Source organism: Halorubrum ejinorense, assembly GCF_039522565.1.
Lineage (GTDB): Archaea > Halobacteriota > Halobacteria > Halobacteriales > Haloferacaceae > Halorubrum > Halorubrum ejinorense.
The window spans coordinates 377,414-433,726 of record NZ_BAAADQ010000013.1; the positions used below are offsets into that span (position 1 = coordinate 377,414).

Consider the following 56,313-nt stretch of genomic DNA (forward strand, 5'->3'; position numbering starts at 1 on the left):
GCTACCTCAGAACGGCGCCTGCGGGCCTTCGTCGTCGCCGCCGTCGTCGGTGGTCTCCCCGGGGAAGGAGGGGGACATGCCGCCGCCGCTGCTCGTACCGCCGAGGTCGCCGTCGGCGCCCGAGTCCATGCCGGTGTCGGCGTGGACCGTCTCGATTTCGGGGATCTCCTTGACCATCCGGGACTTGATCGCCTGGATCGTCATCGGAGAGATGCCGCAGCCGGAACACGCGCCGCCGAGCTGGATCGTGACCTCGCCCGTCTCGCGGTCAAGGTGGTTGATCGCGGCGCTTCCGCCGTGCATCTGGATCTGCGGGAAGTTGCGCCGCAGGAAGTTCGTGATCCGCTCGCGGAGGTCGTTGTCCGCGTCAGTCGTGTCCGTGCTCATGCTCGCGAGTTGGCGGGCGGCGTGCTTATGCCTTTGGTTCGGGCGGATTCGGGTGGAGCGTTACTCCGGGCGGTCGACGCCGAGCGTCCGGTACAGTTCGGACTCGATCCGCTCGACGTACTCGTCGAGCGCCTCCTCGAACGTGTCGTCGTCGACCGGAACGGCGCCGCGGATCCGCTCGCGCGGGTTCTCCGGGAGTTCGACGCGGAAGGCACCGTCCTCGTAGAACGGTTCCGACTCGTTGAGCACGGTCTGGTCGATACCGTGGATCAGCTCCGAGTCGTACCGGTCGTTCATCTGGTTGAACGCGTTCTTGTACGCCCGCTGGAGCTCCTGAAAGTAGTTGGCGTACTTGTCCTCGAACTTCTCCGGGTCGAACTCGTTTGCCATGTCGCGAACCACGGCTCGGCGGGAAAAAAGCCGGTCGATCGGCGGCGAAACGCCGGCACGGACGGGAACGGAGCGGTGTGCCGTCACAGCGGGGAGCCCATAGTGAGTCCAGTAATAAATCGTATAACGCGATATAGAATTGCGCAGGCAGCGCCAGCGGAGTCCGAGGTGACTCCAGAAGGGCAGCGCTCCCGTCGTCCGCGGTCGTGAGTTAGTGGGGACTGGCGAATGCGAACGGCAGGCTCGACGAGCGGCGAGCGAGGGAGGAAGGGAGGACGGCGGAACCGGAGAGAACGGCGTCGAATCGGAGAGGAACCGCGAGCGACGCGTTACTCGAGGTCGAAGCGGTCGAGCGTCATGACCTCGCTCCACGCCTCGACGAAGTCCTCGACGAACTTCGCGTCGTCGCTCGCGTACACGTCCGCGATGGTGCGGAGTCGCGCGTTCGAGCCGAAGACGAGGTCGGCACGCGTCGCCTCCCACCGGACCTCACCGGTGTCGCGGTCGCGAATCTCGTAGACGTCCTGGTCGTCGGTGACCGCGTCCCACTCGTACCGCATGTCGAGCAGGTTCGCGAAGAAGTCGTTGGAGAGCGTGCCGGGCTCGTCGGTGAAGACCCCGCGGTCGGAGTCGCCGTAGGTCGCGCCCAGCGCGCGCAGGCCGCCGGCCAGCACCGTCATCTCGGCGGCGGTCAGCCCGAGTAGGTCAGCCTTGTCGACCATGAGGTCCTCGACGGCCTCGTCCGTGTCGCCGAGGTAGTTCCGGAAGCCGTCGGCGTCGGGTTCGAGCGCCTCGAACGACTCGGCGTCCGTCTGCTCGGGCGTGGCGTCGACGCGGCCGGGTTCGAACGGGACCTCGACGTCGTGGCCCGCGTCGGCCGCGGCCTGCTCGACGGCGGCGCTGCCGCCCAGCACGATGAGGTCGGCGAGCGAGACGCGCACGTCGTCGTCGCGCGACTCGTTGAACGACGCCTGAACGGCTTCGAGCGTCGAGAGGACGGTCTCCATCTGGTCGGGCTCGTTGGCCTCCCAGCTCCGCTGCGGTTCGAGGCGGATGCGGGCGCCGTTGGCGCCGCCGCGCTTGTCGCTGTCGCGGTAGGTGGACGCCGCCGCCCACGCGGTCTTGACGAGCTCGTCGACCGACAGCTCCGAATCGAGGAGCTCGGCTTTGAGCTCGGCGACCTCGTCGTCGCCGATGACTTCGTAGTCGGCCTCCGGCAGGGGGTCCTGCCAGATCATCGTCTCCTCCGGGACCTCGGGACCGAGGAAGCGCTCCGGCGGGCCCATGTCACGGTGGAGGAGCTTGTACCACGCCCTCGCGAAGGCGTCCTGGAACTCGTCGGGGTCCTCGCTGAACTCCTCTAACACCGCCCGGAAGTCCTCGTCGCGCTTCAACGCGACGTCCGTCGTGAGCATCATCACGTCTTCTTCGTCGTCCGGGTCGGCGACGCCGGGAGCGGCGTCGTCGAGTTCGTCGTTCTTCGTGGTCCACTGCCAGGCGCCGCCGGGGCCCTTCTCGGGGACCCACTCGTGGCCGAGCAGGTTGTCGACGTAGCTCGTGTCCCAGACGGTCGGCGTGGCGTTCCACGGTCCCTCGATGCCGCTGGTGATCGCGTCGGGACCCTTCCCCTCGCCGAACTCGTTGTCCCAGCCGAGGCCCTGGAGGTCGATTGGAGCGTCCTCGGGCTCGGGGCCGAGGTTGTCGCCGGAGTCGGCGCCGTGGACCTTCCCGAACGTGTGGCCGCCGGCGATGAGGGCGACGGTCTCCTTGTCGTCCATCGCCATGCGGCTGAACGACTGCCGGATGTTCTTCGCGGAGCCTTCGAGGTCCGGCTCGCCGTTCGGCCCCTCGGGGTTCACGTAAATGAGGCCCATCACGGTGTTGCCGAGCGGGTCCTTGAGATCGCCCTCCTCGTCGAAGCGGTCTGGGGAGGTCGTCTCGAACTCGCTCTCGGGACCCCAGTCGACGGCGTCGTCGCCCTTGAAGTCGTCCTCGCGACCGCCCGCGAAGCCGAAGGTCTCGAAGCCCATCGACTCGAGCGCGACGTTCCCGGTGAGCACGATGAGGTCGGCCCACGAGAGCTTGCGCCCGTACTTCGTCTTCACCGGCTCCAGCAGCCGGCGGGCCTTGTCGAGGTTCACGTTGTCGGGCCAACTGCTGATCGGGGGAAGCCGCTGGTGACCGCCGGCCGCGCCGCCGCGGCCGTCCGTGGAGCGGTACGTCCCGGCCGCGTGCCACGTCATTCGGATGAACAGCGGGCCGTAGGTGCCGTAGTCGGCCGGCCACCACTCCTTCGAGTCCGTCAGGACCGCTTCGATGTCCGCCTTCACTTCGTCGAGATCAAGCTCCGCAAACTCCGCCGCGTAGTCGAACTCATCGTCGTAGGGGCTGACGTTAGCGGCGTTCTGATCGAGAATCTCCAACTCCAACTGGTCCGGCCACCAGTCTCGGGTGTTGCTAGCCATCGAAAAGGCGTCCGCCCTCTCCGCTGATAATATTGTCTAATTCGGGAAGAGAATAATCATTATAACGGAGTATCTATCAAAATAATGAAGTTCTATTTACCGATCTACGAAACCGGTCCCGCGGCCCGCGATGGCACCGGCCGGAGTAGAGAGTTCGGCAGACGGTAGTCGAAAGCAGGGTTCGAACGAACGGTTCGAGAGCGGTCGTGTGTCGATACCTCGAGAAGCGGGCACCCCGGATGGAGGGCCTCCAACGATCGGAACGCCCGCAGTGACCGAGAGTCCCGAGCGGTTCGGGGAGCCCTCAGCGGTTCAGCGTGTGTATCGCCTGTCCGCGCGCGTTCTCCGCGGCCTCCATCACGGCCTCCGCGAGCGTCGGGTGAGTGTGGACGGTCGCGGCGACGTCCCCGAGGGTCGCGCCCATCTCGACCGCGAGCGCGACCTCGGCGATCAGCTCCGAGGCCTCCGGCCCGACGATCTGTCCGCCGAGGACGAAGCCGGTCTCCTCGTCGGCGACGATCCGGACGAAACCGTCCGTGTGACCGGTCGTCATCGCTCGGCCGGAGGCGTTGAACGGCATCTCGCCGACTGCGGGCTCGAAGCCGGCCTCTTCGGCCTCGCTTTCGGTCATGCCGACCGTGCCGATCACGGGATCGGTGAACACCGCCGCGGGGACCGCCTGCCGGTCGAGCGCAGCCGGTTCGCCCGCGATCACCTCCGCGGCGACGATCCCCTCGTTGGAGGCCGCGTGCGCGAGCATCGGGTCGCCGGCGACGTCGCCGACGGCGTGGATGCCGTCGACCGCGGTCCGCGTGCGGTCGTCCGTCTCGATGAACCCGCGGTCGTCCGTCTCGATCCCGGCATTCTCGAGGTCGAGCCCGTCGGTGACCGGCTGCCGGCCGACCGCGACGAGGATCTTGTCGGCCGGGTACGACGCCTCCTCACCTCCTTCGGTCTCGGTGTGGAGGAGGTAGCCGCCGTCGCCGCCCTCCGACCACCCGCTCGCGCCCTCGCCGAACCGGAACTCGACGCCGAGCTCCTCCGCCCGCGTGCGGACGATCCGCTTCACGTCGTCCTCGTACGGGTCGAGGATGTCGTCGAGCATCTCGACGACCGTCACGTCGGCGCCGAGCTTGGCGTAGGTGGTCGCCAGCTCCATGCCGATGTAGCCGCCGCCGACGACCGCGAGCCGGTCGGGGACGGTCTCGGCGTCGAGCGCGTCCGCCGAGCTCCAGACGTGATCGTCTGCGAAGTCGAACCCGGGAATCCGGATCGGTCGCGAGCCGGTCGAGACGATCGCGTGTTCGAACTCGATCGACTCCGACCCCTGCCCGTCGCCGCCGTGAGCGACGCGGACGGTGTGGTCGTTGGCGAACGACGCCGTTCCCTCGACGAGGTTCACGCCGTTGGCCTTACAGAGCTTCTCGACGCCGCTCGTGAGTTGATCGACGACGCCGTCCTTCCACTCGATCATCTTCCCCATGTCGACGGCGGGGTCCGCGTGGACCCCCATGAACTCCGCGTTGCCGGCCTCGTGGGCGAGCCCGCTCCCCGTGATCAGCGCCTTCGAGGGGATACAGCCGCGGTTGAGACAGGCGCCGCCGTAGGCGTCCTTCTCGACCAGCGTCGTGTCGAGCCCCTCCTGTGCGGCGCGGATGGCGGCGACGTAGCCGCCCGGTCCGGCGCCGATGACCAGTACCTCCGTTCCCGTGGTGACATCTCCGACGACCATTATTCGTTGAGTAGTAGCAGCGGGTGTTCTAAGTGTTCCATGACGGTGTTCGCGAACTCGGCCGCGACCGCACCGTCGACGACTCGGTGGTCGATCGACAGAGAGAGCGGGAGCGTCGGCGCGGGCACGACCTCGCTGCCGTCGTCGCCGTCGCGCACGACGGGGCGTTCCTCGATGGCGCCCAGCCCCAGGATCGCGGTCTCCGGGTAGTTGATGATCGGCGTGGCGTACTCGCCGCCGATGGCGCCGAAGTTGGTGATGCTGAAGGTGCCGCCCTTCATCTCCGCGGGTTTGAGCTTGCGCTCTCGGGCGCGGGAGGCGAGGTCCCTGACCTCCTCGGCCAGTTCGAAGAGGCCCTTCTCGTCGACGTCCTCGACGACGGGAACCATCAGTCCGGCGTCGGTCGCGACGGCGATCCCGAGGTTGTACTCGCCTTTGAGAACGATCTCCTCCTCGTCCTCGCGGAGTTCGCTGTTGAGGTAGGGGTACTCTTTCAGCCCCGCGACGATGGCCTTCATGACGAACGGCATGTACGTGAGCTTCACGCCCGCCGCCTCCGCCTTGGGCTTCAGCTCTTCGCGGGCCTCCACGAGCGCGTCGACCTCGGCGGTGTCGTGGTGCGTGACGTGGGGCGCCGTGAACTTCGACCGCTCCATCTGCTTCCCGATGGTGCGACGCACGCCCCGGTAGGGGACGGTCTCGTCGCCTCCGGCGGTCTCGGCGGCGGCAGGCTCGCCGGTCGCGTCGGGGGCGGAGCCCGCGTCGACGTCCGTCGGTTCCGGCTCGGGCGTCGACTCGGCCGGCGATTCCAGCGCGTCCGCGTACGCGGTGACGGCGTCGGCCGTGACGAACGCCTCGCCGTCGCGGGTCTCGTCGGTCGGCACGTCGTCGAGGTCGACACCGCGCTCGCGGGCGACCTTCCGCGTCGCGGGCGTCGCGAGCGTCGTCTCGCGGCCCGCGGGGTCCGGCGCGCTCGCGGCGGACGCGGCCTCGGATCCGCCCGCGTCCGTCGCGTCGGCGCTCCCTCGTTTGCTGACCGCGGACTTGCGCTCGCCCGCGTCGGTGTCGGTCGGCGTCGGGGCGGGCCGCGGGTCGGGGGCGTCGCTCGAACCGCCCTCCGCGTGCGCCCGGACGTCCGCCTCGCTGACGCGACCGCCGGGGCCGCTCCCGTCGACGGCCGCGACGTCGACCCCGAGTTCGCGGGCGAGGCGGCGGGCCGACGGCGGCGCGAACGTCCGACCGCTCGGCGTGTCGGGCTCGGCGTCCGTCGGCTCCGTGCCGTCCTCGGTGGCTGCTTCGGGCTCCGCGTCGGCTGTGTCGGGAGCGCCCTCGTCGGCGGCCGTCTCGCTCGCGGCGGCGGCGCTCTCGCCGTCGTCGGCCGCGGTGGCGTCTTCGCCGCCGTCCTCGTCCACGCGGAACGAGATGATCACGTCGCCGACGGGGACCATCTGTCCCTCCTCGACGAACAGCTCCTCGACGGTCCCGTCGTAGCTCGACGGCACCTCGACGAGCGCCTTGTCCGTCTCGACCTCGGCGACGGGCTGGTCCTCCTCGACGCGGTCGCCGGGAGCGACCAGCCAGGAGACCAGTTCGCCCTCGGCGACGCCCTCGCCCACGTCCGGCAGTTTGAACTCCTTGATCGTCATCTGTCGGTCACCTCTGGGGCCACGCGTCGGTCCTCGGCGGTCATGGGTGTATCTCCGACGGCCATGTTAAAATTCGACCGCCTCCAGGATGCCGTCCTCGATGCGCGCCGCGGACGGGAGGTAGTAGTCCTCCAGCGCGTACAGCGGGTACGGCACGTCGAACCCGGTGACCCGCCCGATCGGTGCCTCCTGGTACAACAGCGCCTCCTCCTGGAGGATCGCCGTGATTTCGCCCGCGAGCCCGCCCGTCTTGGGCGCCTCGTGGACGACCACCGCGCGGCCGGTCTTCTTGAACGACTCGACGACCGCCTCGCGGTCGAGCGGCGATATCGTTCGGAGGTCGACGACCTCGCAGTCGATCCCCTCCTCGGCGAGCGTCTCGGCCGCCTCCAGCGTGGGGCGTGTCATCGCGCCGTAGGTGAACACGGCGACGTCGTCGCCCTCGCGGCGGGTAACCGCCTCGCCGAGCGGGACGGTGTACGGCTCTTCGGGCACCGCCTCGCGGAACGCCCGGTAGATGAGCTTCGGTTCGAGGAAGATCACCGGGTCGGGGTCGCGGATCGACGCCGCGAGCAGCCCCTTCGCGTCGTGCGGCGTCGAGGGGATGACCACCTTCAGCCCCGCCTCGTGGGCGTAGAACGCCTCCTTCGACTCGGAGTGGTGTTCGGGCGCGCGAATTCCCCCGCCGTAGGGGGCACGCAGCGTCATCGGGAGGGTGAACCGCCCGCGACTGCGGGCGCGGAACCGCGCCATGTGGGAGACGATCTGGTCGAATCCGGGGTACATGAACCCGGAGAACTGAATCTCCGGGACCGGTCGCATCCCCATCGCGGCCATGCCGACCGCGGTGCCGACGATGCCCGACTCGGCCAGCGGCGTGTCGATCACGCGGTCGCCGCCGAACTCGTCGAACAGCCCCTCCGTCGCCCGGAAGACGCCGCCGTTCTTGCCGACGTCTTGGCCCATCACGACGACGTCGTCGTCCTCGTGTAGTTCGGTCTGTAGTCCGTCGCGCACCGCCTGTACCAGCGTGAGATTCTGTGTGTCAGTCATTCAATCCTCCAAGAACGCCGCGTCGCCCCGTTCGTCGCGCAGCGCGGCGAGTTCGTCGTACTGTCGCTCCAACTCGGCCGGAATCTCCGCGTAGGCGTGTTCGAACAGCGCCCGCGGGTCGGGGCGGGCCATCGACTCCGCCGCGTCGATGGCGTCCGCGACCTGCGTTTCGACCGACGACTCGATCTCCGCGATCCGCTCGTCGTCGAGGACGCCCTCGTCCCGCAGGTACGACTCCAGGCGGTCGATCGGGTCCTTTCGCTTCCACCGCTCGACCTCGTCGTCGTCGCGGTAGACCGTCGGGTCGTCGGCGGTCGTGTGCGCGCCGAAACGGTACTGGACCGCCTCGATGAGGGTCGGTCGCGGTCGGTCGGTCTCCGAGTCGCGAGCCTTCTCCAAGGCCGCTTTCGTGACGCTGTAGACGGCGAGCGGGTCCATCCCGTCGATCTGGACGCCGTCGATGCCGTACGCCTCGGCCTTCTGTGCCAGCGTCGCGCTCGCGGTCTGCCGCTCGCGCGGGACGGAGATGGCCCACTGGTTGTTGTTACAGAAGAAGACGGTCGGCGTGTCGAAGACGCCCGCGAAGTTGAGCCCCTCGTGGAAGTCGCCCTCGCTCGTCGCGCCGTCGCCGAAGTAGCAGATGAAGGCGTCGTCTCGGCCGCGGAGCTTCGAGGCCCACGCGGCGCCAGTGGCGTGGGGCACCTGCGACGCGATGGGGACGGCGACGGGGAAGACGTTCACGTCCGGCGGCGCGTTGTTGCCGTCCTCGTGGCCCATCCAGTAGAGGAGCGTCTGTTTCAGCGGGAGCCCGTGGACCAGCGCGGCCCCGTGTTCGCGGTACGACGGGACCATCCAGTCGTCCTCGTCGAGCGCGTACGCGGAGCCGATCTGAGCGCCCTCCTGCCCGGAGAGCGGGGGGTACGTCCCCATCCGGCCCTGTCGTTGGAGGCTCACCGCGCGGCCGTCGAAGTGACGCGCCAACCGCATGTGTCTGTACATCTCGACGAGCGACTCGTCGTCGAGGTCGGGGAGATCACCGACGACCTCGCCGTCCTCGTCGAGGACGCGAACCGTCTCGTCGTACGCCCTGTCGAACACGGTCACGGACGAACCCACCTTCGCATGTCCGATCCGTCCACCGCCCGGGTAATATTGTTTTCGTAAATAATTTAGTATAATCAGAAATAGTGGGTTAGCGCTGAGAAACCGTCCATCAGACGGGGAGAGAATCGGACATTTCTGAACAAACTCCGAGCAGTCCGGCAATATTTTCGCCGACATGTGCGTTTCGCGGGTTAGTAACGGACGAACAGGAAGGTTTTCGCGCGAGGGTTCGACCGCGGGGACCGCAGGCGACGGGCGGCGGCGCGGCTGAACGGGCGGGGGTACGGCGAGAGTGAGTGAGTCGGAACGTCGTTATCCGAGCCGGAACGACGGCTCGTCGGCGTCGCCGTCCAAGTCCTCCAGCTGGATCACCTCTTCGTCGTCGTCGTCGAGCTGCTCGCGGAGGTGGTTGACGTACCGCTTGTGCTCTTCGAGCTGCTCGCGGAGGTGTTCGGCCTCGAGCTCCAGCCGCTCGTGTTCGCGGACGAAGCTCTTCGGGACCTCGATCTTCGGGGGGAACGACTCGCCGCCGTCGTCCATGCGGTCCAACTCGGCCTCCGGAACGGCTCGGACCTGACCGTCGTGGGCAACGAGCGTGTCCACGTAATCCCGGAAGACCGCCGACAGCGAGATGTCTCGCTCCTCGGCGATGTCGCGGAGGGCTTCGAACGCGTCCTCGTTGACGCGGAACGAGATCGTCTTGTTCTTGTTGCCCATCAGCGGAACGTTGGTCCCGCAGATCACTTAAGCGTTTGTCAGACGGTAGCAAGAAATGCGATCGCGTGCGAGAGCCGGGACGCGCCGGCGCCGTCAGGGTTCCGGCGTGCCGGCCGGGTCGGGTCCGTCGGCGGCGTCGTCGCCCGCGAGTTCGTCGCCGCTCTCGTCGAGGTCCTCCAACGCCGAGAGCGCGGCGGCCTTGTACGTCTCGGGGTCGAGGTCGTACTCCTCGCGCGCCATGCGCGCGTACTCGTTGCCCTCGTCGTCGAACGCGGCGACGCGCTCGACGGTCCGATGGGCGGTCTCCGCGACCCAGCGATCGCGGGTGGCGGCGTCGACCTCGGTGATCGACTCGGGGCGGACGGAGACCCGGACCGTGCCGTCGTCGGCCTCGTAGGTCCGGGGTTTCCCCACGACTGCGACGTAGGCCGGGGGCTCCATGTCCCGGAGTTTGGAAGCGGCTTCCGGCTGGTACTGCCCGGCGTACACGAAGAACGTGCCCGTCGGGTCGACGATGCGGCCGCGCCAGTACTCGCTGTCCTCGCCGACGTCTTCCTTCTCGGTGAGCGTGCCCACGAAGAACACGCGGTTCGAGGACTCGCCGGTCGGTAACAGCGCGTAGACGGGGGCGCGCTCGTCGTCGGACTCGGTGAACGTGTAGCCGGCGTCGTTGAACTCGTTCGCGAACACGCGCCGGGCGACCTCTCGGGTGGGTGCTGACTGGCTCATTCAGATCGACCTCGCTTCGATCAGCGCGCTCTCAACGTCGACGGTTCCGGGGTCCTCCATCTCGTCGACCAGGACGTACCGCCCGAACGTCGGGCCGGTGACGCGGTAGTAGCGCCCGAGCACGTCGTCGCCCATCTCCTCGGCGACGACGGTGGTGTCGAGCGCGTCCATCGCCATGTCCTTGGCCTCCTCTAAGCCCATACCGGTGAGCTTCTCGGTGGCCTCGCGGTCGAAGATGACCTCGGTGACGGTCTCGCCGTCGTCGAGGACGCCTTTGATCCGCAGGTCGAACTCGCCCTCGACCTGGCCGTGCTCGGAGCAGCGGCCGTTCTGGAGGACGCGCGTACAGTCGTCCTCGGGGCAGCGCTTGATGAGTCCGGAGCCGGACTGGATGTCGACGAGGGCGCCTTCGACGGTGTCGGCGTTGTCGCCGACCTCGATCTCCTCGTCGACCTCGGTGATGCCGGTCGTCCGGTTCAGCTTCACCGAGTAGCTCCCCTCGTACTCGTCGGTGACGACGTTCGTCAGTTCGTACGCCTGCCCCTCCGTCAGGTCGGGGAGGTCGGAGGTCTCGAAGGCGACGAACTTGATCGTGCCCGACTCGTCGCCGACGAGTCCGACCTGTGAGATGGAGTCGCTGCGGGGCTCCCAGAGGTCGACCAGTTTCACGCGCAGGTCGACCCACTGTTCGTCCTCGTCGATCTCGTTGACGAGGACGGACTCGCTGCCGCCGCGGCCGAGTTCGTCCCGCTCCATCCCGGCGTCTTCGAGGTAGCTGTTGGTGACGCTCCGGCGGGCCTCGTCGAGCGGCACGCGGTACTCGTCGACGAGCGTCGCCAGCCGTTCCTCGACGTCGTCGGGATCGACGTCTACGTGGTCCGAGAACTGTTCCGCTATCGCTTCCGCTTCCTGTCGCAGTTCGCTCATGGGGTGTCTCCGCCTCCGGTCTTGTTTCGGTGGGAGGCGTACGGTGGTTGGTTCCTCACCGTATTAAAACGACGGTGACCGCGGTGAAAGTGGATCAAAACCGTCGTCTGAGGGCGTCAGAACAGGGTTCTCTCGATCCGCGGAGATCCGACGACGCAGCGGCGTCGACCGCGTCAGACGCTCGTCAGCCACACGCGGGCTTCGTTTCGAGTGGAACGATCACACGGGTCGCAGCCGCACGAGACGAGGGCTCGACGAGAGCAACGGACCGATCCGATGACGCGTGCCTGCGAGTGGCCGCCGGAGGCGGCCGCAAGGAGCACGCGCGAGGTCGTCGGGCTTCGCCCGACTGCCAGAGGCGCGTCGCGCCTCGCTGTCGCCGGCGCTACGCGCCGGCTGCCAGAGGGACCTTCGGTCCCTCGCTGGAGTCGGCGGCGACCGAAGGGAGCCGTCGACGAGGCCGGGGAGGCGTGAGGTGCGGTGCGGTTGCGGTCGGGTGGGGCTTCGGCAGTCGTGTCCGCAGCGGCAGCTACCTCGTATCGAGCGGTCGGGGCTCCGGCGGCGTTCGTGCCAGTCACAAAACCATCCGAGTAGAACCGACCGGTCGAACCGTCAACGCCTCAGTCCGCGTCGGGGAACGGCACGTCGATCAGGTCGCCGTCGTCGGGCAGCAGGCACTCCCCGTCGAACTCCTCGCGGGCGTCCCGCCGGATCGGGCGTGCGTCCGCCGCGTACCGCGAGGAGATGTGGACTAAGGCGAGCCGTTTCGCGTTCGCGCGCGCCGCGATCGACCCCGCCTCGCGGCCGGTCGAGTGGGCCGTCTCGCGGGCGCGGTCGGCCATGTCGTCGGCGAAGGTGGCGTCGTGGATCAGCAGGTCCGCGTTCTCGGCCGCCTCCACGGTCCGCTCTCTCGGGCGCGTGTCGGCGGTGTACACCAGTTTGCGACCGGGACGCGGCGGGCCGACCACCCGTTCGGGCTCGACGACCGTCCCGTCCTCCGCCTCGACCGCCTCGCCCTCGTGGAGGCGGCCGAATTTCGGCCCGACGGGAACGCCGAGCTCCTCGGCTTTCGGGCGGTCGAACCGCCCCGGTCGATCGTCCTCCGCCAGGACGTAGCCCTGTGATTTGGTCCGGTGTTCCGTCTCGAAGGCGCGCACGGCGTAGTCGTCGGCCTCGTGGGCGACCTCGCCGGGCGCGACGGGGTCGATCCGGACCGGGAAGGCGGGGTCGTGTCCGGCGGCGCGGACCAGATCCCGGAGACGGTCGCCGGTCCCCGGCGGACAGTGGATCGTGAGCGGGTCGGTGCGGTCGTTGAACCCGAGCGTCTGGACGAGTCCGGGGAGGCCGAGGACGTGGTCGCCGTGGAGGTGCGAGACGAACACGCGGTCGACGGCGAAGCCGGTCCCGCTGCGCATCATCTCGCGCTGGGTACCCTCGCCGCAGTCGAAGAGGAAGCGGTCGCCCTCGCGGTTGACGAAGACGGCGCTCGCCGCGCGTTCGACGGTCGGAACGGCGCCGCCCGTCCCGAGGAACGTGACGCGAAGAGACATGTCCACTCGTCGGAGCGGCGGTTGTAAACCGGTGTCGATGCGGCCGGACGGGAGACGAGCGTTCGACGCCGCGGCCGACACCCACATCCGTCCGGCCGCCCGAAGGCGGCCATGCGAGAACCGATCGCCGCCTTGGTCCGACAGGAGGGCTGGCGCGCCGAGGGCGCGGCGGCCCGCGTCCACTACGAGGGGGCACGCGAGCAGTTCGCGGTGGAGTTCTACGCCGAGACGGAGCGCACCCTCTACTGGACCGTCCCGACCGAGGACGACGAGGCCGGCACGGCCGCGCCGATCCCGCGCGAGCGCGTCCCCGATCCGCTCAGGCGTCGCGTCCGGGGGGACCTCGAAGCCGCCGGTATCGACCCCGCGATCGAGCGGCGCGACCTCTGACGCCGCGAATCGAAGGCGGGCGACGAGGGTTCCGACGCCGCGGGTCGGCGGCGAACAGTGCCGGTCTCGACGCCGCGGGGGCCCGCAGTCACCGCGCCTGCCGATCGAGACCGGTCGAACGGCCACGACCGGTCTCTCGCCCGCGGCCGTCGAGGGCGGGATCGCCCGAATGGGGGCGTGTTACCGGCGTTTTCTGCCGATGTATTTCGGTTCGAAGGAAACCTATTTGCCGCCCTGTCGGATACGTTCGTGTGATGAGTGGCGTCGAATGGGAAGAAGACGACCCCTTCGAGGAGCAGCGGGACAAGATCGACAATCCGATGAAGCGGCTGTTCGTTGAGTACGGCCGCGACTACGTCCCGCAGGTGACGGTGGGAGTCTTCGCGAGCGTCTTCGCGCGCCTGCTCGATCTCCTGCCGCCGTTGATGCTCGGGATCGCCATCGACGCCGTGTTCTACGAGGACGCGCTGTTCAGCGAGCAGATCCCGCTCGTGGTCCTCCCGGACGCGTGGCTTCCGACGGGACAGACGGAGCAGTTCTGGTTCACAATCGCGGTCATCGGCGGGGCGTTCGGCATCGGGGCGGGGTTCCACTGGATCCGCAACTGGGGGTTCAACGCGTTCGCCCAGAACATCCAACACGACGTCCGGACGGACACCTACGACAAGATGCAGCGGCTCAACATGGAGTTCTTCTCCGACAAGCAGACCGGGGAGATGATGTCCATCCTCTCGAACGACGTGAACCGGCTCGAACGGTTCTTAAACGACGGGATGAACTCCCTGTTCCGGCTGTCGGTGATGGTGGTCGGTATCGGCGTGCTCCTGTTCTGGATCAACTGGCAGCTCGCCTTAGTCGCGCTGCTGCCCGTCCCGATCATCGCGGGCTTCACCTACCTGTTCATCAGGATCATCCAGCCGAAGTACGCCGAGGTGCGCTCGTCGGTCGGGAAGATGAACTCCCGGTTGGAGAACAACCTCGGCGGCATCCAGGTGATCAAGTCGTCGAACACGGAGCCGTACGAGTCCGACCGCGTCGACGACGTCTCGATGGACTACTTCGACGCCAACTGGGACGCGATCACCACCCGGATCAAGTTCTTCCCGGCGCTCCGCGTGCTCGCCGGTATCGGCTTCGTGCTCACGTTCGTCGTGGGAGGGCTCTGGGTGTTCCAGGACGCGCCGCCGGGGCCGTTCACGGGTGACCTCTCGGTCGGGATGTTCGTCGTGTTCATCCTCTACACGCAGCGGTTCATCTGGCCGATGGCGCAGTTCGGACAAATAATTAACATGTACCAGCGCGCCCGCGCCTCCTCCGCGCGGATCTTCGGGCTGATGGACGAGCCGTCTCGGCTCGCAGAGGACCCCGGCGCCGAGGACCTGGCCGTCGGCGAGGGCGACGTGGTCTACGACGACGTCTCCTTCGGCTACGGCGAGGAGACGATCGTCGAGGACGTCGACTTCTCCGTCGAGGGCGGCGAGACGCTCGCCCTCGTGGGACCGACCGGCGCCGGGAAGTCCACCGTCCTCAAACTGCTGCTCCGGATGTACGACGTCGACGAAGGGTCGATCGAGATCGACGGCCAGAACGTCCGGGACGTGACGCTCAAGTCGCTTCGCCGGTCGATCGGCTACGTCGGCCAGTCGTCGTACCTGTTCTACGGCACCGTCCGCGAGAACATCACGTACGGCACCTTCGACGCGACCGACGAGGAGGTTCGCGAGGCGGCCGAGGCCGCCGAGGCCCACGACTTCATCGAGAACCTGCCCGACGGCTACGACACGATGGTGGGCGAACGCGGCGTGAAGCTCTCCGGCGGGCAGCGCCAGCGCGTCACCATCGCGCGGGCCGTGCTCAAAGACCCCGACATCCTCATCCTAGACGAGGCGACCTCGGACGTGGACACGGAGACGGAGATGCTGATCCAGCGCTCGCTCGACCGACTCACCGCCGACCGGACGACGTTCGCGATCGCCCACCGGCTCTCGACTATCAAGGACGCGGACACGATCCTCGTGTTGGAGGGCGGCGAGATCGCCGAGCGCGGCACCCACGACGAACTGCTCAGTAACGACGGGCTGTACGCGCACCTCTGGGGCGTTCAGGCGGGCGAGATCGACGAGCTACCACAGGAGTTCATCGACCGGGCGCAAGAGCGCACGGCGCGGATCGCCGAAGAGGCCGAGAGCGGCGACGACGACTGACGGAGCCGCGCGACGGCCGCCTCACCGCCGGAGGCGGGTCCAGTCGTCCGCGGCCTTCGTCGACGGGTCCGGTATCGACCCGTCGCGCGTACTGAGGACCGAGAGGACCGCGTCACGGACCTCCCGCGGCTCCCGGAACCGCGTCGCTTCACACCCTTCGAGCAGGCCGCCGAACCGCTCGCTCGCGGTCGGCGTCTCCACGGCGGCGGCGCCGTACTGTTCCCGGAGTTCCGCCGTCGTCACCGGATAGCGGTGTTCGCGGAGCGCCCGCTTCAGCGGGCCGAACGTCACGGCGGAAGCCGGGTCGTCCCCCTCCAGATCGTGGTCCGCGTTGTCACTGCTCATATGACCGCGATCCACGAGGAACGGCATAATACCCCGGGAGCGGAGCCGACGAAGGCCGGCGTCGGCCGCTCGCGGCCCGAGCGACGCGAGCGACGCGGACGCGCTCGACCGACCCGGACCGATGCGACCGACCCGGACGAACCGGATCGGTGCGAGGTCGGCGACGACCGCCGGCTATACGACGCCGGCCGCCGAGGTGTGGGTATGCGCCTCAGCGAGGCCGCCTGGACCGACGTGCGCGACGCCGACGTCGACGTCGCGTTCCTCCCGGTCGGCAGCACGGAACAGCACGGGCCGCACGCGCCGCTGGGTACCGACACGCTGAACGCCGTCGCGGTCGCCGAGGCCGGCGCCGAGGCGTACGAGAACGGAGACGCAGCGTCGGCCGACGCCGCCGACTCCCCGGGCGCCGTCGCGGTCGCGCCGCCGATACCGGTCGGGGTCGCCGAGGAACACCGCGCGTTCGACGGGACGATGTGGGTCTCGCCGGAGACCTTCCGGGCGTACGTCCGGGAGTCGGCCGAGTCGCTGGTCGCCCACGGGGTCGACCGCGTCGTGTTCGTCAACGGGCACGGCGGAAACGTCGAGGCGCTCGCCGAGGTCGCCCGGCGGTTCTCGCGCGACCCCGACCACGACGGGTACGGCGTCGCGTTCACGTGGTTCGAGGCGGTCGGCGACCACGGGAGCGACATGGGCCACGCGGGGCCGCTGGAGACGGCGCTGTTGCGCGCGACGAACCCCGAGTTGGTCCGCGAGGAACGCGTCGACGGGGCGAGCGCGGGCGCCGCCGACCGGTGGGGCGAGTGGGTCTCGGGCGTGAACCTCGCGCACGACTCCGACGAGTTCACCGACAACGGCGTCGTCGGCGACCCGCGCGACGGCGACGCCGCACGCGGCACGGAGCTGCTCGACCGCGCGAGCGGGGCGCTCGCGGAGCTGGCGGCGGCCGTCGTCGAGCGGAAATCGGCGTGAGAAGGGCTGTGAGGGCTACTCGTCGTCGTCCGCCGCGTCCTGAAGCGCGCCGCGGATCGCCGGGACCGTTCCGGTGAGCGAGGCCACGTCGTCGGCGGCGCTCTGGATGTCGCCGACGAGCGATTCGAGCTCCTCGATCTCCGCTTCGAGGTCCTCGGCGTCGTCGAAGGCGTCGGCGCGCTCGCCGAGGACGTACGCCTTCTTCGCCGAGCGCACGCTGTCGAGCGCGTCGCCGGCGTCGAGCGCGGACTTCAGTCCGTTGAGCGCGCCGAGGACGTTGTCCGCGTCCGTCTCCCACACGGCGTCCGGATCCGGGAGTTGCTCGCGCGCCGCCGCGAGGTGCTCTTCGACCTCCGCGCGAGTCTCCTCGGCGGCCTCGCCGAACAGGTCGTCGTCGTCGAACGTGGACTGGGCCATGTCCGAACCGTCGTGCCCGCACCTTTTAAAAACGCGCCCGAAAGCGGAAGTGAAACCGCCGGGGAGGGCGCGGCAGTCGTCCGATCGAGGGCGCATCGCGTTCAGTTTCGGTTCGGGCGGACGCAGCTCAGAGTCGGACGAGCAGCTCCGCGGTGACCAACAGCACGAAAAGCGTGAGCGCGCCGACGAGAACGGCGATGGTTCGGAGCCGAGCGAACACCGCGTTCGCGTCGGGTGTCGCCGCGAGGAGCGCCGGGCGGTCGCCGCGGCCTGGCTCGGGTGCGCCGGTGTCGGCGTCACCGTCGGAGGCGGGGTCGGGTTGGGCGTCGGCGTCGAGGTCGTGACCGGGTCTCGGCACGGGCGGGCGTTCGACTCCAGTGACGGTAAAACCGACTATGAGGGGTCGATACCGCTATGGACGGCTCCGTAACTCAGGCGCGGTTCCACGGGGCCTCCTCGAAGTCGACGACCCGCTCGCCGCGGTCGAGCGCGTCGATTCGGGCGATCTGGTCCGCCGTCAGGTCGATCTCGCGGGCGGCCCAGTTGTCCGCGACGTGCCCGAAGTCGGCCGCCTTCGGGATCGGCGCGACGCGCTCTTTCGAGAGCAGCCACGCGAGGCTCACCTGGGCGGGCGTCGCGTCGTGCGCGGCGGCGATCTCCCGGAGCGCGTCCACGTCGGCGACGCGGTTGCGCGCGATCGGCGAGTACGCGACGAGCCAGTGGCCGTCGTCGACGGCGTACTCGCGGAGCGTCTCCTGTTGTAAGAGCGGGTGACACTCCACCTGGTGGGCGAACACGTCGTGGTCGAGGCGGTCGATCGCCTCGTCGAGCTGGTCCGGCCGGAAGTTCGAGAGCCCGATCCGGTCGATCACGCCGTCGTCCACGAGGTCGTCGAGCGCGGGCAGCGTCTCCGCGGGGTCGTAGCTGTTGATCGGCCAGTGGACGTACAGCAGGTCGATCGAGTCGACGCCGAGACGGTCGCGACTCACCCGGGCGGTCGCGGTCGCGTCGTCGTACGAGAGGTTGTCCGTCGAGAGCTTCGTCGCGACGAAGAGCTCCTCGCGGTCGACGTCGGTGTCGTCGATCCCCGCCGACACCGACGCCTCGTTGTCGTACCCCTGCGCAGTGTCGATATGACGGTAGCCGGTCTCGATCGCGTGGGTGACGCCGGAGACACACTCCTCGCCGTCGGCCAGCTTGTACGTCCCGTACCCGAGCCTGTCGAATGCGTCGGCCATGCCGAAGGGTTCCGACGGCCGGGGCAAAAATCCGCCCGTTCGCGCGGGCGAGCTTGGTGGACCCCGGCGGTCACTCGGCGTCGCCGGCGACGAGGTCGTCGTACTGCGCGCCGGTCTGTTTCAGCGTCTCCGTCGAGTAGAGCCGCTCGTGTTCGAACGGGAGGTGATCGGCCGCCAGCTCGTCGATCTTCGCGTCGACAGCCTCCGCCTCGCGGCCGTGGATCATGGTGAACATGTTGTACGGCCAGTCCTGGTCGGGACGGCGCGGCCGGTGGTAACAGAGGGTGACGTACGGGAGGCTGCCGACCGCCTCGCCGCGCTCGTCGAGCTCGTCGTCGGGCACGTTCCAGACCACCATGCAGTTGTTCGTGAACCCGGTGACGACGTGGTTGACGATACAGCCGACGCGCTTGATACAGCCGTCCGCGAGCAGGCGGTCGACGGCCGCAAGGACGTCGTCGACAGTCGGGTCGACGCCGGAGTCGCTCGCGCCGATCTCGTCCGCCACGTCCTCGTAGGGGGTCGCAGACAACGGGAAGCCGTCCTGGATCGCCAAGAGGAGGTCGGCTTCGAGGGGGCTCAGATCGCCGCGAGCGTCCTCGGAGATGCGGGTGGCCGAGACGTCGGTCTCGTCGAGCGACTCCCTCGCGAACCGGTCGGCGTTGACGACGGGGAACTCCAAGTCGATGTAGTAGTCCGTAAGCATCGGGAGCGCGAGCACCTCGCAGCCGGTGCGTTCCTCGATCTCCGCGAGGATCTCGTCGCGCGTCTCCCGGGAGCCGGCGGTGACGACGAACCACTGGTTCCACTCGTGGTCGCGCCGGTAGTTGTGGTTCACCTGCCGGTAGCCGTTGATCACCTCGGCGACCTCGTCGAACCGGTCCTCGGGCGCCCGTACCGCCGCGAGCGTCGAAGAGCCGATGACCGGCGGGTTGAGCACCGCACCGAACCGCCGGAACACGCCGCGCTCGCGGAGGTCGCGAACGCGGTCGAGGACCGCGTCGGCGTCGAGGTCGACACCCGTCTCGGCCGCGATCTCTCGGGCCACCCGCTCGAACGGGCGTCGCTCGACGGGGAAGTCGCTCTGGTACTCGTCGATGAGGGCCGCGTCGACGGCGTCGATGTCGGCCCGCCAGTCGGCGTCCAGGCTCATTACGTTCGTTTGGGGTCGCGCGTACGTACCGGTTTCGGAGCGAGAGGGGCGGGGGCTCGGAGCGGGCGAGCGTCAGCGGGAGAGCGGTTCGCGCTCGTCAGGGGAAGAGCGGATCGCGCTCGTCAGCGGGGACCGTGCCGGCCGACGACGGCTCGAGGTCAGTCGTCGCTGGCGGCGGGCGTCGGGGCGAACGCGCGGGCGCTCTCCTCGAGCTGCGCCGTCGAACAGCCGCCGACGGTCGCGGCCTGTTCGAGGGTCAGTGTGCGGGAACGGTACAGCGTGAGAGCCGTGGACACGGATTTGGACGTCATCGGGTACGATTGCGTACAGTATGGACGTACATATAACTCTGGCGCTGTTTAGAACTGATTGCGGGATACAAACGAAATAGAACAAACTAGATGAGTGATTTTATTCGGTGGAAAAGTACGAACGTGTTTTTCTACTTTGCGAACGGTTCCCACGGACGCGGCGAAAACCGCCTCGCGGTTCGGGTCCGTCGCTCGCGCGCGTCGGCTCCAGGTCCGGGGGCACTCGGGTGAGCGGTCGGTCCGTCTCGTTCCCGGTGCGCGGGAGTCGAGCGGGGGACTTTTCGTCGGGTAGGCCGAACGGAACGTATGGCTCAGGCGACCCAGGAGTTCGGCGACTGGCCCCTCAAGCGGCTGATGACCGAGGTCTGCGGCTCCGGGCACAAGTCGGCAGACGACCTCACCCGCGCGCAGGCGACGGAGGCGTTCGAGCGCATCCTCGCGGGCGAGCCCGACCCCACGACGCTCGGGGCGTTCTGGCTCGCGAACCGCTGGAAGCGAAACACGCCCGAGGAGCTCGGCGCGTACGTCGACGTGATGTGCGACCGCGTCGAGTACGCCGAGCCGGACGTCGACCCCGTCGACTGCGGCGCCAACTACGACGGGAAGGGCCGGACCGCGATCTTAGGCGTCGCGGCGGGCGCCGTCGCGGCCGCGGCGGGCACGCCCGTCGTCGTCCACTCCGGCGACCGCGTCCCCACGCAGAAGCAGGACGCGTACAAACACGTCCTCGACGAGCTCGGCGTCTACACGGAACTCACGCCCCGCGACTCGGCCGACATGGTCGACGAGACCGGCTTCGGCTTCTACTACCAGCCCGCGTTCAACCCCGCCGTCGACGACCTGTTCGAGCGCCGCGACATGATGGGCGTCCGCTCGTTCGTCAACACCATCGAGACGCTGGCGAACCCCGCCGGCGCCTCGGTCCACCTCGGCTCCTTCTACCACCTCGCGTTCGCGAAGAAGGTGGTCGACACGTTCGTGGAAAGCGAGTTTCACGACCTCGACCGCGTCCTGATGTTCCAGGGAATGGAGGGGTACGACGACGTGCGCCCCGGCTACACGAAGGTCGCCGAGTGGGACGCGGCCGACGGGGACGACGAGGCCGGCAGCGAGGGGGCGTCCTTCGACGACTTCGAGATCGAGACCGCCGAGTACGGGATGGACCTCGAGGAGGACGACCTGGCGGTCGACGACGTCGCCGCCGAGTCGGCGGCGATCACCGAGGAGGTGCTGGCCGGGGAGCGCGACGGCGCCTTCGCGGACGCCGTCGCGGTCAACGCCGCGCTCCGGATCTACGCGGGCGAGGACGCGGACTCCATCGAGGATGGGCTGGCGATGGCCCGCGAAGCGATCGACGACGGCTCCGCGCAGGCGGTCCTCGACGACCTCCGCGAGTTCTGATCGCCGGGAGTCACGCACCAACCGCGGCTGCCGAATATCGTCTTTTCGACGCCTCTCACGCAGATTTGGGTGAGATTTTGGTCGGAGTTTGGAAAGTTCACTTACGGGTGGAGACCCAACTTCGGAGTGCGGCGTCAAACAAGTGGTACTCGTCCACGCTCCACACGAGGTGTTCGCTTCAGATGCCCACGTGTGAACACTGCGAGGCGCACGTCTCCGAGCGGTTCGTCCGGGTGTTTTCGGACGCCCGCGGTCGGGTACACGCCTGTCCGAACTGCTCCGCGAACGCCGGGATCGCGGAGGTCGCGAAGGAGCGAGCGCCGGACGTCTGAGTCCCCCGCCGCCGAGTCCCGCCATCCGTTCGCATCGGCCCTCTCTTTCCGTGCTCGCCTTCCGTCCGCGGACGCCTAGCGCTCGGGCGCGGGCGGCATCGCGCGCTTGTGGGCGCTGCGCTCGTAGAGGTCGACGACGCGGTCGACGGCCGCCTCCGGGACGTCCAACTCGCGGACCGTCGCCGAGCGCGAGAGCCCGCCGTCGACGTGGACCGCGAGGACGGCGTCGACGGTGTCGTAGTCGAGCCCCATCTCCTCGGCGTCGGTCTGTCCCTCCCACATGCCGGCGGTCGGCTCCTGCATCACCAGTTCGCGGGGGACGCCGACGTGGGCGGCCAGCTGGCGCACCTGCTGTTTGTAGAGGTTCCCGATCGGGTTGCAGTCGACCGCCTGGTCGCCGTACTTCGTGTAGTAGCCCGTCATCGCCTCGGCGCGGTTGCCCGTCCCGAGGACGACGCGGTCCTCCGCGTTGGCGACGAAGTAGTTCAACACGGCGCGGGTCCGGACGTAGACGTTGCCCGCGGCCATGCGGTCGTCGGCCGCCTCGGGCATCGCGTCGAAGAACGCCTCGGCGATCGGCTGTATCTCGACCACGTCGTACTCGATCCCGAGGTCGTGGGCGACGCGCTCCGCGTCGCTCATCACGTCCGCGTCGTTCACCGCCGAGGGCATCGTGAGGCCGTGGAGGCCGTCCTCGCCGAGCGCCTCGACCGCGAGGTGGGCGGTGAGCGTCGAGTCGATACCGCCGGAGAGGCCGAGGACCGCCCCCTCGGCGCCCGCGTCGTCGACGACGTCGCGGATGAAGGAAACGATCCGTTCGCGGGCCGCCTCCAGTTCGTCCTCCGAGAGGCGGAGGTCGAGCGGCGGGTCGTCCGACAGCAACACCGACTGCTCCGAGGTCTGGCTCATGGGAGGTGTTAGGGGCCGAGACGCCTAATAGCTCCCCGTCGGCGCGGGGAACTGGACGTTCGTCGGGTTCGCAGGCGGGGCTGACGGCGGGCGTAAGCCTACAGGAGGCCCTCTCGCTCGGCGAGCAGGAGCCCCTCCAGCGTCGCGTCGTTCGTCGGGGGGTCGCGGGCGATTTCCAGCGCCTCGTCGACCGGGACCGACCGCGGCGCGAGGAACTCGTTGCTGTCGTGGTCGACGTCGACCGGCTCTAACCCCTCGGCGAACACGTAGCCGCGCTTGTGGCGCAACACCCCCGTCGAACACCACACCTCCTGTAGCAGGGCGGTCGAGTCCGGTTCGAAGCCGGTCTCCTCGGCGAGTTCGCGCGCGCCCGCTTCGGTGTAGGACTCGCCGGACTCGACGATCCCCGCGGGGAGCTCCAGTTGGGTGTTCCGCACGGTGGGACGGTACTGCTCGACGAACAGCACGCGGTCGTCGGCGACCGCGACGATCACCGTCGCGGGCGACAGCTCCGCCCAGTAGTACTTCTTCTCCGTCCCGTCGGGCTGTTCGACGCGGTCGTAGCCGCCGACGAACCAGCCCTCGTCGTACTCGACGACGACCTCGCGGACCGGCCACTCCGGCTCGCCCGGCAGCGAGTGGTTCCGGCCGTCGGAGAAGGCCGGGAGGTCGCGGAGGTCGGCGGCGGGGGCGCCGCCGCCGTCCGCTGCGGCCTCGTTTCGGTCGGCGCGGTCGTCGCGTCCGTCGCCGCTCACGGGCGGACCACCTCGACGCGGTACGCCTGACCGCCGCGACGCACCCGGACGCCGGTCTCCGTCGCGGCGCCCGGCACCTGTTTCGTGAGGGCGCCGACCTCGTCGAACGGCGTGTGCGTGAACGACTCCTTCATGCCGAACGGACCGGTCTGATACCCCTCGGAGCGGCCGTCGGCGCTCTCTATCGCGCCGATCAGGTACGGGTACCGACGGTCCGAGACGTTGTTCACGTCGGCGAGGGTGTCGTTCGTCTCGATCGGTTCGACGGTGAGGTAGTACGGGTCACCGCTCCCGAGATAGCTCGGCAGCGCGCCGAGCGCGAGCAGCGCGACGACGACGACGACGATGGCGATGACGACGTTCCGGGTGACCCGGCGCATGGTCGCCGTAGGGGCCGGCGGGGAATACCGGTTTCGGCCGACGACGGCGCGGCGTCGGGAGGGAAGCGGGTGGCGCCGCCGCCGACGCGCTTTAGCCCGCGGCGGCCCAGCGTGACGCATGGAGTTCCGGTTCGAGCTGGCGCTGTGTGCCGCCCTCGAATCCCCGGAGCGCGTCGTCGCCCGACAGCTCGGCGCGGGCGTCGAGCGACCCGGCGCGCGCATCGTCGACGTCTGCCTGCTGTCGCCGGGGCCAGACTTCGACGAGCGGGCCGAGATCAGCGCGGAGCGGATCCCCGACCCCGCCATCGAGGCGGCCGTCGGTCCCGGCGAGGCGGTTCCCGTCGCCGACGCGTTCGACCTCCCGCCGGACCGCGCCGCCGCCGTCGTCGACCGCGCGGTCGAGGTCGGCTACCTCGAACGCGAGCGCCGGAACGGTCGACCGGCCGTGCGCGCGACCGCGCGCTACCCGGGCGACTGGATCGGCGACCTCGTCGCGGTCGAGAACAAACCCGACCTCGGAACGCCGGGCGACCTGGAGGCGCAACTGCGCTACGACGCCGCGCTCGGCCTGTTCGACGAGGTGGTCCTCGCGACCGCCTCGTACGTCACCCGCGCGCACCTCAACCGGATCCCCGACGCCGTCGGCGTCTGGCGGTTCGACACGGAGACCGGCGACCGGGAGGTGGTCCGCGAGCCGACGCCGCTCGACCCGGAGGCGCCCGGCGTCGAGGTCCGATCGGAGCGGCCCTCTCGAACCGACGTCGCGCTCGTCGGTCCCGACGCGAAGGCCCGCAAGCGGCGCCGGATCGCCGAGCGAGCGTACGGGAAGGGGTGGCGCCCCGAGCCGCCGGCGTGCGCGCACGCCCAGGCGACCGCCGACGGGCGACCGCGCTGTGCGCACTTCGACCGCGTGGTCGACCCCGGCCGCGAGTGCGGAAGCGGCTGTCCCGCCTTCGAGCCCGCCGACCCGCCGGACGCGGAGCGCGACCGCCTCCGAGACGAACGGACCGCGTGGGTCGCCGCCCCCGAGGGCGACGGCCCGCGCCGGCAGTCCGGGCTCTCGCGGTACCTGTGACCGCCGGGACCGGTGGGCCTCCGTGAGCGGCGTGCCCGGGCCGGCTGGCGTGAAGCGACGTGTGCCGACGAACGCCTCGGCGCGACGCCGACGGGCGGCCGTGAGAACGCTTATACGGCGAGAGCGGGTGTTCTCGGTATGGACGAGATCGAAGACGTCTTCGTCGCCCGACTGATGTCGACGGACCTCCACACGGTGACGCCGGACACGCTGGTCGAGGACGCGGCCGCGGTGCTGCTCGACAACGACATCAGCTCCGTGCTGGTCGTCGACGACGACGGGTCGCTCGTCGGAATCTTAACTTCGACGGACTTCGTCGACATCGTCGCCAAGAGCCAGCCGAAGGCCGAGACGACCGTCGAGCGATACATGACCCGCGACCCGATCACGGCCGGCGCGCAAGACGACGTAGCCGCGGTCGCCGCGACGATGCTCGAACACGGCTTCCACCACGTTCCGGTCGTCGACGGCGACACGCCCATCGGCATCATCACCACCTCCGACTTCGCGGCGTACGTCTCCTCGCCGGAGTCCGTCTCGGCGTAGCGCGCTCCGGACGACCGGATCGGTCGGCAGGGACGCGCTTCGACGTTTCGCCCGGACCGTCCGCGACGGCGACAAGTGCCGCCACTTTCTGTGGTCGTATTATTCCGGAGCGCGTACGGAGACGCGTGTCCGATCACCTGCATCTCAACCTCTTTACCATGACCTCGGTCGAGCACGTCTCGCCCGGGTCGTGGCGGTACCCCGGCGACCGCTCGGCGGACTACGCCGACCGCGAGTACTGGACGGAGGTCGCCCGCACCGCCGAGCGGGGCGGCTTCGACGCCGTGTTCTTCGCGGACGTCCGCGGTGTCTACGACGTGTACGGCGACGACCGCGCGGTCGCCGTCGAGAAGGCGGTTCAGACGCCCGCGAACGACCCGCAGCTCGTCGTGCCCGCGATGGCGGAGGTCACGGAGGACCTCGGCTTCGCGGTGACGCGCTCGACGACGTACAACCACCCGTACCAGCTCGCTCGCGAGTTCTCCACGCTCGATCACCTCACCGACGGGCGAGTGGCGATCAACGTGGTCACCTCGTACCTCGAGTCCGCCGCGGCGAACCTCGGGCTCGACGAGCGGATGGACAAGGAGACCCGCTACGAGCGCGCCGACGAGTTCCTCGACGTCTGTTACAAGCTGTGGGAGGACTCCTGGGAGGACGACGCCGTCGAGGTCGACCGCGAGGCCGGCCGGTACACCGACCCGGAGAAGGTCCACGCGGTCGAACACGAGGGGGACCACTTCTCGGTGCCCGGCCCGCACGGCTCCGAGCCGTCGCCCCAGCGCACACCGGTCGTCTATCAGGCCGGCTCCTCCGACTACGGCCGGTCGTTCGCGGCGCGCAACGCGGAGGCCGTCTTCGCCAGCCAGCCGACCGAGGAGGGCGTGGTCGAGTACGTGGACGACGTGAAATCGCGCGCGGCCGACGCCGGCCGCGACCCCGAGAGCCTCAGGTTCTTCATCGGCGTGGTGCCGGTCGTCGGCGAGACGGAGGCGCTCGCGGAGGCGAAATACGAAGAGTACAAGCGGCACGTCGACGTCGAGGCGACGCTCGCGCTCCTGTCCGGATTCCTCGACATGGATCTGTCGGAGCTCGATCCCGACCAGAGGGTCGAACACATCGAGACGGACGCGATCCAGGGGACGATGAACGCGTTCACGAAGGCCCAGCCCGACCGCGAGTGGACCGTCCGCGAGGTCGCGGAGTTCTGCGGGCTCGGCACCACGTCGCCGAAGATCGTCGGCACGCCCGAGCAGGTGGCCGACGAGGTCCAGCGCTGGCACGAGGAGGTCGGCGTTCACGGGTTCAACGTCAAGGAGGTCGTTCGGCCTGACTCGCTCGTCGACTTCGTCGACCTCGTGGTGCCGGAGCTACGCGAGCGGGGACTCGTTCCCGCGGTCGACGCCGAACCGCGCGGCGAGACGCTCCGCGAGCGACTCCTCGGGGAAGGACAGACGCGGCTCCGCGCGGACCACCCCGCCCGGAAGTAGCGCGGGCGTCGGGAGATGGAACCGAGCGAAAACGACCGGGATCGCAGCGGACGGAGGGAAGTCGGCAGCCCGAATCGGCTCGAAAGGCGCGTAGTCGTGCGGTTTTCGACCGCCTGTTAGCGAACTGTTGTGAACGAATTACCGCTATCTAATACGACGGTACTGCCGCCCCCGGCACGCTTAAGTGTCTACTACCGTTTGTATCGGGTGACGCTTCGTCTGGAGGGCCGAAGCGTCAGCGGGGACCTACAGAACGACACGCTCGTGCCATCTTTTCCCGGCACGGGCGTGCCGTTCGTTCCTTTACCTACCGAGCGACGCGCTCGCTCAGTCTTGTCACGACGGAGTCGACCGAAAGAGCGATCGCTCTCCGCCGGTAGACCGAAGTCGCCCCCGAGCGAGCCTCCGGTATACCCCTGTTACAGTTCTCGTCGACGCTGTCGCTGTCGCCCGCGCAGCGCGAGTCGCTCGTCGCGTTCGTCCCCAACCGGTACACCGAGGAGACGGAGACCGCCGCCGGTCACGTCGCCGTGACCGTCACGGAACGTGAACCGTCGGCGACGGCGATCGGTCGAGGGACGGTTCAGAGGCGTTCGCCCTGATAGTCGCCGTCGTAGGTCCCCTCGTGGTCCGCGCTCGCGAGGACGAGTTGCGCGATGCGGGCCCCCGGCTCGATCTCGATCGGGTGACCGACGTCGAGCCGTCCCTCGCCGATCCCCTCGTAGCCCGCGTCCCACACCGCGGTGTCGAGGGTACAGGCGTTGCGCAGCAGCGTCGAGCGAGGGAGGACGAAGCCGATCCGCTCCTCGGGGATTCCCACCGGCTCGCCGTAGCGGACGACGTAGGTGCCGCGGTCGAGCCGGTAGCGACCGTCCACAGGCTCCACCTCGCGACGTTCGCCCACGCGTTTCTCGTCGCGTCCGACGAAGCCCGGTTCGGTCTGCTCGAACACCGCGTCGACGGTGAGGTCGACGCCGTTCGGCTGTCGCTGCTCGTCGGCGAGGTCGGCGCCGGCCGCGGAGAGCGCCTCGGCGACCGCGGCTCCCGAGTCGAACATGCGCGTCCGGAGCCGCGGGCGAGACTAAACGGTGTCGGCCGCGACGCGCAACGGTGTCGGCCGCGACGCGCAACGGTGTCGGCCGCGACGCGCGCCGATCGCGGGCGAAGCGGCGGGTCTCGCCGGGACCGCTGAGAGTTCTGTTTTCGCGCGTTTCAGACGTTTAATGACCTAAAACACTCGGCAAGGATACGTGTTCCACGGCGTGTGATACCACGGGCGTGTCGCGGAGAACGTTGCCGGCGTGAGCGATCTAACACGGTCGATCTTCGGGAAACTCGCGGGTTTTATATCCACGGGAGAGCCAATTCGGGATGATATGGGACAAACGATTACAGAGAAGATCCTCGGTGATCATCTCGTCGAGGGCGAGCTGACGCCCGGCGAGGAGATCGGCATCGAGATCGACCAGGTGCTGACGCAGGACACGACGGGAACGATGGTGTGGCTCCAGTTCGAGGCGCTGGACCTCGACGAGGTCCAGACGGAGCTCGCCGCGCAGTACTGCGACCACCAGACGTACCAGTTCGACTTCAAGAACACCGACGACCACCGCTTCCTCCGCTCTGCGGCCGGCACATACGGCGCGTACTTCTCGCGGCCCGGCAACGGTATCTGCCACCAAGTTCACAAGGAGAACTTCGCGGCGCCCGGCAAGACGCTGCTCGGCTCCGACTCGCACACGCCGACTCCCGGCGGGCTCGGCCAGCTCGCGATCGGCGCGGGCGGGCTCGACATCGCCGTTGCGATGGGCGGCGGCCCCTACTACGTCGAGATGCCCGAGGTCGTCAACGTCCACCTCGAGGGCGAGCTCCCCGAGTGGGCGACCGCGAAGGACATCGCGCTCCACCTGCTCGGCGAGCTGACCGTCAAGGGCGGCGTCGGGAAGATCTTCGAGTACACCGGCCCCGGGGCCGAGAACCTCTCGATCCCCGAGCGGACCACGATCACGAATCTCGGCACCGAGCTCGGCGCCACCTCCTCGATCTTCGCGACCGACGAGAAGACGAAAGACTGGCTCGCGCGCCAGGACCGCGAGGAGGAGTACGTCGACCTCCAGCCCGACGACGACGCGGAGTACGCCGAGCAGATCGAGGTCGACCTCTCCGACCTCGAGCCGCTCGTGGCCGCCCCCTCGATGCCCGACAACGTCGCCCCCGTCAGCGAGTACGAGGGCACCGACGTCGAGCAGGTCATCATCGGCTCCTGTACCAACGGCGCCTACGAGGACATCCTCCCCAGCGCGAAGATGCTGGAGGGCCGCGAGGTCGCCAAGCAGACCGAGATGATCGTCGCGCCCGGTTCGAAGCAGGCCTCCGAGATGCTGGCCCGCGAGGGCTGGACCGCGGAGATGATGGCGGCCGGCGTCAACTTCTCCGAGGCGACGTGTGGCGCGTGTATCGGTATCGGTCACGTGCCCGCCTCCGACTCCGTCTCGCTGCGCACCTTCAACCGCAACTTCGAGGGTCGCTCCGGCATCGAGGACGACTCCGTCTTCCTCTGCTCGCCCGAGGTCGCCACCGCGGCGGCCATCACCGGCGAGATCGTCGACCCGCGTGACCTCGCCGACGACCTCGGCGACCTCGAAGAGCCCGGTTTCGAGATGGGAACGAAGTACGGCCCCGGCATGGGCGAGTCCGACTCCGACATCATCTCGCCCGACGAGGCGATCGACGACGGCCTCGTCAAGGGCCCGAACATCGGCGACGTGCCGCTCAAAGACGGGATCGACGTGGACGGCGGCGAGGCCCTCCTCAAGATGGAGGACAACATCACGACCGACCACATCATCCCGGCGACGGCGGACATCCTGAAGTTCCGCTCGAACATCGAGAAGCTCTCCGAGTTCACGCTCTCGCGCGTCGACGACACGTTCGCCGAGCGCGCGCTCGAGGCCGACGGCGGCGTCCTCGTGGCCGGCGAGAACTACGGACAGGGCTCCTCGCGTGAACACGCCGCCCTCTGCCCGATGTTCCTCGGCATCGAGGCGGTCTTCGCGCAGAGCTTCGCCCGTATCCACAAGGCGAACCTGTTCAACTTCGGTATCGTCCCGCTGGCGATCGACTCCGAGACGTACGAGCGGATCGACCAGGGCGACGACCTCGAGATCGTCGACGACGTGCCGGCCGGCGTCCGCTCCGGACAGGAGGAGTTCACCGTCAGCGTCAACGGCGAGTGGGAGTTCACCGCCGACCTGGACGCCTCCGAGCGCGAACGCGACATCCTCGCGGCCGGCGGCAAGCTCGCGTGGGTCAAACAGCAGCACTCGAGCGGCGGCTCCGGCGCGGCGCCCGCGGACGACTGACGACCGCGACCGCCCGGTCCGACATCGATTTCTCGTTTTTTCGCCCCGAGAGCGCCGCGGCCGTCTCCGGCGACGGCAGCCGCTCACCGGCGTCGAAACGGATCGAGGTCGACTGACCGACCGCGACGCGATCCGCCGACCGGGGCGACCCCGGCCGCGTCGCTAGCGAGCCGAAAGAAAGAACCGCAAAAGCGGGTGTCGACGCGTTAGCGGGCCGCGGCGGCGACGCGTTCGCGCTCTTCCTTCTGCGAGATGGAGTAGGAGCCCTCGACGTCGTAGTCGGCGGCGGCGACGAGCTCGTTGGCGAGCGCCTCGGCGGCGGGCGTGCTCGACTTGTACGTCGCGTTGGCGACGCCGTCGGAGATGAAAAGCAGCGCCTGATCGACGCGGCGCTGCGGCGCGACGTCGACCGCCTTCGGGACGGAGATGCCACCGTACTTCAGGCGGACGGTCTCCTCGCGGGGCGCGGCGTTCTCGACGGCCGTCACGAGGACCTGGACCGGGTTCTCCTCGGTCCGGTCGTGGACGATGTCGAAGGCGTCGCGGACGATCCGCGTCGCCTGCTGTTTCTTCCCGGTGTTCTCATCGGTCTGCATGAGACGGTTGATGAGACGCTCGGCCAGGGAGATCTCGCTTTTCTTGAACTGCTTGGACGCGTGCCGGCCCATCGTGTGCGCGATGGGGGTCACGGTCATGTATCGCTTCGTGGAGGGGTCCTCGTAGGCGATCTCGGTCACGTCCCAGACGCCGAACAGCTTGGCGTTCTCGTTTGCGGCCTCGCTCGACGCGGGCGCGTCTGGGTCCGGCTCGTCGGCGGCGACATCCTCCTCGGACGGCGCCTCGGTCTCCTCACCGCTCATCTGACCGGTTTCTCCGCGTTACCGCGAACCAGTTCGATCATCGAGACGCCGTTGACCTTCTCGACTTTGTAGTTGACGCCGGAGAGGTCGCCCATCGCACGACCCTTCGCACCGCCGATCCCGGCGATGGTGACCTCGTCGTGCTCGTCGATGAACGAGATCGCGCCGTCACCGGGGCAGAACGCGGTGACCTGCTTCCCGTTTTTGATGAGCTGAACGCGGACGCACTTTCGGATCGCCGAGTTCGGCTGCTTTGCCTCGATACCGACCTTTTCGAGGACGATGCCGCGCGCCTGCGGGGCACCCTCCAGGGGGTCGGACTTCGTCTTGAGCCCGCGCTCTCGCCGAGCGTACTCGGAGTCGGACCAGCGGCGCTTCTGCCGGTCCTTTTTGAGCTTACGGGCCGCGTATTTGCCGTTCGCCATCGTACGTCTACTTCCGAACGGAGCTACTTAAGCGTCGTCTTTCTCTGTCGAGAAACGGCCTCAGATCCCCCGAGCGGTACCTCTCGACGGATCTGAGGGTGTTTCGCCGACCGTCTCGGAGAGGAAATGACGGACGTTCGCTCCCGCTGAGACGGTAAGCCGGCGCGAGCGCCCGTCGTTTCGGCCGGAGCGCGGTCGTCAGTCGCCCGTCTCGTCGCGCGCCGTCTCGACCCAGTCGGGCACGGGCACCGTCGCGCCGACGTCCCGGTAGTCGATGTCGACGTCGACGGACGCCGCCTGCTCGTCGTGCGTACCCGCCCACGACTGTTCGAGCCGCGGGACCACGCCGGACTCGTACACGTGAACCGTCGCCGACGCCGTGTCGACGGTCTCGGGGACGCTCCGGTCGCCGTCGAAGGCGTCGGCGGTGAACCGGGCGGTCGGCTCGCCGCGAACCTCGCCGCCGCCGTCGCTCGTGGGGTTCCAGAGGTTCAGCCCCTCGTACTCCGCCTCGCCGCCCGCGGTCTCGCCCTCGACGCGGATCCCCGTCGCGACCTCCGAGCGCATCAGCGACTCGAGGTCGCCGTCCGAGCGGTCGACCGCCCGACGGGCGTATCGCGTCTCGCCGCCGGCCTCCCGACGTATCAGCGCCAGGCCGTCGGCGACGTACAGCTCAGACGCGTCGACCTGCTCGGTCTCAGTCAGCTCCTGTCGCACGTGCTGGCGCCCGTTTTCGAGGTCGTACGCGGCCTCGTACTCCTGCGAGGGGAGCCACGGCGTCGGCTCCGCGTCGCCGTCGTGGCTCGTCGCCGCCGTCGAGAACAGCGTGGCGCCCCCGGCGTCGACGAGCGCGTCGGCGTGCCGCGCCGCGAGGGTCGGCAGGTCGAGGCCGTCCTCGCTCCGCCAGTCGGCGTCGGGGAACGGTCGATCGGTCGAGTCGCCGCCTGTGTCGTCGCTTTCGTTGCCGCCGTCGCTGTCGTCGCCGGAACAGCCGGCGAGTCCGACCGCGGCGGCGGTTCCGAGACCGACGAGGAGGCGTCTCCGGTTCATGGGTCGACAAGCGGGCCGGCGGGCAAAAGGGGGCGGGTTCCGGCCTCAGGTCAGCTGGACATCGTCGACGTCGTGGTGTCGCTCCGCGAGCCGGCGGGCGGTCTCGATGTTGTCTCCGTCCGCACCGATGGCGACGCCGCGGTCCGCCTCGGGGACCTCGACGTACGCCACGCGGTCGTTCTGCTCCGAGACGGTGACGGCGTTGACCGCGGCTGGCGCGAGCGTGCTCGCGACGAACGCCTCGACGGTGTCGGCGTCCTCGACCAGTTCGATCGACATGCCGAGCCGCCGTTCGGCCTCCGCGACGGTCTCGCCGCCCTGTCCGATCGCGGCCGCCATCTCGCCGGCGGGCACCACGAACACGAGCCGGTCGCCCTCCACGAGGCAGTCGGTCGGCGTGACGCCGGTCAGCTCGTCGAACCGACCGATGTACCGCCGCGCCTCGTCGGAGAGCTCGACGTACATTAGTCGTCGCCCACGACGCGCGACCCCATCCGGAGGTCGACGTCGCCGGTCCCCATCGAGATGGGTTTCCCGGCGATGACGTTCTCGATGACGCCGTCGAGCTCGTCGTACTCGCCGTGGATCGCCGCGTCGAGCAGGTGGTTGACCGTCACCTCGAACGCCGCCCGCGCGAGCACCGAGTCCTTGTTGCCGGAGATGCCGTGCCGGCCGATCGACTCGATCTCGCCGTTGTTCGTCATGATGTCCGCGACGAGCATGAGGTGACGGACGTTCACGTCGTCGAGCCCCTGCTCTTCGAGCGTGTTCTTCGTCTCGTCGATGATCGTCTCGCGGGCCGCTTCGACGCCGAGGTTCCGGTAGATCTCGTGGATGTTGTTACACGTCGACCGGGAGGCGTCGACGCCCTCGATAGCGAGGGTGTCGCCGAACGCCGACCCCTCGGTGTAGAGGACGAACTCCTCGTCGCCGTCGAGCTCCTCTTTGCGGATGACGACGCGCTCGATCTCCTCGATCCCCTTGAAGACGATCTCGCGGAGCCGCTCGACGAGCTGGAGCAGCTCGCGGTAGCTCGGCTCGTTGGGGCCGAACTCGATCACGGTGCCCGCCTGCCGGGCGTCGACGCCGAGGGCGTCCTCGATCGTCTCCGTGATGATCTCCGCGATCTCGGTGGGGTCCGAGTGGGTCGGCCACCGCTCTAAGAGCGTGTCGTCGTTTAAGTCGATCCGGACCAGCATGTCGGCGACGTTCGTCGAGACGTCACCGAGCGCTAAGATCCGCGTGGCCTCGATCGACCAGACGACCTCGTGGGCCTTCTCGCGGTCGGTCGCGTACTCGCCGTCGAGGTAAACGGTCATCATCGGCGTGTCCGGCGTCTTCCGCGCGTCCACCAGCTCGATGAGCCGCGGCAGCCCCTGCGTGACGTCGATCTCTGCGACCCCCGCGTAGTGGAAGGTGTTCATCGTCATCTGCGTCCCGGGCTCGCCGATCGACTGCGCCGAGACGGTGCCGACGGGGTCGAGGGGGTCGACCCGCGTCTGCTCGTAGCGGTTCCGGACGCCCTCGACGATGTCGGTCGCCTGTTCGATGGTGACCTCACCGGCTTCCTCGCCCTTCCGGTCGAGGGCCTCGTACACCTTCGTCTTGAGTCGGCGGGGAAGCTCCGTCGCCTCCACGACCGCCTCCATGTCGTCGGTGACGTGGTCGTACTCAGTCATCCGACTCCACCTCCAGTTCGGAGGCCTTGTTCAGCCCCGGACCGGCGTGCTCCGAGAGGTTCGTCGGGGGTTCACGCTCCCCGAGGAACCGCTCTTTCTCCTCGTTCGACGCGAACTCGGCGTCGACGACGCGGTCGACGATGCCGTCGACGTCGATGCCGTTGTCGTCGCCGGAAGAGACTTTCACGGGCGAGGTGCCGTCCTCGCCGAACTCGAACTGAACGATCCGGCCCGAGGTGTCCCGGACCGTCCCGTCGTACTGCGCCTCCAGTTCGGAGAGCGCGTTGATGAGGCGCCGCTGGAGGTACCCGGACTTCGACGTCCGGACCGCCGTGTCGACGAGCCCCTCGCGGCCGCCCATCGCGTGGAAGAAGAACTCCTGTGGCGTGAGCCCGCCGCGATAGGAGTTCTCCACGAACCCGTGCGCCTCCGAGGAGAGGTCGTTCGGTCGGTAATGCGACAGCGTCCGGTCCTCGTAGCCGCGGTTGATCCGCTCGCCGCGAACCGCCTGCTGACCGACGGAACCGGCCATCTGCGTCAGGTTGAGCATCGAACCACGCGCGCCGGAACGGGCCATCACGACAGCCGGGTTGTCGTCGCCGAAGTGCTGGTCGGCGATCTCGCCGGCCGAGTCGCGGGCCTTCCCGAGCGTCTGCATGATCTTCATCTCCAGCGTCTCGTCGACGCCGCGGCCCGGCAGCGACTCCAGCTCGCCGGCCTCGTACGTCGATATCAGCTCTTGAACGCGGTCGTAGGCGCTCTCGATCGCGTCGTCGACCTGCTCTTCGGCCTCCGGCGGGATCGACTCGTCGTCGATCCCGATCGAGAACCCGAAGTTCATGATCGCGCGCATCGCCAGCGACGCGATCTCGTTGATGAACACGCGCGAACGCGTCTCGCCGTAGTCCTTCGTGAGGGTGTCGACGACCTCGCCGCCGAACGCGCCGACCGCGTCCTCGTCGATGGTCCCCTCGATCAGCTGTCCCCCTTCGATGACCACGTCGTCGCCGGCCGACGAAGTGAACGAGAGGTTCAGGTCGTCCGGAAGCAGCTCCGAGAACAGCGTCCGGCCGGTCCAGTACTCGCGGCCGTCGTCGTCGACGCCGTCCGCCTCGGGCAGCTCGTCGACGCGGGTCGCCCGGAGCAGGTCCAGCGCCTGCGTCTCCGAGAACTCGGGATTCGAGTGGGTGAGCAGGTAGGTCCCGGAGATGTGGTCCTGAATGGCACCGATGATGTTCCCGCCGAAGCGGGGGCTCAGGATCTGCTCTTGGACGCGCATGAGGACGCGCGCCTCGGCGCGCGCCTCCTCGTTCTGGAGCGCGTGCATGTTCATCTCGTCGCCGTCGAAGTCGGCGTTGTACGGCGGACAGACGACGGTGTTGAGCCGGAACGTCTTGTACGGCATCACCACGACCTCGTGGGCCATGATGGACATCCGGTGGAGCGACGGCTGCCGGTTGAAGATCACGATGTCGCCGTCCACGAGGTGTCGGTTCACCTCCCAGTCGGCCTCGACCTTCTCGGCGAGCTCCTCGCAGTTCTTCTCGGTCACCTTCAGCCGGCGACCGTCGGGACGGCGCACGTAGTTGGCACCGGGGTGCGCCTCCGGTCCGTTCCGGACGTACTGCCGCGCCTCGTCGACGTTCCGCTCCGTGACGTTGAGCGTCTGCGTCATCTCCTTGGCGACGCGGTCGGGGACGCCGACCTCGTTCAGCGAGAGCGTCGGGTCGGGCGAGATGACGGTCCGGGCAGAGAAGTTCACGCGCTTCCCGGAGAGAGAGCCGCGGAAGCGACCCTCCTTCCCCTTCAGGCGCTGGCTGAGCGTCTTCAGCGGGCGACCGGAGCGGTGTCGCGCCGGCGGCGTCCCGCTGATCTCGTTGTCGACGAACGTGGTGACGTGGTACTGGAGCAGTTCCCAGAGGTCCTCGATGATCAGCTGCGGAGCGCCCGCCTCGCGGTTCTCCATGAACCGCTGGTTGATCCGGATGATGTCGACCAGCTTGTGGGTGAGGTCGTCCTCGGAGCGCTGCCCGTTGTCCAGCGTGATCGAGGGACGGGTGGTGACCGGCGGCACCGGCAGCACCGTCAGGATCATCCACTCGGGTCGGGAGTGCTCGGAGTCGATGCCGAGGACCTCGAGGTCCTCGTCCGGGATGTCCTCGAACCAGTCGCGGATGTCCGAGGGCATCAGCTTGTTCATGTCCTCCTCGGTGAGGTCGACGCCGAGCGCCTTCTCGATGGCGCGGCGGTCCTCCTTGCGCGGGCGGAACTCGCCGGCCATGATGTCGTTGATCCGGTCGAGGGCGATGTCCGTCTTCTCGGCGAGCTCCTGGGGCGACGTGCCCGGATCGTCCTCCTCCTCGTCGGGCTGCATCGCGGCCGCGATGCGCTCGGAGTAGTCGCCCGAGAGCACGTCCTGGACCTCGTAGTACGTGGTCGGCTTCTCGTGTTTGATGTCCGCCTGCGGCTCGCCGCAGAACGGACAGGTCGACGCCTTCCGGGCCTGCCGCACGGCGGCCTTCAGCACGTCGTGTTCGTCGTCGCCGAGCTCCTTCGCGCGCTCGTAGCGCTCGCGGAACTCGTCGCGCTGTGCCTCGTCTAAGGCGAGCTTCCCGCACTCCCGGCACGTCGAGCGGAGCAGCCGTCGGATGAGCTTCGTGAAGCCCACGTGGATGACGGGGGCGGCGAGTTCGATGTGGCCGAAGTGGCCGTTACAGGAGCCGGAGTGGGAGCCGCAGGTCCGACACTCCAGACCGGGGTCGATGACGCCCAGCCGCGGGTCCATCAGCCCCATGTCGATCGGGTAACCGTCGTCGTCGTAGGTGTCGGCCGTGATCACCTTCGTGGCGGACATGTCCCGGTACGTTTCCGGGTCCATGAGGCCGAAGTCGATGCCGCCGAGCACTTTGGGTGTTTGTACTGACATTTAAATCGCGTCCTCCAGTTCGAGTTTCGGTCGGATGCCGAGCGCGATCATCTCGTCGAGCAGCAGCTTGAACGCGTAGCTGACCTCCAGCTCGTGGATGTCGTCCTCGTCGCCCGTCACCGGGTCGTACACGCGGCGCTGCTCGCGGTCCTCGACGGCGACGAGCCCGGTCTCCGCGGAGACGTGGACCGTCTCGGCGTCGGAGGACTCGAGCAGCCGCTCGTTGAGCACCATCGACGCGCCGTGGCCGATGATCGTGTCGCGCTCCATCTCGCCCACGCGCAGCCCGCCCTCGCGGGCGCGCCCCTCGGTCGGCTGGCGCGTGAGCACCTGGACCGGCCCGCGGGAACGGGCGTGGAGCTTGTTCGACACCATGTGGTACAGCTTGTGGTAGAAGATCGTTCCGACGAAGATCTCGGCGTCGATCTTCTCGCCGGTGACGCCGGAGTACATGACCTCCTTGCCGGAGGACTTGAATCCGTGCTCCTCCAGTCCGTCGCGGAGCTCGGACTCGTCTTCGCCCTGGAACGGCGTCCCGTCGACGCGGGAGCCGCGCAGCGAGCCGACCTTCCCGCCGAGCATCTCCAGCACGTGGCCGACCGTCATCCGCGACGGCAGCGCGTGGGGGTTGAGCACGAGGTCGGGGACCACGCCCTCCTCGGTGAAGGGCATGTCTTCCTGCGGCGCGAGGTGGCCGACGACGCCCTTCTGTCCGTGTCGGGACGCGAACTTGTCGCCCAGTTCGGGGACGCGCTGGTCGCGCACCTTCACCTTCGAGAGCTTCGACCCGTCCTCGCCTTCCATCAGCGTCACCGTGTCGACGACGCCCGACTCGCCCGAGCGCATCGTCACGCTGGTCTCGCGGCGCTTCTGCGGGGAGAGGCCGCCCATGTCGTCCGGCTCCTCGAGGAACCGCGGCGGGCTCGTCTTCCCGAGAAGCACCGAGGACTCGTCGACCCGCGTCTCGGGGTTGACGAGGCCGTCCTCGTCGAGGTGCGTGTAGGCGTCCTCACCGCGGGCGCCGCGGACGTCCTGTTCCGGGATCTCGAAGCGGTCCTCCTGACCGCCGGGGTAGCGGCGCTCCTCGCCCTCGTAGGTTCGGAAGAAGTGCGAGCGGGCGAGCGCGCGGTCGACGGAGCCCTGGTTCATCACCAGCGCGTCCTCGATGTTGAAGCCCTCGTAGGACATCACGGCGACGACGAAGTTCTGTGCGGCCGGCCGCTCGTCGAAGCTGATCTGTTCGGTCGTCTGCGTCTTCACCATCGCCAGCTGCGGGTAGTGAAGGAGGTGCTGCCGGGTGTCGGGCCGGATGCGGTAGTTGGCGGAGGGGAGCCCGAGCGACTGCTTCATCATCCCTGCGCCCATCGTGATCCGCGGGCTCGCGTTGTGCTCGGGGTACGGGATCATCCCCGCACCGATACCGAACACGAGCTGCGGGTCGATCTCGAGGTGCGTGTGGTCGTCGGACACGTCCTCCTCGTCGACCGCGACGAGGATGTCCTCCTCCTCCTCGGCGTCGATGAACTCGACGTAGCCGCGCTCGACGAGGTCCTCGAACTCGACTTCGCCGCGTTCGAGCGCCTCGATCTCCTCGTCGCCCAGCAGGGGCTCGCCGTTCTCGACGACGATGAGCGGACGGCGGGCTCGGCCCGCGTCCGCGTTGACGATGACCTCGCGGGTCCGGTCTTTCACCGAGACGTTCACCATTTCCGAGACGTCGCCGCGGCGGCGCGCCTCGCGGATCTGTTCGGCGAGCTCGTCCGGGTTCTCGTGGGTGCCCACGAGGCTCCCGTTGACGTACACCTTCGCTTCGCGTTCTGCTTGTGCCATGTTAGTCGTCCGCCGTCTGTCGTTCGACGCCCTCGATGCCGGGGATCCCCTCGACACCCATCGACGCCAGTTCTCGTTTCAGCCCCTGTTCGTCCTCGACCGTCTGTGACAGCTCCATCGCCTGCGCGAAGTTCTTCACCAGCCCGCAGTTCGGCCCCTCCGGCGTCTCGGAGGGACAGATGCGACCCCACTGGGTCGCGTGGAGGTCCCGCGCCTCGAAGTGCGGCTGCGACCGCGACAGCGGCGAGCGCAGGCGCCGGAGGTGCGAGAGCACGCCCATGTAGTCCGTCCGGTCGACGAGCTGTGAGACGCCCGAGCGGCCGCCGACCCAGTTCCCCGTCGCGATCGGGTGTTCGAGCCGCTCGGTCAGCACGTCCGAGCGGACGACCGTGTTGACCGTGAGCTGCCGGTTCCGCATGTTGGCGCGTTCGAGCTGGTACTTCACGTCGCGCGCCAGCTTGTTCAGCGCGGTGCGGAACAGGTCGCGCATGAGGTCGCCGGAGACCTTCAGGCGCTTGTTCGCGTAGTGGTCCTTGTCGTCGGCCTCCCGGCGGTCCAAGGCGAGCTCGAAGCACGCCTCGGCCATCCGACAGAGGTAGTACGCCTTGTTGATCCGCACGTCCTCCTCGTCGACGCCCTCCTCGTGGAGGTGCGGGAGGAGGTAGCGGTCGATGACGTAGTTCGCCCGCTTGAGCTGGTAGTTCTTGCCCTGGCCGGAGGCGACGCGCTCGCCGAGGGTCTCGATGGCGCCCTCGGTCGTCTGAACGTCGGCCTCCTCTAGGTTCTCCAGCATGAACTTCACGATCTCGGGGTCGTCCGAGACGCGGTGGACGATCTCTTCGTCGGATTCGAGTCCGAGCGCCCGAACGAGCGTCACGAAGTCGATAGAACCGGAGACCGAGGGGAACGAGACCTCGAGCAGTCCTTCGCGGTTGCGCTCGCAGAGCACGAGCGCGCGGTACCCGCGCCGCTGCGAGAACGTCTTCGCGACCTGGATCTCGTCGCCGTACTTCGAGTCGTACTCCGCGAGGATCTTGTTCGGTGCGAGGTCCTCCGAGGTCATCAGCACGCGCTCGGAGCCGTTGACGATGAAGTAGCCGCCGGGGTCGACGGGGTCCTCGCCGATGTCGATGAGCTCGTCGTCGGAGAAGCCGGCCATGTTACACTTGTCCGAGCCGACCATGATCGGCATCCGGCCGACCTTCGTCTCGGTCGTGTCGACGACCTGCTCGGGCTCGTCCTCGCCGCCGCGAACGATGGACATCTCCATGAACACGGGCGCCGAGTAAGTGATGTTACGAAGCCGCGCCTCCTGGGGGTAGAGCAGTTCCTCGGAGCCGTCGGCCTCGCGGACGCGCGGCGTGACCATCCGAACGTCGCCGAGTTCGACATAGACGGGCTCTTGGCCCTCCTTGTCGCCGATGTCGGTCTCGATCGTCTCCTTCTCGTCGACGACCTCCTGCATGCCGCGGTCCAGGAAGTTATTGAACGAGCGGAAGTGGTGCTCGGCGAGCCGTTCGTCTGAGAAATATTCGCGTGAAACCACGCGTCGGTCTTGCCTGTTCATGAGACGACTAGTCGGTACACGACCGCTTCGTCGGTCGTGCGGGAGTTTCGGACGATTTTCACCACGTCACCGACCTCGGCGTCGTCGGGGATCGCGGGATCTGTGCGCTTGATCTTCGGTAAGTCCGTCTTCTTCACGTCGTACTCCGCCAGGACCTCCTCGACGTCCTCGGGGTCGTCGAGGAGCACGTGGTCCGGGACGAGTTCGTGTTGGCTTACGTCTACCATGGGTGCTGGTGGTGGGGAGAAGCTATCACGAGATACTACAGAGACGTATATACGCCAGCGTCATAAGACTTGCCAAGCGCCGCCGTGCGCGGCTCACGGGCCGGGGCGTTCGACACTCCCACGCATGCGGGGTTCACACAAAAGGATACCGGACGGGAGGAGAGAGCCGGCGAAAATCGAGCGCACGCGACCGCTTCGAACGCCCGCGTCGTCAGCGCACCGAGTGACAGATTTCCCTGTCACCGACCCGCACCGTCGTCGGGGATGACAAGCCTTATTTGCCAGACAGGGGTACGAACTGACGCGACAAGCCCGGATGGTGTAGTGGCCCATCATACGACCCTGTCACGGTCGTGACGCGGGTTCAAATCCCGCTCCGGGCGTCCCCACGCTTCGGGGTTAGTCGCTGTTTGCCCGGATGGTGTAGTGGCCCATCATACGACCCTGTCACGGTCGTGACGCGGGTTCAAATCCCGCTCCGGGCGTTTTCGACGGACAACACGACGAGCGAAGCGAGCCGTTCGTCGAAAGCGTTCGCACGGGGATTTGAATCAGGGAGTGGAGCGAGCGAAGCGAGCGGAACGACTGGGGTTCAAATCCCGCTCCGGGCGTTTCTGTCGACGCCGACTGCGAGCGAGGAGCGACAGCGACGTGATGGCGGTGAACGAGTCGAACAGTGCGTTCGCCCGACTTACAAGTCGAGCTCCGCCCGCAGGTCGTCGACGATCGTCTCGGTCTTCTGGTCCGGTTCCTCGTCGGTCGCGACGGGGGTGCGGCCGTCGTACGTCTCGTGAACCATGGAAACGCCCTCGGCGAGCGTGTCGAGGCCGTAGCCGCCTTCGAGAACGTACGCGTCGGCGGCGCCGGCCTCGTCCGCGAGCGTCCGGATGCGGTCGGTCAACAGCGCGTACCCCTCCGAGGAGACGCGCATCCGCGAGATGGGGTCGTGGCGGTGCGCGTCGAACCCCGCAGAGACGAGCAGCAGATCGGGGTCGAACCGCTCGATCGCCGGGGCGACCGCCTCGTCGACGGCGTACAGGTAGTCGGCGTCGCCGGCGCCGGCGGCCAGCGGGAGGTTCACGGTCGTTCCCGTCCCGTCCCCGTCGCCGGTCTCGTCGAGTTCGCCCGTGTCGGGGTAGAGGCCGTCCTCGTGTATCGACGCGTACAGCACGTCGCCGCGCTCGTAGAAGATGTCCTGCGTGCCGTTCCCGTGGTGGACGTCCCAGTCGAAGATCGCGACGCGGTCCGCGAGGTCCCCGTCGAGGGCCGTCTGGGCCGCGACCGCCGCGTTGTTGAAAAAGCAGAACCCCATCGCGTTGTCGGTGACCGCGTGATGGCCCGGCGGGCGGCCGATCGCGAACGGCGTCTGCCGCCCGGTCGAGCCCTCGATGGCCTCGCGGGCCGCCCACTGGGCGAGCCCCGCCGAGGTGAGCGCCGCGTCCCACGTGCCGTCGCTGGCGACGGTGTCGGGGTCCCAACTGCCGCCGCCGTCCGCCACGAACGACTCCAGTTCGTCGACGTAGTCGGGGTCGTGGACCGCCGTGACCGCCGACTTCTCGGCGGCGTCCGCCTCGACGTACTCGACGCCGTGTCGCTTCGTGAGACCGCGACGGATGGCGCGGAGCCGGTCCGGGTTTTCCGGGTGTCGTTCGCCGGTGTCGTGGTCGAGACACCGCTCGCTGTAGCCGAACCGCATCTACTCGAAGAGCGCGAAGTACGTTTCGATGTCCTCGGCCTGTACTGTGCGTCGGTCTGCGTGGCGGGCAAGCGTCGCGGCCGCGCTCGCGACGTTGTTGGCGTAATCCTCCAGGATGTCGGCGAGCGCGATCCGCGCGTCGACACCGACGCGGTAGCTGTCGTCGATCCGAAGCCGAGCGATCCGGTCGATTGGCGCGACCGGTAGCGTGAGGTCCCCGCGGGCCACGACCTGCTCGACGCCGAAGTCGGCCGCCATCAGCGTCTTCCGGCCGTCGTCGGTCGCTCGCTCCGCGGCGGCGACGGCCAGTTCCGCGCCGTGCGATTGGATCCGGCGAGCCAACTCCTCCGCGGCGTCCGCGCTGACGCGGAGTTCCCCCGCGTTCCGCCGGATGATCCCGTCCACCGGCGCGAACGGCAACTCGACACTCATACACACAGACGCGTCCGTGTATCGTATAACGCTTTCCGTTACCCGCATCGCCGCCGGAACCGGCCGGAGAGGAGATCGGTCAGAAGACGTCGTCGGCGTCGATGGTCCCGTCGCGCTCCGGGCCGCGAACGGTTATCTCCTCGCCGAGCCGGAGGCTCGCGTCGGTGTCGACCGTCCTCGTCTGCTGGCCGTCGTCGAGTACGACCGGGTCGCCCGTCTGGACCACGGTGCCGGTGAACTCGACGGCCTCGGTCGACTGCTCCGCCGTCGCGGCCGCGGCACCGCCGCCGTCGCTCTCGTCGCCGCCGGCCTCGCCGGCGACCGCTTCCGCGGCCGCCTTCTTTCCGTCCTCGGCGAAGGCGCCGAGCCCGGTGTCGTTCGCGTCTCGCTCCTCGCTTCCGGCGTCGTCGCCTGAACCCGCCGCCCCGCTCGCGGCGCCGACCGACGCGTCGCTTCCCTCGTCGAGGACGGACACGGTCGACCGCCAGTTCGCGGACGCCTCTAAGTCGTCCTGCCAGCCGTCCTGAATCTCCACGTCAGTGAAGACGACGCGGTCGGCCAGATCGATCTCGCGGTCGGCCTTGTCGCCCCACAGCGCGACGCGGATCTCGCCGGTCTCGTCTTTGATCCGGACGTTCCGGACCTGCCCTTCGCTGCCGTCGTCGCGGTCGAACGTCCGCTTCGGGTCGGTCTCGATGACGCCGCCGCCGATGTCGACGGTCTGGTCGATCTCGAGGTCGGCGATGTCGGTGGTCTCCGGGACGTACTCGACGTCCTCGTCGACGCGTTCGACCGTCCCGCGGTCGCCGACGTGAAGTTCCAAGTCGCCGTCGCGCTCGCGGACGTAGCCGTCGCCGACCTCGACGACCTCGCCGGCCGCGAACTCCTCGGCGAGGTCCGCCTTGGCGTCCCAGAGGGTGACGCGGACGCGACCCGTCTCGTCGCCGAGGGTGAGGTTGGCGACTCGCCCCTCGCTGCCGTCGTCGCGGTCGAACGTCCGGATCGAGTCGGTGTCGAGCACCTGTCCGACGAGGTCGACGTCGGACGCGCCGAGCGTGAGGTCCTCGACGCGGTAGGTGTCGAGCACCTGGACGTCGACCTCGGCGTCCTCGTCGGGCTCGACCTTGTCGGCGCTCACTTCGAGGCCGCTGTACCCCTCTTTGGGGCGACCCATGATCCTGAGCACCTGTCCGACTTCCAGCTGCTCTTCGGCGGCCGTCGCCATCTCGTCCCACAGCGCGACCCGCACCGAGCCGGACGCGTCCGCGACGTCGACGTTACACACGCGCCCCTCGTCGGCCTCTTCGTCGTCGCGCTCGAAGGTCTTGATCTCGCCGATGGCAGTCACCTTGCCGAGGAACTTCACCTCGTTCATCCCGGGCTCGATGTCGGCGATGGTGTCGGCCTGCTCGTCGCGCAGTTCGTGTGCGATGAGCATCGCGGCGGTCTCCTCGTCCGCGAGCCCACCCATCTGCTCGACTTTGTCCTCGACCGCGGCCTCGAACTCCTCGAACTCGACGTCGGTGTCGAGATCCTCGTACACCTCCTCTATAGCTCCCATACGCGTACCCCCGTTGTCGACGAATTCGCGCATAAGCGTTGCCGTTGCCCGGAGGTCGCGCCGGGATCCGAACGGTCCGCGGAGCGACCGACCGGGGGCGCGGTCGCGGCTCGAAGGCGTCTCATAGGCGTTCATGGGTCCCGTCGATACAAAAGGTGTTCATCCTGCGCCGGCGGGTGCGTGCGGACCGCAGGCACGCGGCCGCCGGACCGTAACCGTCTTATGTTCTACCGCGGTACGTGGAGATGAGTCCTGGTAGGGTAGTGGACTATCCTCTTGGCTTGCGGAGCCAGGGACCGGAGTTCAAATCTCCGTCAGGACGTTTCTTTCAGCACAATGCTGTGAGCGTAGCGAGCAGCCGTGCTGAAAGAAACGACGCGGAGATTTGAGCAGGAACGTCGCAGCGGCCGAGCGCAGCGAGGCCGACCGTCGTTCCGAGTTCAAATCTCCGTCAGGACGCTCACTTTGCGGCTGTCTCACTTCGTTCGACGGCCGCTGCGTTCGGTCCTGACGTGCCCTGCGCTCGCTCGTTCGCGGCTTCGCCGCTCACTGTCGAGGGCTCCCTTCGGTCGCCCTCGCACCGCTCGCGTCGGACTCCGTCAGGACTTTTTTGATTACAGTCTCGCGTCGGTTGCGACCGGTGTGTAGGTCCTACGCAACACGTTCAATGGTACTTTGTTCTGCGGTGGCGCGCGCCTGCGAGCGGCCGCCACCGGCGGCCGCGAGGAGCGCGTGCGAGGGAGTCAGTCGCCCGGAGCAACGCGGAGGGCGACTGACGAGGATGGGGAGGTGTGAGGCTGCGGTGCTGTGCGGTCGGGGGGACTCGGAGGGGCAGTCGCGAGGGCGAAGGCGCGCGAAGCAAGGACCGCAAGGAGGGAGCGTCAGCGACCGACTGAGGACCGCAGCGAGCGCACCGAGCCCTCGCGGCTGGGGCTTTGGCGGTGTTCGCCGCGCCATCGTCGGTGATTTCCGAACGGTCCAATTGCGGTCCATCGGCCACGATCTACCCTCCGCAGACGGTCCGGTCGACATAGTTCACGTCTTAATCGTGCGGGTGGAACCGGTCCATCGCGCGGCGGACCGCGTCGCTGGTGCCGATAAACGTCACGTGATCGCCGGTTTCGAGGACGCTGTCCGCGGACGGGACGTGGTTCTCGCCGTCGCGGCTCAAGACGGCGACGAAGCAGCCGTCGGGGATCTCCGCGTTGAGTTCGCGGATGGTCCGCCCCGCGAGTTCCGACGACGTCACCTCGACCTCTTGGACGTCGTGGTTGTCGCCGAGTTCGTTCATCCAGTGGGTGAGCGCCGGGCGTTCGATCTCGTCGTCGATGGCGACCGCGGTCGCCGTCGACGCGTCGATGGCGGTGACGCCGATGCTGTCGAAGGCGTCGATGTTGGCCGGGTCCGTCACCCGCGAGTACACCGACTCGACGTCGAACTTGGTGATCGCGAGCTGACACGCGAGGAGGTTGATGTCGTCGTCGGCCGTCGTGGTGATGAACCGCTTGGCGTCTTCGATGTCCACCTCCCGAAGCGACTCCGTGTCGCTGCCGTCGCCCTCGTAGACGGTGAACCCGTCCGCCCGCGCCCGCTCGACGACGTCCGGATCCGCCTCGAGGATGACGACGTACTCGCCCCTGTTCTCCAGTCGCGTGGCGAGCGCCTGACCGACGCGGCCCCCGCCGATGATTATTGTGCGCATTGGTGACACTCCGAGGAACGCTCCGATCTGTCGCGCGAGCCCCGCCTCGACGATGACCGTCGCGAAGATGACCGCGAACACCGTCCCGACGAGCAGTTCGCCGGCCGCGATGCTACCAGCGAGTTCCAGCTCGATGGCGAACAGCGTCGCCACGCTCGCCGGGATTATCCCACGGGGCCCGACGCTCGCGATGAACAGCCGCTCCGGACGCGTGAACCGCTCGACGCCGACGGTGGCGAGGAACGCCCCGAGCGGCCGGAGGACGAGCATGATGACGGCGACGATCGCGACCACGCCGACCCCGAGGCCGGCGATCGCCTCGACGTCGATCAGCGCGGCGAGCGAGATGAACACGAACGACAAGACGATCGTGGTCGTGTTCTGCGCGAAGCGCTCGATCTCCTCGCGGTTGTCCAGATCGAGGTTCCCGAGGAGGATGCCGCTCGTCGCCGCCGCCGCGATGCCCGCCTCGGCGGCGACCGCCTCGGCGCCCGCGAACGAGCCGATCGCGGCCGCCAGCACGAGGAACTGCGACGCCTGTACGTCGCGTTCGGGGACGAAGTCGCTGTCCAACAGGTAGTAGATGATGATGGTGGCGAGCAGTCCGGCGGCGACTCCGACGCCGAACCGCTGGAGGAACGAGGCCACCGTCGCGGGCACGCCGAGGTCGTCGAGCAGCAGCGTCTCGAAGATGACGACTGCGACGATCGCCGCGGTCACGTCGTTGACGATCCCCTCCGTCTCTAAGGCGGTCGCGACGTGGTCTCGCACCCGGACCACGTTGAGGATCGGGGTGATCACGGTCGGACCGGTCGCCACCAACAGCGCCCCGATCAGGAGCGCGATCTCCCACGTGCCGTCGGTGAACGCGCGGACCGCCGCCGCGGTCCCGACGAACATCACGAGGGCGCTGACGGTCACCAGCCGAAGGGACACCGTGGACGCGCGTCGGATCCGATCGATCCGGAGCGCGAACGCCCCCTCGAAGACGATGATCGCGACGCTGAGTCCGACGATGATCTCCAGCCCCTCCCCGAACGTCTCCAGCGTCACGATCCCCAACAGCTCCGGGCCCAACAGCACGCCGATCGCGAGATAGAAGATGACGCTCGGGACCTGGAGCCGGTGAGCGAGCAGCTGGACGGCGAGCCCAGACACGAGTATCGCCGCGATCACCGGGAGGAGGCTACTGGACACGTCTGCTACCGATACGCACTCTACCCTCTTAGTGTACGGGTAGAAAAGGCAAAGCGAGGGGGACAGCTCCGCGACTCGGCGGGCAGAGGCACGGCCAGTCTCCGTTCGTGGCCGCGTTCTATCCGTGGTCGCGTTCGGCTCGTGGCCGCGTTCTATCCGCGGTCGCGCCCGTCGAACTCGTCACTTATCAGTCGCCGTCACCGACCGAGAGGCGTGACCGATCGCGACCGCAGTGATCGCGACGACCGAAGCGACGGTGACTCCGAGGGGGGCGCGCACGCGCCCGATCCGGCCGCGCTCGCCGCCGGTGCCGCGCTGTTCAACGAGGGGCACCCGCTCGCGGCGCGCGACGTCTGGGAGACGGCGGGCCAGTCGCTCGACGGGACCGACGCGGAGCGACTGCTCCGTGGACTGGCCGCGACCGCGGCGGCGACGTACCGTGCGGCCGACGGTGCGGACGGCGACGCCGACGAGGCGGCCGAGTACGCGAAGACCGCCGTCGCCTCGCTGGAGGGCGTTTCCGACTCGCACGGAGTGCGGCTGGCGCCCGTCCGAGAGTGGGTGGATCGCCTAGCCACGGCTCCCGAGAACGCGGCCGAAGGACAGAAGCCCCGGATCGACGTCGACGGCGAACCCCCGCGTTTCGACGGGCTGTCGCTCGACGCGGCGGGGGTCGCGGCGCCGGCGCTGGCGAGGGCGGGCGAGCCCGGTGACGCGGCGACGCTCGCGGCCGCGGCGGAGTTCGCGGCGGCGGAGCGAGGGACCGGTCGGAGTCGGTTCGCCGAACTCCTGTTCGCGTACCTTCGCACGCCCGAGACCCGGCCGCAGGTGGCCGCGCGGCTCGGCGATCACGTCGCGATCGAGGAGCGGAAGCGGCGCGACGTCGACGACCTGTTCTAGCCGAGCGGATCGGACATCGGGCCGGCAGGCGTCGAGCCGGACTGGTGTCGATGCGGACGGGCGTCGATTCGGACGGGCGTCGATTCGGACAGGCGTCGATTCGGACGGGCGTCGAGCCGATCAGGCGCCGTCGCTCGGCGCGTCGGGGTCGGTGGGAAAGTTCGGTTCGGCGGGCGTGTCGTCCGTCGTCACGTCGGGGTCGTCGACGTACTCCCCGTCGGTATCGGAGTCGCCGTCGTCCTTGGGTTTCCCCTCGAAGGTGTAGTCCGCGGAGTTGTCGGCGGGGTCGTAGCCGAGCGCCTCGCGCGCCCGTTCGAGCGAGTAGTACCGTCGGTCGTTGTTCGAGATGCCGTAGACGACCTCGTAGTCGTAGTCGGCCCGGAGGCAGCGGTCGAACAGGTGCGCGCAGTCGCGGTGGGATAGCCACATCGCCTGGCCGCGCTCGTACTCGCGGGGCGGGTGATCGCGAGTGAGGTTGCCGATGCGGACGCAGACGACGCTCATCCCGAACTCGTCGTGGTAGAAGCGCCCGAGGGACTCGCCGGCCGCCTTCGAGACGCCGTAGAGGTTTCCCGGCCGCGGGAGCTCGGTGCCGTCGAGCCGGTAGTCGTCGTCCGGGCGGTACAGGTCGGGAGTGCGGTCCTCCGTCTCGTAGCCGCCGACGGCGTGGTTCGAGGAGGCGAACGCGAACCGCTCGACGCCGGCCTCGGCGGCGGCGCGCATCACGACCTGCGCCCCGTCGATGTTGTTCCGGAGGACGGAGTCCCACGGCGCCGTCTTCCGGGGGTCGCCGGCGAGGTGGATCACCGCGCCGACGTCGGCGACCGCCTCGCGGACGGCGCGCTCGTCGGTGATGTCGGCGACGTACCGGTCGGCGTCGGTGACCCCGGCGGGCACCTTCGCGGCCGGGAGGGGTTCCCGGTCGAGGAGCCGCCACTCGTAGTCGTCGCCGATGCCGCGGAGGATGGCCTGTCCCACCCGTCCGCCGGCGCCCGTCAACAGGACCGGCTCGTCCATTCGACTGTACGTGGGCGAGAGAACGGCATATATGACACGGTTCGGCCGGGTACGCCCCGATCCGCCCCAAAATCGGGGGCGGCGAGGGTTACAGCTTCTGACGCGAGACCTTCACGCCGGTGGGCGTGACGATGATCTGGTCGTCGCCCTTCTGGACGATGTCGCCGTCGACCTCCTGGACGACCTGGCGGAGCTCGTCGTAGACGTGTTCTATCGTTCGGTCCGACGTGGAGTGCCGGGTGATGTCGGCGATGACGAAGTCGCCGTCGTAGACGGCGTCTTTGATCGGGATGATGTCGCTCTGGTCGCCGATCTCGGCGAAGTGTACCTGAACGCCCGTCTCCGCGTGCGCGTCGGCGAAGTCGTCCGTGTCGAGCTCGACGTAGTCGTCGACGGAGCGGCTCCCGCCCCCGCCGAGGATCTTGCTCATGATGCCCATACACACCACACGACGAGGTCAGACATTAGTTCTTACGTCAGACGCACTCACTCCAGCCGGTCCTGCCACTCCTGAACGCGGGAGAGCAGTTCCACCGGGGTCGTCTCGGCGACGTCGACGCCGGAGAGTTCCTCGATCACCGCCCGCGTCTCCGGGTCGAGTCGCGCCCCGGCCTCCGAGCCGGCGGCGGCGCCCGACTCCGAATCTGCCGGGGCGGCCCGGGACTCCGGCTCGGCCGCGGTCCCGCCGCGGTTCGGGGTCGCGGGCGACTCGCCGTCGGAACGACTCCCTTCTCCGCCCGCGAACGACCCGGACGAGAGGTCGAACACGACCTGCTGAGTGCCGCGGTCGCCGTCCGCGCCCGCCGCGCCGCCGGTTCCGCCGCCGCGCGATCCGCCCCGGGCCTCGATCGCCTTCTCCTCGCGGAGCCGGTCGAGGACCTCGTCGGCGCGGGAGACCACGGGGTCGGGGACGCCCGCGAGGTCGGCGACGTGGACGCCGTACGATCGATTCGTCGGGCCGTCCCGAACGGTTCGGAGGAACGTCACCTCGCCGTCGCGCTCGTCGACGGCGACGTGAACGTTCGCCACGCGCGGCAGGTGGTCCGCAAGCGTCGTCAGCTCGTGGTAGTGGGTCGCGAAGAGGGTCCGGGCGCGCACCTCGTTGTGGAGGTACTCGGTCGCCGCCCACGCGATGGAGATGCCGTCGTAGGTGGCGGTGCCGCGGCCGACCTCGTCTAAGATGACCAGCGAGTCCTCGGTCGCTGAGTGGAGGATGTTCGACAGCTCCTGCATCTCGACCATGAACGTCGACCGGCCCTGCGCAAGTTCGTCGAGCGCACCGACGCGGGTGTAGATGCCGTCGACGAGCCCGACCTCGGCGGCGCGCGCGGGGACGAACGAGCCGGCCTGCGCGAGCAGCTGGATCAGCGCGGCCTGGCGCATGTACGTCGATTTCCCGCTCATGTTCGGGCCGGTGACGATCAGGAAGCCGCGGTCCTCGTCGAGCCGGAGGTCGTTCGGCACGAAGTCGGTCGTGCCCTCGACGACGGGGTGTCTCCCGGCCTCCACGTCGAGCCTGCGCTCGTCGGTGAGGGTCGGGCGCGTCCAGTCGTTGCGGGCGGCGTGGGTCGCGAGCGAGGCGAGCGCGTCGAGTTCGGCGACCGCCCGCCCGGCGTCCTGGAGCAGTTCGGCGCGCTCGGCGACCCGCTCGCGGAGCTCCTCGAACAGCTCGTACTCCAGTTCGCCGCGGGCCTCCTCCAGTCGGAGGACCTCCCGCTCCTTCTCCGTCAGTTCGTCGGTGACGAACCGCTTGGAGTTCTTCAGCGTCTTGATCTCGCGGTAGCCCTCGGGCACCTGGTCGGCGACCGACTTGCCGACCTGGATGTAGTAGCCGTCCGTCTTGTTGCGGTCGACCGTGACGTGGCTGAGCCCGTGGGCGCGCTTCTCGCGCTCGGCGAGCCCGTCGAGCCACGACTTCACGGACTCGTGGCGCTCGATCAGCTCGTCGAGCTCCGCGTCGTACCCCCGCTTGAGCAGCCCGCCGCCGGTCTTCGCCTTCGGCGGGTCCTCGGCGAGCGCGTCGGCGAGTTCGGCGCGGAGGTCGGCCGCGCGCTCGCGGTCGACGCCGCCGAGCACGGCGGCCGCGGGCGAGTCGGCGAGCGGCGTGCCCTCGACGGCGTCCGCGAGCGCCGGGAGCAGCGCGAGCGTGTCCTGAACCGAGAGGAGCTCTCGCGCACCCGCGCTCCCGCTCGTCGTCCGCGCCGCGAGCCGTTCGAGGTCGTACGCGTCACCGAGGATCTCGCGGATCCGATCGCGCGCGAGCGCCGCCGACGCGAGCGCCTCGACCGCGTCGTGGCGGGCCGTGAGCGCCTCGCGGTCGCGGCGCGGGCGCGTGAGCCACTCGCGGAGCAGCCGGCCGCCGGCGGCCGTGACGGTGTGGTCGACGGTGTCGAACAGCGAGCCGTCGGCGTCGCCCCGCATCGTCTCGGTGATCTCGAGGTTGCGCTGCGTCGTCGCGTCGACGGCGACGCGGTCGGTGTCTCGGTAGGCGGTGAGGCGGGTCATCGACGCCAACACGCCCGCGCCGGTCTCCTCGACGTACGAGAGGACCGCGCCCGCGGCGCGGACGGCGAGCGCCGAGTCGAGCCCCACGCTGTCGGTCGTCTCGCGGCCGAACTGCTCGCGGACCGCGTGACGGGCGCGGCCGGCCGCGAACGCCTCCGCGTCGAACGCCGTCACGCGCCCCGAGAGGTCCTCGCGGACCGCTCCGAGGAGGGCGTCGTCGTTGCGGACGGCGGGGCCGGGGAGCACCTCCGCCGGGTCGAACCGGTAGAGTTCGGCGCGCAGGTCGCCCCCGTCGTCGACGGTCGTGGCGAGGAAGCGCCCGGTGGTCACGTCGGCGAACGCGACCCCGTAGGGGCCGTCGGCGTCGGAATCTGTGCCTTCCTCGCTGACCACGGCGGCGAGGTAGCGCGCGTCGTCGTCGCTCGTTTCGAGGACGGTCCCCGGCGTGACGACGCGGACGATTTCGCGGGCGTGGTCGCCGGCGTCGGTCTCGTACTGGTCGGCGACCGCGACCCGGTAGCCGCGCTCGACCAAGGCGTTCACGTACGGCGTCAGCTCCGAGAGCGGCACGCCCGCCATCGGGTACGACGAGCCGTGGGAGGACTTCTGCGAGACCGACAGATCGAGCTCGTCGGCGACCAGCTCGGCGTCGTCCGCGAAGAACTCGTAGAAGTCGCCGCACTGCATCGCGAGGACGTCCGCGTCCGTCTCCGCCTTGAGATCGAGGAACTCCCCGACGATCCCCGTTGCCATATGTCCGTACACCGGCCACCGGCGCGTAAAACCCTGCGGGTGTCGGACCGAGCCGACGCTATCCGACCCGGTTGCGACGCGTCACCGTTCGATGGACCAGCCCGGAGACGCCGAACACCAGCGCGAACAGCGCCGCGTACGCGTACCCGGAGACCGCGTCGAACGGAACGGTCCCGGCCCAGGCCGCCGCCGCCAGCAGTCCGCAGACGACCGCGAGCCCGACGTAGTACTCGCTCCAGAGGATCTCGTTCTCGGAGACGACCTCGAGGTACACGTCCAGTTGCCGGCTCTCGTCGGTGAGCGAGACGATCCCGCGGTCGGACTCGTAGTCGATGAACCCGCTCGACGCCAGCTTCGGGAGATGCGACTGGTGAAGGGCGGTGTAGACGCGTTTGCGCTGTTTGTACGTCACCTCGGGGATCTCGAGGTCGTTCTCCCACGCCGCCAGCTGCTCGGCGATGTCCCTGACGCGGGCGTCGTCGCCGTTCCGTTTCAGGTACGTGATCACGTTCCGCCGACGTCGGTTGCTCAGCGCGGTGAACACTTCGTCGCGAGACGGCCCCTCCTCGTCCGGTACCCGCGAGGGCGTCTTGAGTTGAAGCGTCATGGGGACCTCATGTGAGTAATCAATACGTTAATTGACACCGATGAACATATCATTTTCTATAATTTTTAACGAGATGCGTTCGGCGTGATATACCGGAATTCGCGCTCTCCGGGGGCCGGGGAGCGTCCACCGGGAGATCTCCGCGACCGGTTACCGGGCGGTAGGACCTCCATACATACGATCGTTCGGCGCGAACTACCGGCCATGTCTACGTCACACGACACCAAGGCGTCGGACCTGCCGGCGGAACGCGCCGGCCGCCGACCGCTGGACCGCCTCCGCCGACCCGAGTACACCGGCGCGAACCGCTGTCTGCCCTGTACGACCGTCAACGTCGCCGTCGCCGCCGGCGCGGCGCTCGCCGCGGGCAGACTGGTCGGCCCGGGCTTCGGCGCGGGGGTCTCCCTCGTCTCGCTCGCCGCGATCTGGCTCCGGGGCTACCTGATCCCGGGCACGCCCGAACTCACGAAGCGGTACCTCCCGGAACGCGTCCTCGCGCTGTTCGGCAAGGCGCCCGACGGGACGGGCCGGGGCGGGCGTCCGGCGGGCGACGTCGACCCGGAGGCGTACCTCCTCGACGCCGGTATCCTCGTCGAGGATCCGGCCGGCGACGACTTCGCGTTCGCGGCCGACTTCGCCGCGGCGTGGCGTGCGGCGGTACACCGCGACGGCAGCGCGCCCGACGGCGACGCGAGCGCGGGCGCGGAAGACGACATCGAGGCGCTCGCGGGGCTCACCGGCCTCGACCGCGACGCGCTGTCGATCGACTGGCGCGGGGGCGTGGGGTTCGCGTACGCCGACGACGAGCTGATCGGCAGCTGGGAGTCCCGCGCGGCGTTCCGGGCGGACGCGGCGGCCGACCGCGTGCTGACGGCGACGCGGAGCGACTGGCCGGACCTCCCGCTCGCGGACCGGAGCGCGACGCTCGGCGCGCTTCGGCTGTTCGTCGCGGAGTGCCCGAGCTGCGAGGGCGACGTGGGGCTCGAAGAGCGCGTCGTCGAGTCCTGCTGTTCCAGCTACGACGTCGTCGCCGGCCGCTGTGCGGGCTGTGACGAGCGGCTGTTCGAACTTCGGCTGCCCGATTCGCTCGCGGCTGCCGCCGAATAGGCGGGACCGGCGGCTCGGACGGGAGAGCGGAGTGCGACTGAAAAGACGTCTTTTTCGACCCGAGTCACCGCGGCCGCAGCTGTCGCAGCACCGAGAAGCGGTTGACCCACAGCTGAACGGCGCTCGCGGCGGCGAAGGCGCCGAGCGCGAGGCTGGTCCAGAGGACCGGGTCGACGGCCGAGACAAGCGGAACGTCGAGGAGCGCGGCGAGCACGACGAGCAGCGACGCCACCGCGAGCGCGCGGTAGATTTCCGACCACGTCGCGCCTCCGGGCGCCAGTACCTCCGTGTACAGGCCGAGGTCGCGCGCACGGCGTGAGAGTTCGATGGTCCGTGACCCGCGGTCGTAGGTGACGACGCCCGCGGCCTCCAGTTTCGGGAGGTGCGTCTGGACCAGCGAGGTGTAGACGCTCTCGCGAGAGCGCTTCGGCGGCGGGCTCTCGCCCGTTTCGTGGCGAGCGACGAGCGTGGAGAGCTCGTTGACCGAGACCGTGCCACCGGTCAAGCGGAGCTGTTCGATCGCGTGCCGTCGGCGCTCGTTGGCGAGGATCGCGTACACCTGTTCGGCCGGAAGCACGTCGTTGCGGAGTTTCATGGAATAGGATCCGGGCGGCCGCGCTCGGCGGCGCCCAAGTTCTGTCCCCCACTGCGTCAGACGGGAGTATATGTATGGGCTCGCTACCCCGATGGCCCGCCGATCGAGCCGCGAAAGTACGCGGTCCCTGTCGGATTCGGCCCGACAAGTACGGTCTTCGTGCCGCCTCCGGAGGCGGTGGTACGGGGCTCATACCGGCCCTAACGCCCGGAGTAGGGTCGCCGGACCGCCGGTCGAACTGAGCCTTTGACCCGCGGCGTGAGACGTTCTATCGCGTGGAATCGGCCGTTCGACGGTGACGTGGGAGCGCGTAACTACGTCGGTATCTCTCGGAGGGGGAAGTAACCGATTCGGTCAGCCTAGCGCGGACGGGGGGCGGGTCGGGGGAGAAACCATGAGCCAGGATACAAACGACACAATCGGACTCTCGCGGCGCAAGATGCTCGCCGGCCTCGGTGCCGTCGGCGTCGCGTCCGCGGGCGCGGGACTCGGTACCACGGCGTACTTCAACGACACCGAGTCGTTCGAGGGCAACACCCTCACCGCGGGCGAGCTGGACCTGAAGCTGGACTACAAGTCGACGTACCTCGGCGGCCCCGGCCGCCTGGACGACATTCGGGCGATGGGATACGGCCCGAATGACAATTTCTTAGCGCAGGACCTCGGCGACGGGCAGTACCTGATCGGACAGGCGCCCGCGCCTGCGGCCCTACAGGAGTGGGAGGACCTCGTCCAGGGCGAGGAGTTCCCGTTCTGTTCGCCCGAAGCTGATGAGCACCTCGTCAACGGCAGCGGGATCCCGGTGTTCACGCTCGACGACGTGAAGCCCGGCGACTCCGGCGAAGTCACCATCAGCATTCACATCTGTGACAACCCCGCGTTCCTCTACCTCTCGGGCGAGCTGACCGAGAACGCGGAGAACGGGCAGAGCGAGCCCGAGATGGAAGACGAGGGCGAGGACACCGACGGCATCGGCGAGCTCGCCGACGCCATCGAGGTCTGCGTCTGGTACGACGAGGACTGCGACAACGTGTACGAGCCCACGGGGACGGGCCAGCAGCAGGAGCTGGAGGTCGCGCTGGTTAGCGACGTCTCCGGCTCGATGAGCCAGGAGATCGGTGACCTACAGACCGCCGCGAAGGACTTCGTGGACAACCTTTCGAACCCCGACGAGGCGGCGGCCATCTCGTTCTCGAACGGCGCGAGCCTCGACCAGGGACTCACGACGAACTACCAAGCGGTCAAGGACGCCATCGACCAGTACACCGCGGGCGGCGGAACGGACATGGGCCAGGGGATCACCACCGGCTCCACCGAACTCCTGTCCGGCGCGAACGCGACGGCCGGCGCATCGAAGGTGATGATCGTCCTCACCGACGGCCAGCCGTCCAGCACCAGCGCCGCGACGAGCGCCGCGACAGCGGCGAAGGACGCGGGCATCCGCATCTTCACCATCGCACTCGGCGCGGGCGCCGCGACGTCCTTCCTCGAGAACAACATCGCGACCAGTCCCGACGACGCGTTCATCGCGCCCGACCCGGCCGACCTCGACACCGTCTACGCCGAGATCGCGCAGATCGTCCTCGCGGGCGAACAGAAGATCCTCGAAGGGTCGATGGCGGAGGTCTTCGCGGAACTGGCCGAGGGCGTCGCGCTCGACGGTAACCGCCAAGAGGAGGGTCGCCAGCCGTACCCCG

The 56,313-nt window shown here is 68.7% G+C and carries 51 protein-coding genes and 3 tRNA genes (1 of these 54 running past the window's edge); 15 read left to right on the forward strand and 39 right to left on the reverse strand.

Features of this window, described 5'->3' with window-relative positions; translation table 11 throughout:
* Window positions 1–6 precede the first annotated feature (6 nt).
* The 11 genes from ABDZ89_RS12570 to rnz form a co-directional block, all read right to left on the reverse strand.
* Window positions 7–387, reverse strand: coding sequence for a NifU family protein (locus ABDZ89_RS12570; RefSeq protein WP_343779607.1), 381 nt, complete (start codon window positions 385–387; stop codon window positions 7–9).
* Window positions 388–447: 60 nt separating this feature from the next.
* A complete protein-coding gene (locus ABDZ89_RS12575; RefSeq protein WP_343779609.1) occupies window positions 448–777 on the reverse strand; it encodes a DUF5783 family protein in 330 nt (109 codons plus the stop codon).
* A 329-nt stretch (window positions 778–1,106) separates the two neighbouring features.
* Window positions 1,107–3,242, reverse strand: a complete 2,136-nt coding sequence (katG, locus tag ABDZ89_RS12580; RefSeq protein ID WP_343779611.1) for a catalase/peroxidase HPI — start codon at window positions 3,240–3,242, stop codon at window positions 1,107–1,109.
* Window positions 3,243–3,546: 304 nt separating this feature from the next.
* Entirely contained in the window at window positions 3,547–4,974 is a 1,428-nt protein-coding gene (gene lpdA, locus ABDZ89_RS12585; protein ID WP_343779613.1) for a dihydrolipoyl dehydrogenase, read from the reverse strand.
* Entirely contained in the window at window positions 4,974–6,620 is a 1,647-nt protein-coding gene (locus ABDZ89_RS12590) for a 2-oxo acid dehydrogenase subunit E2 (RefSeq protein WP_343779615.1), read from the reverse strand. Before ABDZ89_RS12590 ends, lpdA begins: the two co-directional genes overlap by 1 nt.
* 66 nt (window positions 6,621–6,686) lie before the next feature.
* The gene (locus tag ABDZ89_RS12595) at window positions 6,687–7,673 is read right to left on the reverse strand and encodes an alpha-ketoacid dehydrogenase subunit beta (protein WP_343779617.1); all 987 of its coding nucleotides are present in this window, start codon (window positions 7,671–7,673) and stop codon (window positions 6,687–6,689) included.
* Entirely contained in the window at window positions 7,674–8,777 is a 1,104-nt protein-coding gene (gene pdhA / locus ABDZ89_RS12600; RefSeq protein ID WP_343779619.1) for a pyruvate dehydrogenase (acetyl-transferring) E1 component subunit alpha, read from the reverse strand.
* Between the two features lie 312 nt (window positions 8,778–9,089).
* Window positions 9,090–9,494, reverse strand: a complete 405-nt coding sequence (locus ABDZ89_RS12605; RefSeq protein WP_343779621.1) for a DUF8146 domain-containing protein — start codon at window positions 9,492–9,494, stop codon at window positions 9,090–9,092.
* Window positions 9,495–9,587: 93 nt separating this feature from the next.
* Entirely contained in the window at window positions 9,588–10,223 is a 636-nt protein-coding gene (locus tag ABDZ89_RS12610; RefSeq protein ID WP_343779624.1) for an RPA family protein, read from the reverse strand.
* Window positions 10,224–11,150 carry a replication factor A gene (locus tag ABDZ89_RS12615; protein ID WP_343779626.1) on the reverse strand — a complete coding sequence of 309 codons (927 nt, stop codon included), beginning with the start codon at window positions 11,148–11,150 and terminating at the stop codon, window positions 10,224–10,226.
* A 620-nt stretch (window positions 11,151–11,770) separates the two neighbouring features.
* Window positions 11,771–12,700, reverse strand: coding sequence for a ribonuclease Z (gene rnz / locus ABDZ89_RS12620; protein WP_343779627.1), 930 nt, complete (start codon window positions 12,698–12,700; stop codon window positions 11,771–11,773).
* A 111-nt stretch (window positions 12,701–12,811) separates the two neighbouring features.
* Between rnz and ABDZ89_RS12625 the strand changes: the two genes are divergently transcribed.
* On the forward strand, window positions 12,812–13,090 hold the full coding sequence (locus ABDZ89_RS12625) for a DUF7538 family protein (RefSeq protein ID WP_343779629.1): 279 nt from the start codon (window positions 12,812–12,814) through the stop codon (window positions 13,088–13,090).
* Window positions 13,091–13,344: 254 nt separating this feature from the next.
* Window positions 13,345–15,294 (forward strand): ABC transporter ATP-binding protein, encoded by a 1,950-nt coding sequence (locus ABDZ89_RS12630; protein ID WP_343779631.1) that lies wholly within the window; start codon window positions 13,345–13,347, stop codon window positions 15,292–15,294.
* A 21-nt stretch (window positions 15,295–15,315) separates the two neighbouring features.
* Here the strand turns inward: ABDZ89_RS12630 and ABDZ89_RS12635 are convergent, their stop codons facing one another.
* The gene (locus ABDZ89_RS12635) at window positions 15,316–15,639 is read right to left on the reverse strand and encodes a DUF5789 family protein (protein WP_343779633.1); all 324 of its coding nucleotides are present in this window, start codon (window positions 15,637–15,639) and stop codon (window positions 15,316–15,318) included.
* A 204-nt stretch (window positions 15,640–15,843) separates the two neighbouring features.
* Between ABDZ89_RS12635 and ABDZ89_RS12640 the strand changes: the two genes are divergently transcribed.
* A complete protein-coding gene (locus ABDZ89_RS12640; RefSeq protein WP_343779635.1) occupies window positions 15,844–16,611 on the forward strand; it encodes a creatininase family protein in 768 nt (255 codons plus the stop codon).
* 15 nt (window positions 16,612–16,626) lie between these two features.
* Here the strand turns inward: ABDZ89_RS12640 and ABDZ89_RS12645 are convergent, their stop codons facing one another.
* From ABDZ89_RS12645 to ABDZ89_RS12665, 5 genes are all read right to left on the reverse strand, one after another.
* Entirely contained in the window at window positions 16,627–17,028 is a 402-nt protein-coding gene (locus tag ABDZ89_RS12645) for a DUF5790 family protein (RefSeq protein ID WP_343779637.1), read from the reverse strand.
* Between the two features lie 127 nt (window positions 17,029–17,155).
* Window positions 17,156–17,386 (reverse strand): hypothetical protein, encoded by a 231-nt coding sequence (locus tag ABDZ89_RS12650; RefSeq protein WP_343779639.1) that lies wholly within the window; start codon window positions 17,384–17,386, stop codon window positions 17,156–17,158.
* A gap of 73 nt (window positions 17,387–17,459) precedes the next feature.
* Window positions 17,460–18,266, reverse strand: a complete 807-nt coding sequence (locus ABDZ89_RS12655) for an aldo/keto reductase (RefSeq protein ID WP_343779641.1) — start codon at window positions 18,264–18,266, stop codon at window positions 17,460–17,462.
* Between the two features lie 70 nt (window positions 18,267–18,336).
* A complete protein-coding gene (gene ahbB, locus ABDZ89_RS12660) occupies window positions 18,337–19,419 on the reverse strand; it encodes a siroheme decarboxylase subunit beta (RefSeq protein WP_343779643.1) in 1,083 nt (360 codons plus the stop codon).
* A gap of 158 nt (window positions 19,420–19,577) precedes the next feature.
* Window positions 19,578–19,730, reverse strand: coding sequence for a DUF7317 family protein (locus ABDZ89_RS12665; protein ID WP_343779645.1), 153 nt, complete (start codon window positions 19,728–19,730; stop codon window positions 19,578–19,580).
* A 306-nt stretch (window positions 19,731–20,036) separates the two neighbouring features.
* On the opposite strand from ABDZ89_RS12665, the gene ABDZ89_RS12670 reads away from it, so the two are divergent.
* Window positions 20,037–21,131 (forward strand): anthranilate phosphoribosyltransferase, encoded by a 1,095-nt coding sequence (locus tag ABDZ89_RS12670; protein WP_343779646.1) that lies wholly within the window; start codon window positions 20,037–20,039, stop codon window positions 21,129–21,131.
* A 182-nt stretch (window positions 21,132–21,313) separates the two neighbouring features.
* Entirely contained in the window at window positions 21,314–21,463 is a 150-nt protein-coding gene (locus tag ABDZ89_RS12675; RefSeq protein WP_343779648.1) for a DUF7563 family protein, read from the forward strand.
* A gap of 75 nt (window positions 21,464–21,538) precedes the next feature.
* Here ABDZ89_RS12675 and ABDZ89_RS12680 read toward each other — a convergent pair whose 3' ends face one another.
* The 3 genes from ABDZ89_RS12680 to ABDZ89_RS12690 all read right to left on the reverse strand — a co-directional run bounded on the left by ABDZ89_RS12680 (window position 21,539) and on the right by ABDZ89_RS12690 (window position 23,507).
* Window positions 21,539–22,372 (reverse strand): NAD+ synthase, encoded by an 834-nt coding sequence (locus ABDZ89_RS12680; protein ID WP_343779649.1) that lies wholly within the window; start codon window positions 22,370–22,372, stop codon window positions 21,539–21,541.
* Window positions 22,373–22,470: 98 nt separating this feature from the next.
* Window positions 22,471–23,127, reverse strand: a complete 657-nt coding sequence (locus ABDZ89_RS12685; protein WP_371152786.1) for an NUDIX hydrolase — start codon at window positions 23,125–23,127, stop codon at window positions 22,471–22,473.
* The gene (locus tag ABDZ89_RS12690) at window positions 23,124–23,507 is read right to left on the reverse strand and encodes a hypothetical protein (RefSeq protein WP_343779651.1); all 384 of its coding nucleotides are present in this window, start codon (window positions 23,505–23,507) and stop codon (window positions 23,124–23,126) included. The genes ABDZ89_RS12685 and ABDZ89_RS12690 overlap by 4 nt, the downstream gene beginning before the upstream one ends.
* A gap of 118 nt (window positions 23,508–23,625) precedes the next feature.
* On the opposite strand from ABDZ89_RS12690, the gene ABDZ89_RS12695 reads away from it, so the two are divergent.
* The 3 genes from ABDZ89_RS12695 (at window position 23,626) to ABDZ89_RS12705 (ending at window position 26,618) form a co-directional block, all read left to right on the forward strand.
* Window positions 23,626–24,582, forward strand: coding sequence for a DUF5787 family protein (locus tag ABDZ89_RS12695; protein ID WP_343779653.1), 957 nt, complete (start codon window positions 23,626–23,628; stop codon window positions 24,580–24,582).
* A gap of 138 nt (window positions 24,583–24,720) precedes the next feature.
* The gene (locus ABDZ89_RS12700; protein WP_343779655.1) at window positions 24,721–25,128 is read left to right on the forward strand and encodes a CBS domain-containing protein; all 408 of its coding nucleotides are present in this window, start codon (window positions 24,721–24,723) and stop codon (window positions 25,126–25,128) included.
* A 125-nt stretch (window positions 25,129–25,253) separates the two neighbouring features.
* A complete protein-coding gene (locus ABDZ89_RS12705) occupies window positions 25,254–26,618 on the forward strand; it encodes an LLM class flavin-dependent oxidoreductase (RefSeq protein WP_343779657.1) in 1,365 nt (454 codons plus the stop codon).
* A gap of 583 nt (window positions 26,619–27,201) precedes the next feature.
* Here the strand turns inward: ABDZ89_RS12705 and ABDZ89_RS12710 are convergent.
* Window positions 27,202–27,675 (reverse strand): deoxyuridine 5'-triphosphate nucleotidohydrolase, encoded by a 474-nt coding sequence (locus ABDZ89_RS12710; RefSeq protein ID WP_343779659.1) that lies wholly within the window; start codon window positions 27,673–27,675, stop codon window positions 27,202–27,204.
* A 319-nt stretch (window positions 27,676–27,994) separates the two neighbouring features.
* Between ABDZ89_RS12710 and ABDZ89_RS12715 the strand changes: the two genes are divergently transcribed.
* Entirely contained in the window at window positions 27,995–29,980 is a 1,986-nt protein-coding gene (locus ABDZ89_RS12715; RefSeq protein ID WP_343779660.1) for an aconitate hydratase, read from the forward strand.
* Window positions 29,981–30,186: 206 nt separating this feature from the next.
* Here ABDZ89_RS12715 and ABDZ89_RS12720 read toward each other — a convergent pair whose 3' ends face one another.
* From ABDZ89_RS12720 to ABDZ89_RS12760, 9 genes are all read right to left on the reverse strand, one after another.
* The gene (locus tag ABDZ89_RS12720) at window positions 30,187–30,840 is read right to left on the reverse strand and encodes a 30S ribosomal protein S7 (RefSeq protein WP_343779662.1); all 654 of its coding nucleotides are present in this window, start codon (window positions 30,838–30,840) and stop codon (window positions 30,187–30,189) included.
* Window positions 30,837–31,265, reverse strand: coding sequence for a 30S ribosomal protein S12 (locus ABDZ89_RS12725; protein ID WP_006111505.1), 429 nt, complete (start codon window positions 31,263–31,265; stop codon window positions 30,837–30,839). Before ABDZ89_RS12725 ends, ABDZ89_RS12720 begins: the two co-directional genes overlap by 4 nt.
* Before the next feature lie 198 nt (window positions 31,266–31,463).
* Window positions 31,464–32,315 carry a DUF7537 family lipoprotein gene (locus ABDZ89_RS12730; RefSeq protein ID WP_343779664.1) on the reverse strand — a complete coding sequence of 284 codons (852 nt, stop codon included), beginning with the start codon at window positions 32,313–32,315 and terminating at the stop codon, window positions 31,464–31,466.
* Between the two features lie 45 nt (window positions 32,316–32,360).
* Window positions 32,361–32,780: a NusA-like transcription termination signal-binding factor gene (locus tag ABDZ89_RS12735; RefSeq protein WP_343779666.1), complete on the reverse strand. Its 420-nt coding sequence runs from the start codon at window positions 32,778–32,780 to the stop codon at window positions 32,361–32,363.
* Window positions 32,780–33,994: a DNA-directed RNA polymerase subunit A'' gene (gene rpoA2 / locus ABDZ89_RS12740; protein ID WP_343779668.1), complete on the reverse strand. Its 1,215-nt coding sequence runs from the start codon at window positions 33,992–33,994 to the stop codon at window positions 32,780–32,782. The genes ABDZ89_RS12735 and rpoA2 overlap by 1 nt, the downstream gene beginning before the upstream one ends.
* Window positions 33,987–36,920, reverse strand: coding sequence for a DNA-directed RNA polymerase subunit A' (locus ABDZ89_RS12745; RefSeq protein ID WP_343779671.1), 2,934 nt, complete (start codon window positions 36,918–36,920; stop codon window positions 33,987–33,989). Before ABDZ89_RS12745 ends, rpoA2 begins: the two co-directional genes overlap by 8 nt.
* Window positions 36,921–38,750 carry a DNA-directed RNA polymerase subunit B gene (gene rpoB / locus ABDZ89_RS12750; protein WP_343779673.1) on the reverse strand — a complete coding sequence of 610 codons (1,830 nt, stop codon included), beginning with the start codon at window positions 38,748–38,750 and terminating at the stop codon, window positions 36,921–36,923.
* Between the two features lies 1 nt (window position 38,751).
* Window positions 38,752–40,317: a DNA-directed RNA polymerase subunit B'' gene (locus tag ABDZ89_RS12755; protein ID WP_343779676.1), complete on the reverse strand. Its 1,566-nt coding sequence runs from the start codon at window positions 40,315–40,317 to the stop codon at window positions 38,752–38,754.
* Window positions 40,314–40,544 carry a DNA-directed RNA polymerase subunit H gene (locus ABDZ89_RS12760; protein WP_343779678.1) on the reverse strand — a complete coding sequence of 77 codons (231 nt, stop codon included), beginning with the start codon at window positions 40,542–40,544 and terminating at the stop codon, window positions 40,314–40,316. The genes ABDZ89_RS12755 and ABDZ89_RS12760 overlap by 4 nt, the downstream gene beginning before the upstream one ends.
* A gap of 310 nt (window positions 40,545–40,854) precedes the next feature.
* On the opposite strand from ABDZ89_RS12760, the gene ABDZ89_RS12765 reads away from it, so the two are divergent.
* Both ABDZ89_RS12765 and ABDZ89_RS12770 read left to right on the forward strand, forming a co-directional pair.
* Window positions 40,855–40,927: transfer RNA gene (locus ABDZ89_RS12765), tRNA-Asp, on the forward strand.
* A gap of 29 nt (window positions 40,928–40,956) precedes the next feature.
* Window positions 40,957–41,029: transfer RNA gene (locus ABDZ89_RS12770), tRNA-Asp, on the forward strand.
* A gap of 206 nt (window positions 41,030–41,235) precedes the next feature.
* Here ABDZ89_RS12770 and ABDZ89_RS12775 read toward each other — a convergent pair.
* From ABDZ89_RS12775 to ABDZ89_RS12785, 3 genes are all read right to left on the reverse strand, one after another.
* A complete protein-coding gene (locus tag ABDZ89_RS12775; RefSeq protein WP_343779679.1) occupies window positions 41,236–42,240 on the reverse strand; it encodes a histone deacetylase family protein in 1,005 nt (334 codons plus the stop codon).
* Window positions 42,241–42,672 (reverse strand): histone family protein, encoded by a 432-nt coding sequence (locus ABDZ89_RS12780; protein WP_343779680.1) that lies wholly within the window; start codon window positions 42,670–42,672, stop codon window positions 42,241–42,243. It lies immediately after the preceding gene.
* 79 nt (window positions 42,673–42,751) lie between these two features.
* Entirely contained in the window at window positions 42,752–44,233 is a 1,482-nt protein-coding gene (locus ABDZ89_RS12785; protein ID WP_343779681.1) for a single-stranded DNA binding protein, read from the reverse strand.
* Window positions 44,234–44,482: 249 nt separating this feature from the next.
* Here ABDZ89_RS12785 and ABDZ89_RS12790 point away from each other — a divergent pair.
* Window positions 44,483–44,555: transfer RNA gene (locus ABDZ89_RS12790), tRNA-Arg, on the forward strand.
* Between the two features lie 720 nt (window positions 44,556–45,275).
* Here the strand turns inward: ABDZ89_RS12790 and ABDZ89_RS12795 are convergent.
* Window positions 45,276–47,111, reverse strand: a complete 1,836-nt coding sequence (locus tag ABDZ89_RS12795) for a cation:proton antiporter domain-containing protein (RefSeq protein ID WP_343779856.1) — start codon at window positions 47,109–47,111, stop codon at window positions 45,276–45,278.
* 234 nt (window positions 47,112–47,345) lie between these two features.
* Here ABDZ89_RS12795 and ABDZ89_RS12800 point away from each other — a divergent pair, with 234 nt between their 5' ends.
* A complete protein-coding gene (locus ABDZ89_RS12800) occupies window positions 47,346–48,032 on the forward strand; it encodes a hypothetical protein (protein ID WP_371152796.1) in 687 nt (228 codons plus the stop codon).
* Between the two features lie 120 nt (window positions 48,033–48,152).
* On the opposite strand, the gene azf is transcribed toward ABDZ89_RS12800, so the two are convergent.
* The 4 genes from azf to ABDZ89_RS12820 form a co-directional block, all read right to left on the reverse strand.
* A complete protein-coding gene (azf, locus tag ABDZ89_RS12805; protein WP_343779683.1) occupies window positions 48,153–49,049 on the reverse strand; it encodes an NAD-dependent glucose-6-phosphate dehydrogenase Azf in 897 nt (298 codons plus the stop codon).
* Between the two features lie 88 nt (window positions 49,050–49,137).
* A complete protein-coding gene (locus ABDZ89_RS12810) occupies window positions 49,138–49,488 on the reverse strand; it encodes a cell division protein SepF (protein WP_343779685.1) in 351 nt (116 codons plus the stop codon).
* A 47-nt stretch (window positions 49,489–49,535) separates the two neighbouring features.
* The gene (mutS, locus tag ABDZ89_RS12815) at window positions 49,536–52,307 is read right to left on the reverse strand and encodes a DNA mismatch repair protein MutS (protein WP_343779687.1); all 2,772 of its coding nucleotides are present in this window, start codon (window positions 52,305–52,307) and stop codon (window positions 49,536–49,538) included.
* Between the two features lie 58 nt (window positions 52,308–52,365).
* Window positions 52,366–52,914, reverse strand: a complete 549-nt coding sequence (locus ABDZ89_RS12820) for a DUF7344 domain-containing protein (RefSeq protein WP_343779689.1) — start codon at window positions 52,912–52,914, stop codon at window positions 52,366–52,368.
* A gap of 204 nt (window positions 52,915–53,118) precedes the next feature.
* Between ABDZ89_RS12820 and ABDZ89_RS12825 the strand changes: the two genes are divergently transcribed.
* Window positions 53,119–54,021, forward strand: coding sequence for a DUF8054 domain-containing protein (locus ABDZ89_RS12825; protein WP_343779690.1), 903 nt, complete (start codon window positions 53,119–53,121; stop codon window positions 54,019–54,021).
* A gap of 64 nt (window positions 54,022–54,085) precedes the next feature.
* Here the strand turns inward: ABDZ89_RS12825 and ABDZ89_RS12830 are convergent, their stop codons facing one another.
* A complete protein-coding gene (locus tag ABDZ89_RS12830; RefSeq protein WP_343779692.1) occupies window positions 54,086–54,616 on the reverse strand; it encodes a DUF7344 domain-containing protein in 531 nt (176 codons plus the stop codon).
* 394 nt (window positions 54,617–55,010) lie between these two features.
* On the opposite strand from ABDZ89_RS12830, the gene ABDZ89_RS12835 reads away from it, so the two are divergent.
* Window positions 55,011–56,313: the 5' portion of a vWA domain-containing protein gene (locus ABDZ89_RS12835; RefSeq protein WP_343779694.1), read on the forward strand. It continues 173 nt past the right edge of the window; only the first 1,303 of its 1,476 coding nucleotides appear in the window; it begins with the start codon at window positions 55,011–55,013; the stop codon falls past the right edge of the window.

Coding starts and splice junctions, on each gene's coding strand:
- ABDZ89_RS12570 (WP_343779607.1), bottom strand. CDS start 387: ATGAGCACGGACACGACTGACGCGGACAACGACCTCCGCGAGCGGATC.
- ABDZ89_RS12575 (WP_343779609.1), bottom strand. CDS start 777: ATGGCAAACGAGTTCGACCCGGAGAAGTTCGAGGACAAGTACGCCAAC.
- katG (WP_343779611.1), bottom strand. CDS start 3,242: ATGGCTAGCAACACCCGAGACTGGTGGCCGGACCAGTTGGAGTTGGAG.
- lpdA (WP_343779613.1), bottom strand. CDS start 4,974: ATGGTCGTCGGAGATGTCACCACGGGAACGGAGGTACTGGTCATCGGC.
- ABDZ89_RS12590 (WP_343779615.1), bottom strand. CDS start 6,620: ATGACGATCAAGGAGTTCAAACTGCCGGACGTGGGCGAGGGCGTCGCC.
- ABDZ89_RS12595 (WP_343779617.1), bottom strand. CDS start 7,673: ATGACTGACACACAGAATCTCACGCTGGTACAGGCGGTGCGCGACGGA.
- ABDZ89_RS12605 (WP_343779621.1), bottom strand. CDS start 9,494: ATGGGCAACAAGAACAAGACGATCTCGTTCCGCGTCAACGAGGACGCG.
- ABDZ89_RS12610 (WP_343779624.1), bottom strand. CDS start 10,223: ATGAGCCAGTCAGCACCCACCCGAGAGGTCGCCCGGCGCGTGTTCGCG.
- ABDZ89_RS12615 (WP_343779626.1), bottom strand. CDS start 11,150: ATGAGCGAACTGCGACAGGAAGCGGAAGCGATAGCGGAACAGTTCTCG.
- rnz (WP_343779627.1), bottom strand. CDS start 12,700: ATGTCTCTTCGCGTCACGTTCCTCGGGACGGGCGGCGCCGTTCCGACC.
- ABDZ89_RS12625 (WP_343779629.1), top strand. CDS start 12,812: ATGCGAGAACCGATCGCCGCCTTGGTCCGACAGGAGGGCTGGCGCGCC.
- ABDZ89_RS12630 (WP_343779631.1), top strand. CDS start 13,345: ATGAGTGGCGTCGAATGGGAAGAAGACGACCCCTTCGAGGAGCAGCGG.
- ABDZ89_RS12635 (WP_343779633.1), bottom strand. CDS start 15,639: ATGAGCAGTGACAACGCGGACCACGATCTGGAGGGGGACGACCCGGCT.
- ABDZ89_RS12640 (WP_343779635.1), top strand. CDS start 15,844: ATGCGCCTCAGCGAGGCCGCCTGGACCGACGTGCGCGACGCCGACGTC.
- ABDZ89_RS12645 (WP_343779637.1), bottom strand. CDS start 17,028: ATGGCCCAGTCCACGTTCGACGACGACGACCTGTTCGGCGAGGCCGCC.
- ABDZ89_RS12655 (WP_343779641.1), bottom strand. CDS start 18,266: ATGGCCGACGCATTCGACAGGCTCGGGTACGGGACGTACAAGCTGGCC.
- ahbB (WP_343779643.1), bottom strand. CDS start 19,419: ATGAGCCTGGACGCCGACTGGCGGGCCGACATCGACGCCGTCGACGCG.
- ABDZ89_RS12665 (WP_343779645.1), bottom strand. CDS start 19,730: ATGACGTCCAAATCCGTGTCCACGGCTCTCACGCTGTACCGTTCCCGC.
- ABDZ89_RS12670 (WP_343779646.1), top strand. CDS start 20,037: ATGGCTCAGGCGACCCAGGAGTTCGGCGACTGGCCCCTCAAGCGGCTG.
- ABDZ89_RS12675 (WP_343779648.1), top strand. CDS start 21,314: ATGCCCACGTGTGAACACTGCGAGGCGCACGTCTCCGAGCGGTTCGTC.
- ABDZ89_RS12680 (WP_343779649.1), bottom strand. CDS start 22,372: ATGAGCCAGACCTCGGAGCAGTCGGTGTTGCTGTCGGACGACCCGCCG.
- ABDZ89_RS12690 (WP_343779651.1), bottom strand. CDS start 23,507: ATGCGCCGGGTCACCCGGAACGTCGTCATCGCCATCGTCGTCGTCGTC.
- ABDZ89_RS12695 (WP_343779653.1), top strand. CDS start 23,626: ATGGAGTTCCGGTTCGAGCTGGCGCTGTGTGCCGCCCTCGAATCCCCG.
- ABDZ89_RS12700 (WP_343779655.1), top strand. CDS start 24,721: ATGGACGAGATCGAAGACGTCTTCGTCGCCCGACTGATGTCGACGGAC.
- ABDZ89_RS12710 (WP_343779659.1), bottom strand. CDS start 27,675: ATGTTCGACTCGGGAGCCGCGGTCGCCGAGGCGCTCTCCGCGGCCGGC.
- ABDZ89_RS12715 (WP_343779660.1), top strand. CDS start 27,995: ATGGGACAAACGATTACAGAGAAGATCCTCGGTGATCATCTCGTCGAG.
- ABDZ89_RS12720 (WP_343779662.1), bottom strand. CDS start 30,840: ATGAGCGGTGAGGAGACCGAGGCGCCGTCCGAGGAGGATGTCGCCGCC.
- ABDZ89_RS12725 (WP_006111505.1), bottom strand. CDS start 31,265: ATGGCGAACGGCAAATACGCGGCCCGTAAGCTCAAAAAGGACCGGCAG.
- ABDZ89_RS12730 (WP_343779664.1), bottom strand. CDS start 32,315: ATGAACCGGAGACGCCTCCTCGTCGGTCTCGGAACCGCCGCCGCGGTC.
- ABDZ89_RS12735 (WP_343779666.1), bottom strand. CDS start 32,780: ATGTACGTCGAGCTCTCCGACGAGGCGCGGCGGTACATCGGTCGGTTC.
- rpoA2 (WP_343779668.1), bottom strand. CDS start 33,994: ATGACTGAGTACGACCACGTCACCGACGACATGGAGGCGGTCGTGGAG.
- ABDZ89_RS12745 (WP_343779671.1), bottom strand. CDS start 36,920: ATGTCAGTACAAACACCCAAAGTGCTCGGCGGCATCGACTTCGGCCTC.
- rpoB (WP_343779673.1), bottom strand. CDS start 38,750: ATGGCACAAGCAGAACGCGAAGCGAAGGTGTACGTCAACGGGAGCCTC.
- ABDZ89_RS12755 (WP_343779676.1), bottom strand. CDS start 40,317: ATGAACAGGCAAGACCGACGCGTGGTTTCACGCGAATATTTCTCAGAC.
- ABDZ89_RS12760 (WP_343779678.1), bottom strand. CDS start 40,544: ATGGTAGACGTAAGCCAACACGAACTCGTCCCGGACCACGTGCTCCTC.
- ABDZ89_RS12775 (WP_343779679.1), bottom strand. CDS start 42,240: ATGCGGTTCGGCTACAGCGAGCGGTGTCTCGACCACGACACCGGCGAA.
- ABDZ89_RS12780 (WP_343779680.1), bottom strand. CDS start 42,672: ATGAGTGTCGAGTTGCCGTTCGCGCCGGTGGACGGGATCATCCGGCGG.
- ABDZ89_RS12785 (WP_343779681.1), bottom strand. CDS start 44,233: ATGGGAGCTATAGAGGAGGTGTACGAGGATCTCGACACCGACGTCGAG.
- azf (WP_343779683.1), bottom strand. CDS start 49,049: ATGGACGAGCCGGTCCTGTTGACGGGCGCCGGCGGACGGGTGGGACAG.
- ABDZ89_RS12810 (WP_343779685.1), bottom strand. CDS start 49,488: ATGGGCATCATGAGCAAGATCCTCGGCGGGGGCGGGAGCCGCTCCGTC.
- mutS (WP_343779687.1), bottom strand. CDS start 52,307: ATGGCAACGGGGATCGTCGGGGAGTTCCTCGATCTCAAGGCGGAGACG.
- ABDZ89_RS12820 (WP_343779689.1), bottom strand. CDS start 52,914: ATGACGCTTCAACTCAAGACGCCCTCGCGGGTACCGGACGAGGAGGGG.
- ABDZ89_RS12825 (WP_343779690.1), top strand. CDS start 53,119: ATGTCTACGTCACACGACACCAAGGCGTCGGACCTGCCGGCGGAACGC.
- ABDZ89_RS12830 (WP_343779692.1), bottom strand. CDS start 54,616: ATGAAACTCCGCAACGACGTGCTTCCGGCCGAACAGGTGTACGCGATC.